Origin of the sequence: Dactylosporangium sp. NPDC051484, assembly GCF_040689395.1 — a bacterium.
GTDB lineage: Bacteria > Actinomycetota > Actinomycetes > Mycobacteriales > Micromonosporaceae > Dactylosporangium.
This window is the reverse complement of sequence record NZ_JBFAZX010000022.1, coordinates 41636-98940: the sequence shown is the minus strand read 5'-3', so window position 1 is coordinate 98940 and position 57305 is coordinate 41636. Positions and strand designations below refer to the sequence as shown.

General features: G+C 68.6%; 55 protein-coding genes, 2 tRNA genes, 1 pseudogene and 1 riboswitch (1 of these 59 cut by a window edge). Of the genes and pseudogenes, 27 read left to right on the top strand and 31 right to left on the bottom strand.

The genetic code is table 11. The features are described from left to right. The 8 genes and pseudogenes from rsmG to rpmH all read right to left on the bottom strand — a co-directional run. Positions 1 to 421 carry the 5' portion of a 16S rRNA (guanine(527)-N(7))-methyltransferase RsmG gene (gene rsmG / locus AB0367_RS28510; protein WP_366229510.1) on the bottom strand. The gene continues 263 nt to the left of window position 1, outside the view, so only the first 421 of its 684 coding nucleotides appear in the window; its start codon is at positions 419 to 421; its stop codon lies off the left edge, out of view. 593 nt (positions 422 to 1014) lie between these two features. Then, entirely contained in the window at positions 1015 to 1509 is a 495-nt protein-coding gene (locus AB0367_RS28505; protein WP_366229509.1) for a helix-turn-helix domain-containing protein, read from the bottom strand. Positions 1510 to 2426: 917 nt separating this feature from the next. Next, positions 2427 to 3272: a tetrahydrofolate dehydrogenase/cyclohydrolase catalytic domain-containing protein gene (locus tag AB0367_RS28500; RefSeq protein WP_366229543.1), complete on the bottom strand. Its 846-nt coding sequence runs from the start codon at positions 3270 to 3272 to the stop codon at positions 2427 to 2429. Positions 3273 to 3564: 292 nt separating this feature from the next. After that, positions 3565 to 3647, bottom strand: a riboswitch (ZMP/ZTP riboswitch). A gap of 150 nt (positions 3648 to 3797) precedes the next feature. Further along, positions 3798 to 4436 carry a R3H domain-containing nucleic acid-binding protein gene (locus AB0367_RS28495; RefSeq protein ID WP_366229542.1) on the bottom strand — a complete coding sequence of 213 codons (639 nt, stop codon included), beginning with the start codon at positions 4434 to 4436 and terminating at the stop codon, positions 3798 to 3800. A gap of 121 nt (positions 4437 to 4557) precedes the next feature. Continuing rightward, complete coding sequence (yidC, locus tag AB0367_RS28490; protein WP_366229540.1) at positions 4558 to 5637, bottom strand: membrane protein insertase YidC; 1080 nt, start codon at positions 5635 to 5637, stop codon at positions 4558 to 4560. A gap of 11 nt (positions 5638 to 5648) precedes the next feature. Continuing rightward, positions 5649 to 5920, bottom strand: a pseudogene (gene yidD, locus AB0367_RS28485) (membrane protein insertion efficiency factor YidD). Beyond that, positions 5917 to 6564 (bottom strand): ribonuclease P protein component, encoded by a 648-nt coding sequence (rnpA, locus tag AB0367_RS28480; protein WP_366229508.1) that lies wholly within the window; start codon positions 6562 to 6564, stop codon positions 5917 to 5919. The pseudogene yidD and the gene rnpA overlap by 4 nt, the downstream one beginning before the upstream one ends. A 37-nt stretch (positions 6565 to 6601) precedes the next feature. Next, entirely contained in the window at positions 6602 to 6739 is a 138-nt protein-coding gene (gene rpmH / locus AB0367_RS28475) for a 50S ribosomal protein L34 (RefSeq protein ID WP_344616653.1), read from the bottom strand. 564 nt (positions 6740 to 7303) lie between these two features. Between rpmH and dnaA the strand changes: the two genes are divergently transcribed. The 5 genes from dnaA (at position 7304) to AB0367_RS28450 (ending at position 13708) form a co-directional block, all read left to right on the top strand. Further along, positions 7304 to 9016 (top strand): chromosomal replication initiator protein DnaA, encoded by a 1713-nt coding sequence (gene dnaA / locus AB0367_RS28470; protein WP_366229507.1) that lies wholly within the window; start codon positions 7304 to 7306, stop codon positions 9014 to 9016. A 1053-nt stretch (positions 9017 to 10069) separates the two neighbouring features. After that, the gene (gene dnaN, locus AB0367_RS28465) at positions 10070 to 11200 is read left to right on the top strand and encodes a DNA polymerase III subunit beta (protein WP_366229506.1); all 1131 of its coding nucleotides are present in this window, start codon (positions 10070 to 10072) and stop codon (positions 11198 to 11200) included. Positions 11201 to 11215: 15 nt separating this feature from the next. Next, positions 11216 to 12088 carry a phosphogluconate dehydrogenase (NAD(+)-dependent, decarboxylating) gene (gene gnd / locus AB0367_RS28460; protein ID WP_366229505.1) on the top strand — a complete coding sequence of 291 codons (873 nt, stop codon included), beginning with the start codon at positions 11216 to 11218 and terminating at the stop codon, positions 12086 to 12088. A 2-nt stretch (positions 12089 to 12090) separates the two neighbouring features. After that, on the top strand, positions 12091 to 13203 hold the full coding sequence (gene recF, locus AB0367_RS28455; protein ID WP_366229504.1) for a DNA replication/repair protein RecF: 1113 nt from the start codon (positions 12091 to 12093) through the stop codon (positions 13201 to 13203). Continuing rightward, positions 13196 to 13708 (top strand): DciA family protein, encoded by a 513-nt coding sequence (locus tag AB0367_RS28450; protein WP_366229503.1) that lies wholly within the window; start codon positions 13196 to 13198, stop codon positions 13706 to 13708. Before recF ends, AB0367_RS28450 begins: the two co-directional genes overlap by 8 nt. Positions 13709 to 13759: 51 nt before the next feature. Here the strand turns inward: AB0367_RS28450 and AB0367_RS28445 are convergent, their stop codons facing one another. After that, a complete protein-coding gene (locus tag AB0367_RS28445) occupies positions 13760 to 14317 on the bottom strand; it encodes a hypothetical protein (protein WP_366229502.1) in 558 nt (185 codons plus the stop codon). A gap of 452 nt (positions 14318 to 14769) precedes the next feature. Here AB0367_RS28445 and gyrB point away from each other — a divergent pair, with 452 nt between their 5' ends. The 4 genes from gyrB to AB0367_RS28425 all read left to right on the top strand — a co-directional run bounded on the left by gyrB (position 14770) and on the right by AB0367_RS28425 (position 20302). After that, positions 14770 to 16713, top strand: a complete 1944-nt coding sequence (gyrB, locus tag AB0367_RS28440; RefSeq protein ID WP_366229501.1) for a DNA topoisomerase (ATP-hydrolyzing) subunit B — start codon at positions 14770 to 14772, stop codon at positions 16711 to 16713. A 32-nt stretch (positions 16714 to 16745) separates the two neighbouring features. Next, entirely contained in the window at positions 16746 to 19256 is a 2511-nt protein-coding gene (gene gyrA / locus AB0367_RS28435; protein WP_366229500.1) for a DNA gyrase subunit A, read from the top strand. A gap of 3 nt (positions 19257 to 19259) precedes the next feature. Continuing rightward, entirely contained in the window at positions 19260 to 20099 is an 840-nt protein-coding gene (locus AB0367_RS28430; RefSeq protein WP_366229499.1) for a DUF3566 domain-containing protein, read from the top strand. A 129-nt stretch (positions 20100 to 20228) separates the two neighbouring features. Beyond that, a tRNA-Ile gene (locus tag AB0367_RS28425) sits at positions 20229 to 20302 on the top strand. 117 nt (positions 20303 to 20419) lie between these two features. Here the strand turns inward: AB0367_RS28425 and AB0367_RS28420 are convergent. Beyond that, a complete protein-coding gene (locus AB0367_RS28420; RefSeq protein ID WP_366229498.1) occupies positions 20420 to 21286 on the bottom strand; it encodes an N-acetylmuramoyl-L-alanine amidase in 867 nt (288 codons plus the stop codon). Positions 21287 to 21734: 448 nt separating this feature from the next. Between AB0367_RS28420 and AB0367_RS28415 the strand changes: the two genes are divergently transcribed. Together AB0367_RS28415 and AB0367_RS28410 are read left to right on the top strand one after the other, a co-directional pair. Further along, entirely contained in the window at positions 21735 to 21863 is a 129-nt protein-coding gene (locus AB0367_RS28415; protein WP_345120593.1) for a DLW-39 family protein, read from the top strand. Between the two features lie 43 nt (positions 21864 to 21906). Further along, positions 21907 to 21979: transfer RNA gene (locus AB0367_RS28410), tRNA-Ala, on the top strand. 66 nt (positions 21980 to 22045) lie between these two features. Here AB0367_RS28410 and AB0367_RS28405 read toward each other — a convergent pair. From AB0367_RS28405 to AB0367_RS28345, 13 genes are all read right to left on the bottom strand, one after another. Further along, positions 22046 to 23275, bottom strand: coding sequence for a site-specific integrase (locus AB0367_RS28405; RefSeq protein ID WP_366229497.1), 1230 nt, complete (start codon positions 23273 to 23275; stop codon positions 22046 to 22048). A 1-nt stretch (position 23276) separates the two neighbouring features. After that, complete coding sequence (locus tag AB0367_RS28400; RefSeq protein WP_366229496.1) at positions 23277 to 23450, bottom strand: helix-turn-helix domain-containing protein; 174 nt, start codon at positions 23448 to 23450, stop codon at positions 23277 to 23279. Between the two features lie 2 nt (positions 23451 to 23452). After that, a complete protein-coding gene (locus tag AB0367_RS28395) occupies positions 23453 to 25081 on the bottom strand; it encodes a replication initiator (protein ID WP_366229539.1) in 1629 nt (542 codons plus the stop codon). Between the two features lie 65 nt (positions 25082 to 25146). Beyond that, entirely contained in the window at positions 25147 to 25542 is a 396-nt protein-coding gene (locus AB0367_RS28390; RefSeq protein WP_366229495.1) for a hypothetical protein, read from the bottom strand. Continuing rightward, the gene (locus AB0367_RS28385; RefSeq protein WP_366229494.1) at positions 25539 to 26054 is read right to left on the bottom strand and encodes a DUF2637 domain-containing protein; all 516 of its coding nucleotides are present in this window, start codon (positions 26052 to 26054) and stop codon (positions 25539 to 25541) included. Before AB0367_RS28385 ends, AB0367_RS28390 begins: the two co-directional genes overlap by 4 nt. After that, positions 26051 to 26236 carry a hypothetical protein gene (locus tag AB0367_RS28380; protein ID WP_366229493.1) on the bottom strand — a complete coding sequence of 62 codons (186 nt, stop codon included), beginning with the start codon at positions 26234 to 26236 and terminating at the stop codon, positions 26051 to 26053. Before AB0367_RS28380 ends, AB0367_RS28385 begins: the two co-directional genes overlap by 4 nt. Before the next feature lie 20 nt (positions 26237 to 26256). Beyond that, the gene (locus AB0367_RS28375; protein ID WP_366229492.1) at positions 26257 to 26511 is read right to left on the bottom strand and encodes a spread protein; all 255 of its coding nucleotides are present in this window, start codon (positions 26509 to 26511) and stop codon (positions 26257 to 26259) included. Further along, positions 26508 to 28106, bottom strand: coding sequence for an FtsK/SpoIIIE domain-containing protein (locus AB0367_RS28370; protein ID WP_366229491.1), 1599 nt, complete (start codon positions 28104 to 28106; stop codon positions 26508 to 26510). The genes AB0367_RS28375 and AB0367_RS28370 overlap by 4 nt, the downstream gene beginning before the upstream one ends. Positions 28107 to 28150: 44 nt before the next feature. Further along, positions 28151 to 28339, bottom strand: a complete 189-nt coding sequence (locus AB0367_RS28365) for a hypothetical protein (RefSeq protein WP_366229490.1) — start codon at positions 28337 to 28339, stop codon at positions 28151 to 28153. A gap of 97 nt (positions 28340 to 28436) precedes the next feature. After that, complete coding sequence (locus AB0367_RS28360; protein WP_366229489.1) at positions 28437 to 28637, bottom strand: hypothetical protein; 201 nt, start codon at positions 28635 to 28637, stop codon at positions 28437 to 28439. Between the two features lie 8 nt (positions 28638 to 28645). Beyond that, positions 28646 to 29038, bottom strand: coding sequence for a transcriptional regulator (locus AB0367_RS28355; protein WP_366229488.1), 393 nt, complete (start codon positions 29036 to 29038; stop codon positions 28646 to 28648). Positions 29039 to 29138: 100 nt separating this feature from the next. Continuing rightward, positions 29139 to 29870: a GntR family transcriptional regulator gene (locus AB0367_RS28350; RefSeq protein WP_366229487.1), complete on the bottom strand. Its 732-nt coding sequence runs from the start codon at positions 29868 to 29870 to the stop codon at positions 29139 to 29141. 7 nt (positions 29871 to 29877) lie between these two features. Next, positions 29878 to 30165, bottom strand: coding sequence for a hypothetical protein (locus tag AB0367_RS28345; protein ID WP_366229486.1), 288 nt, complete (start codon positions 30163 to 30165; stop codon positions 29878 to 29880). 156 nt (positions 30166 to 30321) lie between these two features. Here AB0367_RS28345 and AB0367_RS28340 point away from each other — a divergent pair, with 156 nt between their 5' ends. The 3 genes from AB0367_RS28340 to AB0367_RS28330 are packed head-to-tail and all read left to right on the top strand — an operon-like array spanning position 30322 to position 32738. Next, entirely contained in the window at positions 30322 to 31185 is an 864-nt protein-coding gene (locus AB0367_RS28340) for a GntR family transcriptional regulator (RefSeq protein WP_366229485.1), read from the top strand. After that, the gene (locus tag AB0367_RS28335) at positions 31182 to 31871 is read left to right on the top strand and encodes an HAD-IA family hydrolase (RefSeq protein ID WP_366229484.1); all 690 of its coding nucleotides are present in this window, start codon (positions 31182 to 31184) and stop codon (positions 31869 to 31871) included. The genes AB0367_RS28340 and AB0367_RS28335 overlap by 4 nt, the downstream gene beginning before the upstream one ends. A gap of 42 nt (positions 31872 to 31913) precedes the next feature. Continuing rightward, the gene (locus AB0367_RS28330) at positions 31914 to 32738 is read left to right on the top strand and encodes a phosphotransferase (RefSeq protein WP_366229483.1); all 825 of its coding nucleotides are present in this window, start codon (positions 31914 to 31916) and stop codon (positions 32736 to 32738) included. Between the two features lie 57 nt (positions 32739 to 32795). On the opposite strand, the gene AB0367_RS28325 is transcribed toward AB0367_RS28330, so the two are convergent. Beyond that, positions 32796 to 33380 carry a hypothetical protein gene (locus AB0367_RS28325; RefSeq protein ID WP_366229482.1) on the bottom strand — a complete coding sequence of 195 codons (585 nt, stop codon included), beginning with the start codon at positions 33378 to 33380 and terminating at the stop codon, positions 32796 to 32798. A gap of 891 nt (positions 33381 to 34271) precedes the next feature. Here AB0367_RS28325 and AB0367_RS28320 point away from each other — a divergent pair. Together AB0367_RS28320 and AB0367_RS28315 are read left to right on the top strand one after the other, a co-directional pair. Then, positions 34272 to 34643: a TIR domain-containing protein gene (locus AB0367_RS28320; RefSeq protein WP_366229481.1), complete on the top strand. Its 372-nt coding sequence runs from the start codon at positions 34272 to 34274 to the stop codon at positions 34641 to 34643. 6 nt (positions 34644 to 34649) lie between these two features. Next, the gene (locus tag AB0367_RS28315) at positions 34650 to 35642 is read left to right on the top strand and encodes a caspase family protein (RefSeq protein ID WP_366229480.1); all 993 of its coding nucleotides are present in this window, start codon (positions 34650 to 34652) and stop codon (positions 35640 to 35642) included. Between the two features lie 1135 nt (positions 35643 to 36777). Here AB0367_RS28315 and AB0367_RS28310 read toward each other — a convergent pair. Both AB0367_RS28310 and AB0367_RS28305 read right to left on the bottom strand, forming a co-directional pair. Next, positions 36778 to 37593: a Fic family protein gene (locus AB0367_RS28310; protein WP_366229479.1), complete on the bottom strand. Its 816-nt coding sequence runs from the start codon at positions 37591 to 37593 to the stop codon at positions 36778 to 36780. 7 nt (positions 37594 to 37600) lie between these two features. Further along, complete coding sequence (locus AB0367_RS28305; protein WP_366229478.1) at positions 37601 to 38035, bottom strand: hypothetical protein; 435 nt, start codon at positions 38033 to 38035, stop codon at positions 37601 to 37603. A gap of 690 nt (positions 38036 to 38725) precedes the next feature. Here AB0367_RS28305 and AB0367_RS28300 point away from each other — a divergent pair. The 3 genes from AB0367_RS28300 (at position 38726) to AB0367_RS28290 (ending at position 40227) form a co-directional block, all read left to right on the top strand. Then, entirely contained in the window at positions 38726 to 39025 is a 300-nt protein-coding gene (locus tag AB0367_RS28300; RefSeq protein ID WP_366229477.1) for a GRAM domain-containing protein, read from the top strand. 180 nt (positions 39026 to 39205) lie between these two features. Then, entirely contained in the window at positions 39206 to 39631 is a 426-nt protein-coding gene (locus AB0367_RS28295; RefSeq protein ID WP_366229476.1) for a CBS domain-containing protein, read from the top strand. A gap of 152 nt (positions 39632 to 39783) precedes the next feature. After that, the gene (locus AB0367_RS28290) at positions 39784 to 40227 is read left to right on the top strand and encodes a SufE family protein (protein WP_366229538.1); all 444 of its coding nucleotides are present in this window, start codon (positions 39784 to 39786) and stop codon (positions 40225 to 40227) included. Here AB0367_RS28290 and AB0367_RS28285 read toward each other — a convergent pair. From AB0367_RS28285 to AB0367_RS28275, 3 genes are read right to left on the bottom strand one after another with little or no spacing between them, the layout of a single operon-like run. Beyond that, complete coding sequence (locus AB0367_RS28285) at positions 40186 to 40710, bottom strand: YbaK/EbsC family protein (protein WP_366229537.1); 525 nt, start codon at positions 40708 to 40710, stop codon at positions 40186 to 40188. The genes AB0367_RS28290 and AB0367_RS28285 overlap by 42 nt on opposite strands. Then, positions 40707 to 41042 (bottom strand): hypothetical protein, encoded by a 336-nt coding sequence (locus tag AB0367_RS28280; RefSeq protein ID WP_366229549.1) that lies wholly within the window; start codon positions 41040 to 41042, stop codon positions 40707 to 40709. Before AB0367_RS28280 ends, AB0367_RS28285 begins: the two co-directional genes overlap by 4 nt. Positions 41043 to 41072: 30 nt before the next feature. Next, a complete protein-coding gene (locus AB0367_RS28275) occupies positions 41073 to 41405 on the bottom strand; it encodes a hypothetical protein (protein WP_366229475.1) in 333 nt (110 codons plus the stop codon). A 433-nt stretch (positions 41406 to 41838) separates the two neighbouring features. Here AB0367_RS28275 and AB0367_RS28270 point away from each other — a divergent pair, with 433 nt between their 5' ends. Continuing rightward, complete coding sequence (locus tag AB0367_RS28270; RefSeq protein WP_366229474.1) at positions 41839 to 42612, top strand: SGNH/GDSL hydrolase family protein; 774 nt, start codon at positions 41839 to 41841, stop codon at positions 42610 to 42612. Positions 42613 to 42780: 168 nt separating this feature from the next. Next, entirely contained in the window at positions 42781 to 43671 is an 891-nt protein-coding gene (locus AB0367_RS28265; RefSeq protein ID WP_366229473.1) for a sulfurtransferase, read from the top strand. Positions 43672 to 43734: 63 nt separating this feature from the next. On the opposite strand, the gene AB0367_RS28260 is transcribed toward AB0367_RS28265, so the two are convergent. Both AB0367_RS28260 and AB0367_RS28255 read right to left on the bottom strand, forming a co-directional pair. Beyond that, positions 43735 to 44685, bottom strand: a complete 951-nt coding sequence (locus tag AB0367_RS28260) for a hypothetical protein (RefSeq protein ID WP_366229472.1) — start codon at positions 44683 to 44685, stop codon at positions 43735 to 43737. Further along, positions 44675 to 47080 (bottom strand): glycosyltransferase, encoded by a 2406-nt coding sequence (locus AB0367_RS28255; RefSeq protein ID WP_366229471.1) that lies wholly within the window; start codon positions 47078 to 47080, stop codon positions 44675 to 44677. The genes AB0367_RS28260 and AB0367_RS28255 overlap by 11 nt, the downstream gene beginning before the upstream one ends. Positions 47081 to 47506: 426 nt before the next feature. Here AB0367_RS28255 and AB0367_RS28250 point away from each other — a divergent pair, with 426 nt between their 5' ends. The 6 genes from AB0367_RS28250 to AB0367_RS28225 all read left to right on the top strand — a co-directional run. Next, positions 47507 to 49306: an HSP90 family protein gene (locus AB0367_RS28250; RefSeq protein ID WP_366229470.1), complete on the top strand. Its 1800-nt coding sequence runs from the start codon at positions 47507 to 47509 to the stop codon at positions 49304 to 49306. Continuing rightward, positions 49296 to 52088 (top strand): hypothetical protein, encoded by a 2793-nt coding sequence (locus AB0367_RS28245; RefSeq protein WP_366229469.1) that lies wholly within the window; start codon positions 49296 to 49298, stop codon positions 52086 to 52088. The genes AB0367_RS28250 and AB0367_RS28245 overlap by 11 nt, the downstream gene beginning before the upstream one ends. A 205-nt stretch (positions 52089 to 52293) precedes the next feature. Then, positions 52294 to 52950, top strand: coding sequence for a TetR/AcrR family transcriptional regulator (locus AB0367_RS28240; RefSeq protein WP_366229468.1), 657 nt, complete (start codon positions 52294 to 52296; stop codon positions 52948 to 52950). A 101-nt stretch (positions 52951 to 53051) separates the two neighbouring features. Further along, complete coding sequence (locus tag AB0367_RS28235) at positions 53052 to 54404, top strand: biotin carboxylase N-terminal domain-containing protein (RefSeq protein WP_366229467.1); 1353 nt, start codon at positions 53052 to 53054, stop codon at positions 54402 to 54404. Between the two features lies 1 nt (position 54405). Then, positions 54406 to 55299 (top strand): hydroxymethylglutaryl-CoA lyase, encoded by an 894-nt coding sequence (locus AB0367_RS28230; RefSeq protein ID WP_366229466.1) that lies wholly within the window; start codon positions 54406 to 54408, stop codon positions 55297 to 55299. Between the two features lie 467 nt (positions 55300 to 55766). Continuing rightward, positions 55767 to 57305, top strand: a 1539-nt coding sequence (locus tag AB0367_RS28225; RefSeq protein ID WP_366229465.1) for a chaplin family protein, incomplete at its 3' end; no start/stop codon positions are given.

Here is a 57305-nt window from a genome sequence, read left to right as displayed (position 1 = left end):
GCGCGGTGACGACGTCGGCGAGCGGGAGCTTGCCAACGCACTCCTCAGCTCGGGCGCGGACCACGGTGGTCCGGTCAAGGCCGAGGGCCGTCACCGCTTCGGAAAGGAATGCGGTACGTCGTGCGAGCGGCTCGACCAGGGTGACGGACAGGTCGGGACGAGCCACTGCCAGCACCATACCGGGCAGACCGGCCCCGGAACCGACGTCGGTGACTGTGGCACCCGATGGGATGAGATCGGCGACGACGGCGCAGTTGAGGAGGTGGCGTTCCCAGATACGTGGGGCCTCTCGGGGCCCGATGAGGCCACGCACGACGCCATCGGTCACGAGGAGCTCCGCGAACCGGTGCGCCACGGGAAGGCGATCACCGAAGACCTTCTCCGCGACGGGGAGGATTTCGCTGGGTACTGCACCGTCCATACCGTCAAGCAAACCATGCTCCGCCGCGACCTCTCGGACGCGGGGTCGGAAGGCCATCTAGCCGGCCGTGCGTGTTTCACGTGAAACAAGGGCGACTGTCCTGTCCACGTTTCCGGGCGGGGCTTTGATTGCCCTGGACGCACCAGCCTGGCCGTCCAACACCGCACGTGACCTGTGGTACACGTCAGGCAGCTCGTTTGGCGGACCCCAGGGGCCTCGGCGTTCGCTGCGGACTCGGGCGCGCGACAGCCTGCGTTCCAGTCGCTGGTGTCCGGGTCATGATGTGTCCGCGGCCGACCGGTGAGAGCAACATGGCGATCCTCGGTTTTCTCGTTGGTGCCGCGCAGCCACGGTCCTTGCTGGGTAGGCGAAGGACACGCCGTGCTGCAGGTGCCGCCAGCTCGCTGCCCTGATCCCGGGTAAGCGTCTGCCTCACGGCCGCCGCTGGTAGGCCGACAAACACGGCGACGAGTGCGTCGTGACCCTGGGGCAGAGCGACCAGCAGCAGGTATCGGCTGCGGCGGTCGACCAGGGTGGCGATCGCCGAGCGGCTACTGCGGCCGATGGTCAGGTCGACTCCTAGTCGCCGACGCCTACGCGGCGCAGGACGATGTCCAGTCGCTGGTCGATGAGCCGGCCAGGGTTGACGAACCTGGTCTGTCGCTCGGTGGCACGGCAGCGCCGTCTCTGCGGTGGACGTCCGCTCCGCAGCCGGCGAGTGAGCTGGCGGCGTAGATGGCTTGGTGGGTGGCCTCGTGACAGACATGCCAGTCGGTACGGTCCGGGAATGTGGTGTGCAGCCAGGCGGCGATTTGTTCCGGGCTCCAACTCGAGCGCGGCGCGACTCCCGGCTGATCGTCGACGGTGAACGGCCCGGCTCCTTGACCGATCTGCCGCACGCCCAGCCCGTCACGGCGCAGGGTCGCGATGCGCCGCCGCTCCGGCAACGACAGGTACCGCCGCGACCGGACATTCTCACTGAGTGCGGCCAGTGCCAGGCCGCCGTGCTCCACCCGCCATCGATACCCCGTCTTGCGCCTGATCCCTAACCACCGGCACGCCTCCACCGGGTCAACACCGGACAGCACCAACCGTCAGTACTCCGACTCAACATCCAGCCTGGACGAGCAGCAGAACCCACCCGCCCGCCAGAGGGTCACTTTTCACGTCGCTCCCTACGGGTGCGCGTCAACGTTCTTTCAGGTGCTCCACGATGCACCCACAGACGGTCTGCGCGCCGCCTACAGCGCTTGGTTTCCTTAACCACCAACGGGACCGCTACAAAGATGAACCGAAGTGAACCTGGACGCTCGGTGGATTCGCCGACCCAGTCAACGCTCGCGGTCGGCCAGCACACTGACGGGTGGTGCGCGCGCCAGGGATTCCCACGCGGATCAAGGCTCCGCGACGCGGGACACCGCCCGGAGTAAGAGTGCGGCACCCGGCACAAGCATCGGGGCTCAGACGCGAGGCGCTGGCCCGGGGCCCGTTGGGACACCGGCCGAAGCAGGAGCGCGGGACCTGGGCACGAGCATGAGGCGCGGGACGCGGAGCGCAGGACGCCGGCGTGGGCTCGAAGCCGCGGTGCGTAGCACGAAACCCGAACACGAAACCAGGCGCAAGCCTGGGGTCCGAGCCTGGGCGCGGGAAACAGGGGCACGGCGCAGGGCACGAGGCGCGGAGCCGGGGGTGCGGGCGCGGAGGCGCGGGCGCGGAGGCGCGGGCGCGGAGGCGCGGGCGCGGAGGCGCGGGCGCGGAGGCGCGGGCGCGGAGGCGCGGGCGCGGAGCCGGAGGCGCGGAGTGCGAAGGGACAGCGCGACGCACCGGCTGGAATCGCGGAGCGGCGGACAGGACGCCGACAGCGGGGTGGTGGCGGGCTTCGGTGACGTCGGGGCCTCGGCACGTCTGTGGACTGCGACGTGCGGTCTAGACCGCCGAAGGATGGGGTCGTGCGTACAAACACGCGCGGGGCGCGCCGCCGGTCAGGGCGCGCCCCTACGCCGTTTCACGTGAAACGGCGCTCCGCCGCCTCGATGGCGTTGCGGAAGAGCATGGCTACGGTGGTGGGGCCTACGCCGCCCACTCGCGGGGTGATGGCACCGGCCACTGCGGCGCACGACTCCGCGACGTCGGGAAGAAGGCGGCGGCCCTCGTAGCGAACGCCGCCGCCGATCACGACCGCGCCTGGCTTCACGTGCTCCGGCTGGATGATGCCCGGAACACCGGCGGCAGCGATGAGGATGTCGGCGCGGCGGGTGTACCGGGGCCAGTCCGGGACACCGGTGTGCACCACCGTCACGGCCGCGTTTGCCGTCGGGCGCTTCTGGGCCAGGAGCATCGCCAGTGGCCGGCCAAGGGTCGCGCCGCGGCCCAGGATCACCACCTCGCGGCCACTCACAGGGATGCCGTGGTAGGCGAGGAGCGCCTCAATACCCGCCGGCGTACACGGCAGCGGGCCGGGAATGCCGGCGGCCAAGCGACCCAGGTTGAGCGGGTGCATGCCGTCGACGTCCTTGTCCGGGTCGACGCGCATGAGGGCGGCGTCGTAGTCGAGGTGTTGCGGCGTCGGGTACTGGATCAGGAGTGCATGGACGTCCGGATCCGCGTTGAAGTCATCGATCGCCGTGTGGAGGTCGGCCTGGCTCGCCGTCGCCGGGAGGTGGCGGTGCGGGGAGTCGAAGCCGAGTTCGGCCGCCTGGCGCTGCTTGATCCGGATGTAACCGGCGCTCGCGTCGTCGTCGCCGACGAGGATGGTGGCGAGTGATGGGGTGATGCCGCGGGAGCGCAGGGCGGCCACCCGGGACTCGACGTCCGCAAGGATCTGGTCCGCGACTGGGCCGCCGGGTAGCAGTCGCGCGGAGCCGCCGGAGGCATGGCCAGAGCCACCGGAAGCGTCACCGGAGCCGCCGGGCCGAGTGTCGCCCTCGCCGGACTGGGGGTCGCTGGACCCGGACGAGACCGACGCGACGGACCTGGACGGGACAGGCCCAGACCCGGATGAGACGGGCGCGGACGCGGATGAGACGGACGCAGATGGGACAGGCGCGGACGCGTTGGACCCGGATGGGACAGCCCGGGATGCGGGCGAGGGAGAGGAGGAAGAGGGAACGCTGGGCGACTCGGACATACGACTCCTCGCGGAGCGTGGGAGCCCAGGCGGTCGACTCCCACGACGAGGCTTCCCGATGGTTGCCCATCCTTGGTGCCGCCAGTCGCGTCTACCCCCAATTATGCCCGACCGCAGTATGCCCGACCGCGCCGCGCACCAGGCAGCGTGCACGGCAGAGGGTGGGTGGGCGTACGGGCCGGATAAACAGCACCGCCCCCGAACCGTGACTGGCGGCTCGGGGGCGGTGAAGAAAACTGCGATGCGGTGTTACGCCGTCGGGCGGACCACGATCCGCCGGGACGGCTCGACGCCCTCGGACTCGCTCTCCACGCCAGGGAGGGCGTTGATGACGTCGTGCACGCACTTGCGCTCGAAGGCGCTCATCGGCTCCAGTCGCACGGCCTCGCCGTACTCCTTCACCTTCTCCGCGGCGTTCTTGGCGATCGCGCCGAGCTCCTTGCGGCGCAGCGCCCGGTAGCCGCCGACGTCGAGCAGCAGGCGGCTCGGCGAACCGGTCTGCCGGAACACGGCCAGCCGGCTCAGCTCCTGCAGCGCCTCGAGCGTGGCGCCCCGCTGGCCGACCAGGGCCTGAAGCCGCTTGCCCGAGCCGTCGCCGCCCTCGACGACCTCGACGACCGGGCGGCCGCTCACGACCAGCTCGTCGATGTCGCCGTCGTAGTCGAGGATGTCCAGCAGTCCCTCGACGTAGTCGGCCGCGATCTCGCTCTCGCGGAACAGGTCCGCGGTGCCGCGGCCGGAGCCGCCGGCGGCCGGGGCCTCGGCGCCTTCCTCGTCCTCGTCGTCGCTCTCTTCGGCATCCAGGTTGGCGTCCTGTTCCAGGGCCTGGTCCGCGTCCTTGTTCTTGTCCAAGGCCTCGGCGCCGAGATCGCTGGTGGTGTCAGTCACGAAACTCATCTCCGCATGTTTGGGGCGCCGAGGCGCCGTCACAGGTCGTCGGTGAGGGGTGGGTTGCTTCAGGGGAGCGCCTCACGCCGGGCCACTGAGGGGTGGACCCGGCGCGGTCGCGTCAACCCGACTGCCGCTTCGCGGCGCCACCCTTCTTCGGGTTGATCGGCTTGGCACCGGGCCTCGGGGCGCGGGACGGGGCGCCGTTGGCGGCGGAGTCGGTGGCCTGCGCGCCGGTCGCCTTGGCGCCCGTGGCCTTGCCGCCGGTCGCCTTCACAGCGCCCTTGCCGTTGGCCCGCTGCGCGGCATCTTCCTTGGCCCGGCTGAACAGCGCGGCCAACCCGCTCGGCTTCGGCTCTGCCACCTTGGCGGAGCCACCACTCTTGAACGGCGTGGTGTTGGTCGTCGCGCTCGCCGGCGGCGGGTACTTGTGCAGCACCCAGTACTGCTGGGCCAGCGTGATGGCGTTGTTCGTGACCCAGTAGATGATGACGCCGATGGGGAAGTACCAGCCCGAGGTCAGCGTGAAGAACGGGATGCCGTAGAGCATGAACTTCTGGATCATGCGCTGCTGCGGGTCGGTGTTCCAGCCCGTCTTCTTGATCATCTGACGCTGCGTCAGGTAGGTCGTGGTGATCATCAGCGCGACCAGAATGGCAGCAACGATCTTGACCGTGGTGGAGCTCGCGTTGATTTCGAGCAGTTCGGCCGCGCTGCTGCTGAACTTGGCGACGATCGGGGCGTCGAAGAGGCGGGCGTCGACGGCGCTGAGGAACTCGGCCTTGCTCCAGCCGTAGAGCTGCATCCCGTGGTCGGACATGCCCGGCCGGAGGTGGCGCAGCACGTGCAGGAGGCCGATGAACACCGGGATCTGCAGGAACATCGGAAGGCAGCCCATGAGCGGGTTGACCTTCTCCTCCTGGTAGAGCTTCATGACCTCCTTCTGGAGGGTCTCCCGGTCGCCCTTGTGCTTCTCCTGCAGCTCCTTCATCTTCGGCTGGATCGCCTGCATCGCGCGCTGCGACTTGATCTGCTTGACGAAGATCGGGAAGAGCACGACTCGGACGGTGATCACGAGGAAGACGATCGCGAGCACCCACTGCCAGTTGGTGCTCAGCACCCGGTGGTCAGGCAGGATCGAATCCCACACGGTGTGCCAGAACAGCATCACCTTCGAGATCAGCCAGTAGATCCCGGCCATCAACTTGCTAATCACGACACCGCTCCAGTCACGTCGACTCGGGCTCGGGCGAGTGTCCCCGGCGCGGAGGCACCGGGTCGAACCCACCGGGGTGGAATGGGTGGCAGCGCAGCAGCCGCCAGATCGCGAGACCGATTCCCCGGATCGCGCCGTGGGTGCTGACCGCCTCCAGGGCATAAGCGCTGCACGACGGGTAGAACCGACAACGCGCCGGCAATGCCGGGCTTATCCAACGACGGTACGCGACGATGGGAGCGGCTACGATCCGGGCTCCGGCGTTCATCGACGGCCACCTCGGTTCTTTGGTCGGCGCGCAGCTTCCAGCGCCGCGTCGAGGTCTCTCTCAAGCATGTCGTACCTCAGCCCCGCCGCCTCGGGCAGCGCCCGCACGACGAGCACCGAGCCCGCCGGCAGCGCGGCGATGCGCGCCCGGACGAGGTGCCGCAGCCGCCGCTTCACCGCGTTGCGCACGACGGCGTTCCCGACGGCCTTAGACACCACGAAGCCGGCCCGGGCAGAGCCCGACTCCGGCGCGACCGGCTCGACCCACTCGGCCTCGGCGTGCACGGCACCGACATGATCGGCGTCGGTGTGTGAGTGGCGGGCCTGCGGATGATCGAGCTGCGGCTCATGTCCACTCGACAAATCGCCGGACGACGTCTCGACATGAGACTCGGAGAGGACCGGGCCGCCGCCAGTTGACGGGCCAGGCGAAGACGGAACCGGGAGCGAGGAAGACGCCGGTTCTGGAGAAGACGCAAAATGCGACGTGTCGGTAGGCAAGGGTTCAAACGGAGCAACCCCGGGCCGCGACGGCCCGGGGTTCAGGAAGTGCACGACCACTGCCCCCCGGCCGGCCCGCCGGCCGTTGCGAATGGTGGCGGCGAAATCCTCCCGCCGCCGCAGTCGCTGTGCGGCCGCAAGCACGCTGCCTCCCGGAGGGCCCGGTCGTGGTGGTTCAGACTCAGGCCGAAAGGCGGTCGCGCCCCTTGGCGCGACGCGCCGACAGGATCGAACGGCCGGCGCGGGTGCGCATGCGCAGCCGGAAGCCGTGGGTCTTCGCGCGCCGGCGGTTGTTCGGCTGGAAGGTGCGCTTGCTCACGTCGGGGCTCCGTCTTCGTGACTTGGCGTGGACTGACTGGCCATCGAAGCCGGGCACCCACGGGATGTCGATCGGTGATTGGAGCTTACCAGGGACCGGTGCTCCAACCGATACAGGGTACGCGCCACCTCACCGACCGTCAACGATCAGCGACGAGCGTCGCGTATCCACCGGTCCGAGTTTGCAAAACCCCTGGTCAGGGACGAAATCCACAGGTTAGTTGTGGACAACGGTTGAGTGGTTGTGGACAACGCTGTTAACGTGCCCGGTTGCCGGTAGACACCGCGACGACCGGCGACGGGGCACAACGGACTTTCCGGGTCAAACAGGCGCTTTGCAAGGGGGAGAAGGACCGCGCCTGGCCTGAACCACCTCTGCGTACACGCTGATCACCGCACAGTCAGCACAGGGCGAGGAAACAGGACGATCCGTTCACGGCACCTGAATCGTTGATACACAGGTTGTGGAAAACCTGTGGACAACGATGCCGGGGGCGACGGGAAGCATCCGGGCACTGTCCACTCGCGGTGGGGGGCCGCGAATGACGATGGGGGTGCGCGAACGGTGACGGACACCGACCTCGCAGCGATCTGGCATGCCGCGACAGACCAGCTCGCCGATGGGATCGACTCGGCGCAGCAGCGTGCGTACCTGCGCATGACCCGGCTGCGGGCGATCGTAGAGGACACCGCGCTGCTGTCCGTGCCCGACCCGTACTCGCGCGACATGATCGAGAGCCGGCTCCGGCCGATCATCACCGAGGCGCTCTCGCGGGTGCTGGGCCGCGCCATCCAGGTGGCCGTGACGGTCCGGCCGCCCGAGGACGCGCCGGCCCTGCCTGCGCCGTCCGCATCACACTGGTCCAACGGCGCGTCCGCCTCGCTGCGGGACTCGTTGCCTCCTGTGGACAAGCTGCGCGACCCGCTGCCGCTGGACGGCCGGCCGGAACACGCCGCCGCCGAGCGGTCCGCGCTGGACAACCGCGCGCCCCTGGAGGTGTCGCGGCCGGAGCACGACCGGCTGTTCGACCTTCCCGGCGAGAAGCCAGCCAGCGACTCATGGCGTGGCGAGTACTCCGGCACCGCCGTCGAGGCGGCCGCGTCGGAGGCCGGACGCTACGAGCAGGCGCAGTTCGAGTTGCCACGCAACGAGCAGCCGCGCAACGAGATGCCGCCACCGCGCCCGTCGACGCCCGGCACGGGCCGCGACGACCGCCGGGGCACGCCCACGCCGGCCGGGGACTCGGCCGGCAACCGCCTCAACCCGAAGTACACCTTCGAAACGTTCGTCATCGGTTCGTCGAACCGCTTCGCGCACGCCGCGTCGGTCGCGGTGGCCGAGTCGCCGGCGAAGGCCTACAACCCGCTGTTCATCTACGGCGGCTCCGGGCTCGGCAAGACGCACCTGCTGCACGCCATCGGGCAATACGCCACGATGCTGGGCAACGCGCGGTTCGTGCGGTACGTGTCGACCGAGGAGTTCACGAACGACTTCATCAACTCGCTGCGTGACGACAAGACCCAAGCGTTCCAGCGCCGGTACCGTGACGTCGACATCCTCCTGATCGACGACATCCAGTTCCTGGAGACCCGGGAGCGGACGCAGGAGGAGTTCTTCCACACATTCAACACGCTGCACAACGCGAACAAGCAGATCGTCATCAGCTCGGACCGCTCGCCCCGGCAGCTGGCCACGCTCGAGGACCGGCTGCGCACGCGGTTCGAGTGGGGCCTGCTGGCCGACATCCAGCCGCCGGACCTCGAGACCCGCATCGCGATCCTGCAGAAGAAGGCGGCACAGGAGCGGCTGTTCGCGCCGCCGGACGTCCTCGAGTTCATCGCATCGCGGATCGCCTCGTCCATCCGCGAGCTGGAGGGCGCGCTGATCCGGGTCACCGCGTTCGCGAACCTGACCCGCTCGCCGGTCGAGCTCAGCCTGGCCGAAGAGGTACTGCGCGACTTCATTCCGGACGGCTCCGGCCCGGAGATCACCGCCGACCAGATCATGGCGTCGACCGCCGACTACTTCGGCGTGAGCCTGGAGGACCTGCGCGGGCACAGCCGGTCGCGGGTGCTGGTGAACGCGCGCCAGGTGGCCATGTACCTCTGTCGCGAGCTGACCGACCTCTCCCTGCCGCGCATCGGCCAGGCGTTCGGCGGCCGCGACCACACGACGGTGATGCACGCCGACCGCAAGATCCGGCAGCAGATGGCCGAGCGGCGGTCGCTGTACAACCAGATCGCCGAGTTGACGAACCGCATCAAGCAGACGGCCTGAACCGTCGGCGCGAGCCGGTTATGCACAGGTGACGGCCGTCCACCGGCATTGATCACAGGTTGTGGACAACCGGGTTTTCCACAGAATCCACAGGCACTTGACCTGGGACTAATTGCCATGTGGCCATAAGATATCCACACGCCGTCCACAGGTCGTCCACAGCCTGTTCAGGCCATACCCAGCGCGGTTGTCCACAGAATCCACAGGCCGTCCACAGAAAGCCTGTGGATAACTTCGTTTGTGCCAAATTTTCGGGGTGAGTCATCGGGTGACTACCGACTGTGCCCAGGAGTTACCCACAGCCTGTGGATAACTCCTGGGGATTACATGTGGACGCCATGTGGATGATCGCAAAGAGTGATGTGCCGACAACTCTCTGCAACTAGAGTTCGGGCCATACGTTATCCACAGGAGGGGGAAAACCCTGGGGATTACCGGTGGATAACCGGTGGACAACGCCTGTGGATAACCTGTTATCCACAATCCACAGGCTTGTACACACCGGTTCATACACAGCTCATCCACCGACGCACACAGGTGCTGAGCTGCGGATACTCGGGTTATCCACAGTATCCACACCACCTACTACTACGAAGGAAATTTCTTTAAGAAGAGAAGAAAAGCAATCATCGGTCGGTGGACAAGTTCGGCCGGCTGGATTTGGCGGGGTCGGTGCACGACCGTCGTCAGGGGATCCCTAAGGTTCGATGAGCGAGCCTGACCGGACGCACGGCGAACCGAAGGCCACCGCTCGAACGCTCATCGCCACAGACCCGTTGCCATCACTTCCTTGCCATCAGCTTTCGGCCGTCAGCTCTCGTTGCCAACAGCTCCGTCCGGAGCCGCCGGGGGACCGGGTCCCCATCCGGCCGCCCGGATCGGCGAGAATCAGACGGCACACCGCACGACCGCACACCACACCGACGCAGCACCGGCGCCGTACAACGCCCTGCGGCCAGACGTACGCCTTGGAGCGAAACGCCCGTGGCCGCGGGACCTGGCGTGCGACGAGCGGCGAACACGAAGTACCGAAGAGAATGCGGGAGGACCGCGATGAAGTTCCGAGTCGAGCGTGACGCGCTCGCCGATGCCGTCGCCTGGACGGCCAAGAGCCTGCCCAGCCGCCCCTCGGTGCCTGTTCTCGCCGGCGTCTTGCTGCGGGTGGCGGACGGCCGCCTGCACGTGTCGAGCTTCGACTACGAGGTGTCCAGCCAGGTGACCGTCGAGGTCCAGGCCGACGCCGATGGCGCGACGCTGGTGTCCGGCCGGCTGCTCGCCGAGATCACCAAGTCGCTGCCGGCCAAGCCGGTGGACGTCGCGGCGGTCGGGTCGCACGTCGAGATCACGTGCGGCAGTGCCCGGTTCACGCTGCCGACGATGCCGGTCGAGGACTACCCGACGCTGCCGGAGATGCCCGAGTCCGCGGGCACCGTCGAGGCCGCGGTGTTCGCCAAGGCGGTGTCGCAGGTCGCGATCGCCGCCGGCCGGGACGACACGCTGCCGATGCTGACCGGTGTACGGATCGAGATTGAGGGCAGCACGCTGACCCTGCTCGCCACCGACCGGTACCGGCTGGCCGTGCGCGAGCTCGAGTGGCGCCCGGACGAGCCGGAGATGAGCATCACCGCCCTGGTGCCCGCCCGCACCCTGGACGACACCGCGAAGACGCTCGGCCCGCTCGGCGGCGCGGTGTCGGTCGCGCTGTCGCGGGGCAAGCTGGGCGACGGGATGATCGGGTTCGCCGGCGGCACCCGGCGCACGACGTCCCGCCTGCTGGAAGGCGACTTCCCGAAGGTCCGGGCGCTGCTGCCCGACACCCACAACGCGCAGGCCCGGGTCCCGGTGGCGGCGCTCAACGAGGTGGTCCGGCGCGTCGGCCTGGTCGCCGAGCGCCAGACGCCGGTGCGGCTGTCCTTCAGCACCGACGGCCTGGTCGTGGAGGCCAGCGGCAGCGAGGACGCGCGGGCCAGCGAGGCGATGGACTGCCAGTACGAGGGCGAGCCGATGACGATCGCCTTCAATCACCAGTACCTGCTCGACGGGCTCAAGGCGCTCGACGCGCCCATCGCGGTGCTGTCGTTCACCGACCCGAAGAAGCCTGCGGTCATGTCGCCGGCCAAGGATGATGGAGAAATCGTCCCCGGGTACTGGTACTTGATCATGCCGGTTCGTATCGGCAGCTGATTCGGAGGCACCACAATGCAGCTTGGTCTCATCGGCCTGGGCAGGATGGGCTTCAACATGCGCGAGCGGCTGCGCGCCGCCGGGCACGAGGTCATCGGCTACGACCAACACCCCGACGTCACCGACGTGTCGTCCCTGAACGAACTGGTCGAGAAGCTCGCCGCGCCGCGCGTGGTGTGGATCATGGTGCCGGTGCAGTACACCGAGCCGACCATCGAGGAGCTGTCGGGCCTGCTCGCCGCCGGCGACATCGTGATCGACGGCGGCAACTCGCGGTTCAGCAACGACGGGCCGCGGGCGCAGCGGCTCGGCGCCAAGGGCATCGGATACCTCGACGTCGGCGTCTCCGGCGGCATCTGGGGCCGGACCAACGGCTACGCGCTGATGGTCGGCGGCGAGAAGAAGCACGTCGAGCACTGCATGCCGATCTTCGACGCCCTCAAGCCGGCCGGCGAGTTCGGGTTCGCGCACGCGGGCGGCCCGGGCGCCGGTCACTACGCGAAGATGGTCCACAACGGCATCGAGTACGGGATGATGCACGCCTTCGCCGAGGGCTACGAGCTGCTCGAGGCGTCGGAGTACGTCGACAACATCCCTGAGGTGATCAAGAGCTGGCGCGCCGGCTCGGTCGTACAGTCGTGGCTGCTGGATCTGCTCGACCGTGCCCTGGACGAGGACCCCGAGCTCGCCGGGATCAAGGGCTACGCCGACGATACGGGCGAGGGCCGCTGGACGGTCGAGGAGGCCATCCGCCTCGCCGTGCCCATGAACGTCATCGCCGCCTCGCTGTTCGCCCGGTTCGCCTCGCGGCAGGACGACTCGCCGGCGATGAAGGCCGTCGCCGCGCTGCGCAACCAGTTCGGCGGGCACGCCGTCAAGAAGGACTGAATTTGTACGTCCGGGGCTTGGAGCTCGTCGACTTCCGCAGCTACGAGCGGGTCGTCGTCGAGCTCGGCCCCGGCCCGTGCGTGCTCGTCGGGCCCAACGGGGTCGGCAAGACCAACCTCGTCGAGGCCCTCGCCTACGTGGCGACCCTGGAGTCGCACCGGGTCGCCACGGACGCGCCGCTGGTGCGCTTCGGCGCCGGCCGCGCCGTGATCCGCTGCGCGGTCGTGCACGAGGAGCGCGAGCTGCTGATCGAGCTCTCGATCGAGCCGGGCCGTGCGAACCGGGCCCGGCTGGGCCGCGCGCCGGTCGGCCGCACCCGCGACATCCTGGGCGCCCTCCGGCTCGTGCTCTTCGCGCCCGAGGATCTCTCGCTGATTCGGGGAGACCCTTCAGAGCGCCGCCGGTACCTCGATGAGCTGCTCGTCGCCCGCCAGCCGCGCTTCGCCGGGGTCCGTTCCGACTACGACCGGGTGCTCAAGCAGCGCAACGCCCTCCTGCGCAGCGCATATCTGGCCCGCAAGACCGGCGGCAGCCGCGGTGGCGATCTGTCCACCCTCGACGTGTGGGACACGCACCTGGCCCAGCACGGCGCGCAGCTCGTCCGCGCCCGGCTAGACCTGGTCGCGGCGCTCGCGCCGCACGTGGCCAAGGCGTATTCCGCAGTGAGCGCGAGCCGCTCCGACGCCCGGATCTCGTACAGTGCCTCCTTCGCGCTGCGGGACGACCTCGAGCAGGCGCTGCTGGCGGCGCTGTCAGAGTCACGCTCGTCCGAGATCGAGCGCGGCGTGACCCTCGTCGGGCCGCACCGCGACGAGCTGACGCTGACGCTCGGGGAACTGCCGGCGAAGGGCTACGCGAGCCACGGCGAGTCGTGGTCGTATGCGCTGGCACTGCGGCTGGCGGCGTACGATCTGCTCCGCGACGACGGGGTGGAGCCGGTGCTGGTGCTCGACGACGTGTTCGCCGAGCTGGACACCGGCCGCCGGGATCGGCTGGCCGCGCTGGTCGGCGACGCGAGCCAGGTGATCGTGACCTGCGCGGTGGAGGATGATGTCCCGTCGACGCTGCGCGGCTCGCGCTTCGAGGTCGGCGGGGGTGAGGTCCGACGTGTCTGAGAATTCTGGTAATTCGCAAAAGTCCGGCCCCGAGCTGGCTCGGGCCGCGGTCGAGGCGGCGCTGGCCAAGCAGCGCGCCAAGCCGCGCCGGAAATCCGTGCTTGATCCGCAGTCGCGCCGCCGTGGGTACACCGGCCCGGGCCCGGACCCCCGCGACCCGCAGCTGTTCGGCACGGTGCTTGAGCGCCTGGTCAAGCAGCGCGGCTGGTCCCGCCCGACGGCCGAGGCCCGGATCTTCGGCGAGTGGGCGCGGGTCGTCGGCGCCGACATCGCCGCGCACAGCCGGCCGCTCAAGCTCGAGGACGGCGAGCTGACCATCGAGGCCGAGTCCACCGCCTGGGCCACCCAGCTGCGCATGCTCGCGGCGCGGCTGCTGGCCGGCATCGCGCGGGAGGTCGGCCACAACGTGGTCAAGCGCCTGCACATCCACGGTCCGAGCACCCCGTCGTGGGACCGCGGCCCACGACGCATCCGGGGCCGCGGCCCCCGGGACACCTACGGCTGACAGCGCACCCGGCCGAGCCCCCACCAGCACCCGGGCGAAGCGAGCGCCAAGTTAGAAATCGGCATACACCGCGAAGCCGCGGTTGGCGCAACGCCGGTAGAACTTCGCCAGCACGTCGAGTTCCGAGATCGAGTAGCTCCACTGCGGAGCGTTGCCCGAGTCGTCACGCAGCGCGTCCAGCCGGCTCTGCAGCCAGCGCAGCTGCTGCTCGGCGAGGCGGGAGCCCTCCAGCGCCTTGCGCAGCACCGAGCTCACGGTCTCGAACGTGATCTCGTCCCCGTATTCCTGGTGACCGTTGACGAACCGCTCCAGGCCGCCGGCGATCCAGGCGCAGTCGTCCGGACTGATCACCGGGTCCTCGTCCTCGGCGGCGGCGTCTGTGGCGAACAGCACGCCGTTGAGTCCGAAGAGCAGGTCGACGAGCTCCGTATACCCAGTGACGCGCACGGTGCCGGTCTTGGCCACGTGATCGGCGAGCGTGGCGGCCGGCCCGGCGTGCAGCGGCAGCTTTTCCACCAGTTCCGCGAAGTCGACGAACTCGGCCGGTGCGACCGGGTCGTAGAACCGGCCGGTGCGCGGCCACTGCACGGCGACGTTGTCAAGCCCCATCGCGCACCCCTCATCACACTGCTTTCAATGTCCGCACACCCGCCCGCGGCGGGGAACATACGGCACAAACGGCCTCTTGCGCGACCCCCGGAAGTTCCGAAAGCCGCAATCGGATCCTCGACTGCCTGTGCCGCCCGCCACCAGGCACTGAGACCCCTCCTGCGTAGGGGGACCTTCGGACCGCACCGTTCGGGCCGCTACGTGGATTACAGGCGTCGTCCCGGTGCGTAATTGTCGCCCGGACACAGTAGGATTGCATCGGCTCATAGAACAGTCGATCACATCCCGCGTGTGCGTCACAGCGGTGGTCGGCCCGCCGGAGGTCAGGGCGCTTGCCAGAGGAGCGCCGGACACCGGCGTGCCTTCCGCGGCCCCGGGCGCACTCGCACCGACTCCGCACGAGACCCGGGGCGCCGACAGCGCGGCCGGCCAGTGCGAGAAAGCGACCGAGGGTGGCAGCTAACAAGCCCGAACAGTCCTACGACTCCTCTTCGATCACCGTCCTTGAGGGGCTTGAGGCGGTCCGCAAGCGGCCCGGCATGTACATCGGCTCGACCGGCGAGCGCGGCCTGCACCACCTGGTGTGGGAGGTCGTGGATAACGCGGTCGACGAGGCGCTGGCCGGCTACTGCGACACCATCGAGGTCACGCTGCTGGCAGAGGGCGGCGTGCGGGTCGTGGACAACGGCCGCGGCATCCCGGTCGACATTCACCCGAAGGAGAAGCGGCCCACGGTCGAGGTCGTGCTGACCGTGCTGCACGCCGGCGGCAAGTTCGACGGCCAGGCCTACGCCGTCTCCGGCGGCCTGCACGGCGTCGGCATCTCGGTCGTCAACGCGCTGTCCACGCGCATCGACCTGGAGATCCACAAGGACGGCTACGTCTGGCGCCAGCGGTACAACAACTCCAAGCCCGAGCCGCTGCAGAAGGGCGAGTCGACCGACCGCACCGGCACCAGCGTCACGTTCTTGCCGGATGCGACCATCTTCGAGACGACCACCTTCGTCTACGAGACGATCTACCGCCGCATCCAGGAGTACGCCTTCCTCAACCGGGGCCTCACGATCGTGCTGCGCGACGAGCGCCCCGAGGTGCCGGAGGAGAAGAAGGAGGTCACCTTCTGCTACAAGGGCGGCATCGCGGACTTCGTGCGCCACCTCAACGCGACGAAGACGCCGATCCACCGCTCCGTGGTCGAGTTCGGCTCCGAGGGCGAGGGCATCGCGGTGGAGATCGCGATGCAGTGGAACGAGTCGTACGGTGAGAGCGTCTACACGTTCGCCAACACGATCAACACGCACGAGGGCGGCACGCACGAGGAGGGCTTCCGCAGCGCGCTGACCACGGTCGTGAACAAGTACGGCGCCGACAAGAAGCTGCTCAAGGGCGACGAGAAGCTCACCGGCGAGGACATCCGCGAGGGCCTCGCCGCGATCATCTCGGTCAAGCTGGCCAACCCCCAGTTCGAGGGGCAGACGAAGACCAAGCTCGGCAACACCGAGGCCCGCAGCTTCGTGCAGAAGGTCTGTAACGAGTGGCTGGTCGACTGGTTCGACCGCAACCCGGCCGAGGTGAAGACCATCATCACCAAGGCGTCGCAGGCCGCGAGGGCGCGCATGGCCGCCTCGCAGGCGCGCAAGCTGGCGCGGCGCAAGTCGCTGCTCGAGTCCGGCTCGATGCCGGGCAAGCTGGCCGACTGCCAGTCCAACGACCCGCGCCTGTGTGAAGTGTTCATCGTCGAGGGCGACTCCGCCGGCGGCTCGGCCAAGCAGGGCCGCGACCCGCGCGTGCAGGCGATTCTGCCGATCCGCGGCAAGATTCTCAACGTGGAGAAGGCGCGCATCGACCGCGTGCTGAAGAACAACGAGGTCCAGGCGCTGATCACCGCGCTGGGCACCGGCATCCACGACGAGTTCGACATCGAGAAGCTGCGGTATCACAAGCTGATCCTCATGGCCGATGCCGACGTCGACGGTCAGCACATCCAGACCCTGCTGCTGACGCTGGTCTTCCGGTTCATGCGCCCGCTCATCGAGCTCGGGCACGTGTATCTCGCGGCGCCCCCGCTGTACAAGATCAAATGGAACAAGAAGGGCGACGACGCGCAGTACGCGTACACCGACCGCGAGCGCGACGGCCTCATCGAGCTGCGGCAGCGCACGAAGCCCAACGCCAAGCCGGACGACATCCAGCGCTTCAAGGGCCTCGGCGAGATGAACTACCCGGAGCTGTGGGAGACCACGATGAACCCGGAAACGCGCATGCTGCGCCAGGTGACCTTGGACGACGCTGCAACCGCGGACGAGTTGTTCAGCGTCCTGATGGGCGAAGACGTGGAAGCGCGTCGCTCGTTCATCCAGCGTAACGCCAAGGACGTCCGGTTCCTCGACATCTGACCTGCGGACACTGAGAAAAGGGATATAAGAGCGTGACGGAACCGACTTCCACCCCAGAGACTCCGGATGAGGGTGGCTCGGCGGTCGCCAGCCGTATCGAGCCGGTCGGCATCGAGGTCGAGATGCAGCGCTCGTACCTCGACTACGCGATGAGCGTGATCGTGGGACGGGCCCTGCCCGACGTGCGCGACGGCCTCAAGCCGGTGCACCGCAAGATCCTCTACGCGATGTTCGACGGGGGCTACCGCCCCGACCGCGGCTACGTGAAGTGTGCTCGCGTCGTCGGTGACGTGATGGGCAACTACCACCCGCACGGCGACGCCTCGATCTACGACGCGCTCGTACGTATGGCGCAGAACTGGTCGCTGCGGTATCCGCTCATCGACGGCAACGGCAACTTCGGCTCGCCGGGCAACGACCCGGCCGCCGCCATGCGGTACACGGAGGCACGCCTCGACCCGCTGGCCATGGAGATGCTCCGGGACATCGACGAGGAGACCGTCGACTTCGTCCCCAACTATGACGGCCGGGCCCAGGAGCCCACCATCCTGCCGTCGCGCATCCCCAACCTGCTCGTCAACGGCAGCACCGGCATCGCGGTCGGCATGGCCACCAACATCCCGCCGCACAACCTGCGCGAGATCGCCGCCGCGGTCCAGTGGTGCCTCGACCACCCGGATGCCGACGAGGCCGAGACGCTCGACGAGCTGATCCAGATCGTCAAGGGGCCGGACTTCCCCACCAAGGGCCTCATCGTCGGTACCGCGGGCATCATCGACGCCTACCGCACCGGGCGCGGCTCGATCCGCATGCGCGCGGTCGTCGAGGTCGAGGAGGACGTCCGCGGCCGGACCGTCCTGGTCGTCACCGAGCTGCCCTACGCGGTCAACCCCGACAACCTGGCCGAGCGCATCGCCGACCTGGTGAAGGAGGGCAAGCTCGCCGGCATCGCCGACATCCGCGAGGAGTCCTCCGGCCGCACCGGCATGCGCCTGGTGATCGTGCTCAAGCGCGACGCCGTGGCCAAGGTCGTGCTGAACAACCTCTACAAGCACACGCAGCTGCAGGAGACGTTCGGCGCCAACATGCTGGCGCTGGTCGACGGCGTGCCCCGCACGCTCAACCTCGCGCAGTTCGTGCGGCACTACGTGGCGCACCAGATCGAGGTCATCGTCCGGCGCACCCGCTACCGGCTGCGCAAGGCCGAGGAACGCGCGCACATCTTGCGCGGCCTGGTCAAGGCCCTCGACATGCTCGACGAGGTCATCGCGCTCATCCGCCGCTCCCCGAGCGCGGAGGAGTCGAAGGTCGGCCTGATGAACCTGCTCGAGATCGACGACATCCAGGCCACCGCGATCCTCGACATGCAGCTGCGCCGCCTCGCCGCACTCGAGCGGCAGCGGATCTTCGACGAGCTAGCCAAGATCGAGATCGAGATCGCCGACTACAAGGAGATCCTGGCGACGCCGGCCCGGCAGCGGCAGATCGTCTCCGAGGAGCTCGCCGAGATCGTCGCCCGCCGGGGCGACGACCGCCGCACCCAGATCATCCCGTTCGACGGCGAGGTCTCCATGGAGGACCTCATCGTCCGGGAGGACGTTGTGGTGACAATCACGCGGACCGGCTACGCGAAGCGCACCAAGGTCGACCTGTACCGCTCGCAGAAGCGCGGCGGGAAGGGCGTCTCGGGTGCGACACTGAGGCAGGACGACATTGTCAGCCACTTCTTCGTGTGCTCGACGCACGATTGGATGCTCTTCTTCACGAATAAAGGGCGGGTCTACCGGGCAAAGGCATATGAGCTGCCCGAGGCCAGCCGGGCGGCAAAGGGTCAGCACGTCGCCAACCTGCTGGCCTTCCAGCCCGACGAGCACATCGCGCAGGTGATCGAGATTCCGAACTACCAGATCGCGCCGTACCTCGTTCTCGCGACGAAGGAAGGCCTGGTGAAGAAGACCAAGCTGGAGGAGTTCGACTCCAACCGGTCGGGTGGCATCATCGGCATCAACCTGCGCGAGGACGACGAACTGGTCGGCGCCGCGCTGCTCGGCCCGGAGGACGACCTCCTCCTAGTCAGCAAGCAGGCGCAGGCGATCCGCTTCACAGCCAACGACGAGGCGCTGCGCCCGATGGGCCGCGCGACCTCCGGCGTGATCGGCATGCGGTTCGCAGACGGCGACGAACTGCTGGCCATGGAAGTGGTGCGCGAGGGGATGGACCTGGACGTTCTGGTGGCCACCGACGGTGGTTTTGCCAAGCGGACACCCATCGAGGAGTATCCGGTGCAAGGACGCGGCGGCAAGGGCGTCCTCACCGCTAAAATCACGTCGCGGCGCGGTGGTCTCGTCGGCGCGGTAGTGATCAGTCCGGATGACGAGCTGTTCGCCATCACCTCAAATGGTGGCGTGATCCGGACTCCCGTGAAGCCTGTACGGCGTACGAGGGATCGGAACACAATGGGGGTCAAGCTCATGGACCTTCCCGAGGGTGTAACCATCGTCGCGATCGCCCGCAACGCCGATGAGCCCGATGAACAGGACTAGTTGATGACAGACACACAGGCGAAGTCGGGGACCGCCTCGGCAACCGATGAGGCCAGAAAGGCCGGAGAGGCTGCCATGACGGGATCTGACTCGGGGGCGCCTGCCACCAGCGGTGAGGCCGGCGCGATCAACGGCAGCGCGCCCGGCGAAACCACCAGCGGCGGCATGCCGAAGTTCACGCGCGCGCCCGGCATGGCGGCGCCCCCCGACGCGCTCACGGTGCCGATCCAGACGTCCTCGTCGACGTCGAACGGCACCACGCCGCCGGCCGCGATCCCGGCCTCCGCCGCTCCGGCCAGCGGGTCCACGACGGGCACGGCCAGCGTCTCCGCGATCGCCCGCGCCGCCGTCCGGACGCCGGCCGCCGCCACCACGCAGGCCATCAATACGCCTGCGCCCGCGGTCAGCGGCTCGGCCCGGGTCACGGAGGCCGTGCGCGCGGCCCGCAAGACGGTCAGCGCCGCCGTGGGCCGCGGCCCACGGCGGGCCAGGCTGCACCTGAAGCGGATCGACCCGTGGTCAGTGATGAAGTTCGCGTTCGCTGTGAGCTTTGTCCTCTTCGTCGTCCTCATCGTCGCGACCTCGGTGCTCTACCTGGCCCTTGACGCCATGGACGTCTTCAAGAGCATCAACAAGCTGCTCGCCGACCTGGTCAGCTCGACCGGTGGTTCGAGCGCGAGCGCGTTCCGTGTCACCGCCAAGGGCGTCATCGGCGGCGCCGCCCTTCTGGGCGTCGTCAACGTGGTGCTCTTCACCGCGCTGGCGACCCTGGGCTCCTTCATCTACAACGTGTGCGCCGACCTGGTGGGCGGCATCGAGCTCACGCTGGCCGAGAAGGACTGACCTGCGGTTTTGAGCCCCCTGGCGCCGGCGCGCCACGCCAGGGGGTAACCGGTTTGAGGCGGGCGCCAGGGGTACGGTAACCTTCTGTTCGCACCGCGGGGCGCCTTCCAGGCGCAGCCAAGGTTCAGCGGGGCTATAGCTCAGTCGGTTAGAGCGCAGAGCTGATAACTCTGAGGTCGCTGGTTCGATTCCAGCTAGCCCCACAAGCAGTCTTCTACCAGCACGAACGTCGGTTCTCCTCGGATGAGGAGAACCGAACGATTCTCACGGCTTCCAGGTTCGCGCCCCCTGTGATCACCGTTGACGCTGGTCAGCGACGCTTAGGCTTTGAGCGCGGCGATGATTGCCCGGCCGAGTCCGGCTTGTACCTCCGGGTCGCGCATTGCGGCAAGCACCGCGGCGTCGAGCTGAGCCTGCGACGGCGCGCCGCCGGCCGCCCCGCTCAGCTTGTCCAGCTTGTCGCTGATCTGCTTGAGTCCGACCGGCTTGCCCCAGCCCAGCTTGTTGTAGTAGCGGGCGAGGGCCGGGTCGTCGGCGTCCTGGGTGCTGCGGAGCCGGAAGTGCAGCACGTTCTCGTCGGTGAGGCCGCCCGCGATGATCGCGGAGTGCTCTTCGGGCGTCATGTCGTCCTCCGTGTTCGCGGTCGTGGCCTTCTGGTTGACCTGGGCCATGAACCCGGCCCAGTTGAAGTCCGGCCCCGGGTCGGTGTGGTCGCCCTTTTTGAGGCCGATCGTGATGTCGTAGTGCCCGCAGATGCCCCGGGCGCCGGCGGCCACCTGGGCGGGGGTGAGCTTGACCTTGGGGATGCCCGCGAGGTCGCAGAGCTCGCGGACGAGCGCGGTCGTGTGGGCGATCGTGGCTGTCTCGACCCCGGATGCCTTGCGGCACATCTCGAGGTGGAAGCCGTTCTCGTTGGCGTACGAGTACGCCGCCCACGCCTGCAGGCTCAGCGGCAGGCTGCCCAGCGGGCCACCGGGGTCGATGTAGGCATGTGCGCTCGTCCACCTGTCGCGCGCATCGGTCCGGTTGGCGGCGAAGCTGGCCTCGTCGAACCGCGTCGAGCTGTTGTTGCCAGTGTCGTGAATGACGATCAACCGTGGCGGCCACGCAAGCGTTCGTGGGCTGATCTGCCCGCCCGCCTTCGGCAGTGCCGCGTACGCAATACCCGGAATCCGCGTGGGTCCCATACGTCCCTCCCGTCAGAGGTTGCAGGTAGTACTGAAGTCTGCACCACATGTCACATTGCAACCAGTCGTGCAGCACGTCGCACCGGCCTGGGCGGCTCTAGGTCGAGGGACACCGACCGTAAGCTGACCGTGCCGGCGCCGGCGTTACGTGCGTGGCCGGGCGGCATGAATGGCCCGATCTGGACACTCGCACCGAGGAGGGACACGCCGAGGACCTTGGCTCGCGCGAGCGCCTTCCCGTAGAGCCGGTGCCCTCGGTCGCCTGATAGCCGTGCGACGAGCCGATTTCCGACTGATGGCCCCCCTCTTCGAAAGGGGTGTGGCGGTGCTAAGCTCCGACAGTCAGCGCGGAGACTCGGTCTTTCGTGCTGACTGGGGATAGGCGCAGAAGTCTGGTGCGCACGACGATCGGCAGAGACGTCGCTGGTTCGAATCCAGCTAGGCCTACATGTGGAAAAAGGTGCTTCTGGTGGTCGCCGTCGTCGGCGCCGCCGCCTACGTCGCCAAGCGGGTCAAGGCCGCGAGCGAAGAGCGCGCCCTGTGGCACGAGGCGACCACGGCCCCGGATCTGCGCTAGTCTCTAGCTTGCGCGGGCTTCGGCCCGCCCCACCCCGACCAGCGGGGGCGTAGCTCAACTGGCAGAGCACCGCCTTTGCAAGGCGGGGGTTAGGGGTTCGAGTCCCCTCGCTTCCACTCTTTAAGGCATCTGACCTGCGGTTGTAGGTCCGCCAAGATCACCCGGTAAGCCGCGGGTAAGTCTCACCGCAACTCTCCCTTCCGGCGCACGGCCGTCAGAGCCTCGCCGAAGATGCCGCGCGCCTTGACCCGCTTCGGCCACCAACCGACGTAGGTCTCCATCGTGAGGCTCAGCGACTTGTGTCGTAGCGCCCGCTGTACCTCCTGCGGCTCCGCCCCGTTCGTGATCAGCACGGTGGCGAAGAAGTGCCGCAGCGCGTGGAACCCGGCGTGCTCCGTGTTCGGCCAGCCTGCCGCCTCCCGCCACTTCCCCCACTCCCGCGACCAGATCCGATCAGTCAGCGGATTGCCGTGGCGGGAGGTGAACAGCAGCGGCGCTTTCCGGCGCACCAGCTCACCCGACGTGATGTCAGGCAGCTCGATCTCCACCGACGGGAACTGCGCCACGTGATCGGCGAGGTGCTCCGCCACCAGGCCGTCGAGATCGACCGTCCCCGACGAGCCGGCCTTCGGTCTCGCCAGGTAGAACCCGCCGTACTCCTTAGGCGAGTACCGCAACTGCTGCACCACGTTCAGCTCACCGGCAGCGGGGTCGGCGCACCGCGGACCGTCCTCCATCCCCAGCGCCTCACCGATCCGCAGGCCCTGCCCGGCTCCGAGCCACCCGGCCAGCCGATACCGCGCCGGCATCGCGTCGAGCAGTCGCAGCACCTGCTCCGGCGTCGGCACCCACTTCGGCGTGATCGACAGCCCGTCGAGAATCCTCGCCAGCCGGATGCCATCACATGGGTTGTCCTCCCGCGCCTTGTCCCGGACCATCGCCGCGAGCACCGCGTCGAGGAGCTCGAAGTACAGCTTGATCACCGACTTGGGCATGCCGTCGGCCCGCATCCGGCCCAGCCACTCCAAGACCTGGGTCTCGTTGATGGCCGCCGCCGGCGAGTTGCCGAACACCGGAAGCAGGTGCACCCGCAGGTTCGACGCCACCCGCTTGCGCGTCTCCAGCTGCCAGCCAACCTCCCGGGCCAGTCGCCACCGCTCCGCGTACTCGCCGAACGTCAGGCCCTTTGCCGAAAGAACTACGCGCTTCGGTGCCTCAGGAAGTCCGCCCCTGATCGCCTGACGTTCCCATTCCTCCGCATCGGCCTTGCGGTGGAATGCTTTCGTCCGTTCTTCACCGCCCTCGTCGACGTAGACGCCCCTCCATCGCTTCCCGCGCCCGTGCCGAGCCGTCTTTACCCGCTCCTTGTTCGGCCCCGGCTTCGACGAGAACCACAAGTCATAGATCGGCATGTCAGGCCGCCTCTTGATCGCGGAACCACGCCTGCACCTCGGCCGGGTCGTAGCGCAGATGCCGGCCCACCTTCCGCGCCGCTGGCCCCTTCCGCCGCGACCGCCATTGGTAGAGCGTCCCCTTGGGTACCTGCAGCAGCTCCGCCACCTCGTCGATCGACAACGTCTTGTCCAACCTCAGCCCCTCTCCCCGTGATCGTCAGTTGCCGAAAGATGTACCGGCGTCGGCTCGTACTGCGCGGCGCGGTCGCGGGCGGCGTTGAGCGCGTTGCGCCACTGGATGCGTTGCGCGAGCGCCCGCAGCAGGCGATGCCGCATCGGCGGCATGTCCGGGTCATTCGGTCGCGCCAACTCCCAGGCGACCGACGCCGGGGTACCGGGCTGGTGGTCGCCGACGACCGGGACCTGGTCCACGCCCTCGGATACGCCGAGCAGTGCCTTGACCCAGGCACGGGCGTCGTGGCGGTGATCGGCGAGGGTCTTGCCGGACCAGTCGCGGGAGACGAGGATGCGTCGGCCGCCGATGCCGAGTGTGGCCCGCTGGTGCACGCGACCCTTGCAGTTGCCAGGCCGCAGCCGAGCATGAGCTTTCTTCGGCTGGATGCCGTACAGCAGCCAGTTGGCGCACCGCTCCGAGCAGGGCGTGACCCGCAGTTCCCGCCAGAATCGTTCCAGGTGATCGCGCTGCCGATCGGTGGTCAGCTGGTGGCAGTCGGCCGCGGACTTGGTGATGTACTTCGTGATGTAGCCGATCGTCCGGTCCACGTTGCGGTCGTTCGCGTTCACGCCTTCTGCCCGGATCTGCGTCCCGAACCGGATCACGTGCGCCGGCTCGTCCTCGATCGCGTCCAGCGCCTCGTCCCAAGTGGCCAGCGGAAGCCCAGTCGCGCTGTCACACCAGGTTTCAGCATCGGCGTTCCACAGTGGACGACAGCTCGGTTCGCCGACCTTGGGCCACCAGACCTGGTGGTACGTTGCCGCCGCCACTTCCCGCAGCACCGCACGCGGGATCGTGCCCCGGATCGCGAAGTGGGCATGCGGGGCGAGACGGCGTTGCGGCTCAACACATCCGGCGTACTGCACGTTCCAGCCGACGCAGCGGCGCAGGTTCTGCCAGAACCGGTCCAGCAGCCGGGGAAACGTGATCGCGTCCCAGGCCGCCCGTCGATAGTCGTACGTGGACGGGTCGACCGGTGAGCCGTCCGGTCGTACGGGGCCGTACGAGTCGAGCGTGACCGTGAGCCACATCGAGGGCCGGTACTCGGTGCCGTCCGGCGCGGTGTAGACCCGGCCGACCGTGCGCGGGTCGACTTTTTGCCGGGGCAGGGCGGGCGCGTCCTGTCGTCGCTTCGTGGACCGCTGCCGCTTCGGCTCCGCCGGCTTGTCGTGCGCCGGTGCGACGCTGCCCCGCAGTCCCTCAGCGGCGATGGCCTCCTCTACCTCGCGGATGGCGTCGTCGACCTCGCCGACCTGGTCCCACTGCGAGGCCCGGACCGCCTCGTCGCGGGCGTGTTCCAGGTTGGCGCGGAGGCTGATCAGCGCCCGTTGCCCCTCAGCGGCTGGCTCCGGGGCAGGGGCGGGTTCGTCGGTGCGGTGCCAGCCCTCGCGGATCTGGACCTTGCGCAGCCGGCGAGCCCTCTTTGCGCACGGCGGGCACTTGTCCTCGCGGGTCGCGCCGCAGGGCACGTCGATGATTTCGGTTTTGCCGGTGTCCAGGTCGGTGCGGCGCAGCCCGACCGGGCGCAGGCACACGCCGTATTCGGCGGCCATCTCCTTGACCACGTTGGCGGCCAGGGGGATGAGCATCCGGGCGGCGCGGGAGCCCGGCCGCGGCTGCTCGTCCGGTTCGAGTCCGGGCAGTGCGGTGATGGTCAACGGCGCCCACATCCCCGGCAGTGCAGCCCGGCGCAGCCGTCGCTCTTGGCGGCCATGAGCCCAGCGACGACGAGGACCAGGACGACGGTTCCGACGATGACCATCCAGTGCGCGATCACCCATTGCACGAGCAGCCACACACCCCAGCCGAGCCCGGCCAGCGCGGTGACGCCGGCGACGATCGCCGCGACCTTGAGCACGAGCCGCCAGCGGATCCGGTGGCGGCGCGGCTCGAGGAGCGTGACGTCGATGGCGTACCGGCCGTCGGCGAGCCGGCTGGGCCGGCCGTAGCGGACGAGATGCCCCCGGGTGTGCGCCGAGCGCAGTACGTTGCCGAGCTGGTCGGCGGGGCCGGCGAGGTGGTGGTCGACGGGTTGGAGGTTGGTGGTCATCGCACGACTCCTGACGGGATCGCACCGACAACGTGCAGCGCCGGGCGCGGCTCGGGCAACGGCTGAGGCAGCGGTTCGGGTAGCGGTTCGACCGGCTGTGCGACCTTCCCGACCCGCGGGTTGGCGGCGAGGAGCGCGGCGGCGGCCATGACCATCAGCCCGTCGACGGCGAGCGGGCCGAGGGTGGCGGTGAGCGGGTCTTCGCCGTAGTGGCGGAACAGGCCGGACAGGTGCCGATAGGACACGACAGCGGCGACGAGCGCGACGGGCAGCAAGCCGGCGAACCGCGCGAGACGCCACCAGACCCCGGCTGGCCAGACGGTGCGGACGAGGATCTCCACGGCGATGAAGACCGCGACGGGCCAGAACATCGCGCTGAGCACCGCGCCGGCTTCGGGCCGCCAGTCGGCCGGGGCGCCGGTGGGCGGGATGTAGCAGTGGGCGACGTTTGCGGCGAGGGAGGCGACGCCGCCGAGGGCGGTGCCGATGTAGGCCCAGCGGCGGCCGGTCATGACGACCACCCGAACCCGTCGAGATCCTCCGCGGTGGTGCGGGCGTGCTGGCGGTGTGCGGTGCCGACGATGTCGGCCTGGTCGTCGCGGGCAGTGGTGCAGTACGGGCAGGCCAGGTCGGGGTTGCGGTGGGCCAGGTCGAGGCAGGTCCGGCGCCGGCCCCGCCGGTGGTGGTGACGCACGAGGGGTCTCCTTCGATGGGTCAGCGAGCCTTGGGGGTGATCGGGACTCGGATCCAGTCCGGCGGGGCGCTGGTCGAGGCGACGGCCTCCGACAGGCAGCGCCACAGCGCCCACGCCTCCGCCGGGGTCAGGTACATCCGGCGCCGGCCCGCCCCGACCGCGACATAGAGGTCTTCGCCCTCGGTCACCCGCACCGTCACTGCCGATGAGCCGGCCGTGGGGTGCGGAGCGCGGAGCCGGTAGAAGCGGCGCTCTGTGTCGGTGGTGGTGGTCATGCCGGCTCACCCCCGCCGAGCAGCCCGGTCAGGCTGTCCGGCAGCAGCGGCCCCATCGTGGGACGTCCCGGCCGGTAGCTGTGCGTGGCCGGCTGGGTTCGCTGCTTGGGTGCGGTCGGTGCGGGGCGTGGCGCCGGGTCGGGCGGGGCGGCGTACTCGATGGCCATGGCGCGGATCTCGTCGTCGGTGACGTAGGCGAACCGCACCCGCAGAGGCTCGGGCCGGTCGTCGAGCACGACGTAGCCGATGCCGCGCATGCTCGGTTCGGCCGAGAGTTGGTCGGCGAGTGCGCCACGTTCCCGGGCGCCGTCGCCGAGCACGAGGTCGACATGGTTGCGTTCGTTGAGCCGCAGCGCGATGCGGGTCGGGAAGAAGTCGCGCAGCTCGACGACTTCCTTGCGCGGGTCTTGTGTCGCGCCGATGACAAGGACGCCGAGGCCGGCGCCCTGGGTGAGCAACAGTGCCAGCGCCGACCGGGCGCGGTTGCGTAGTTCGGTGTCCTGCAGCAGCGCAACCAGCGCAAGCAGCTCGTCGACCATGAGCACGTACAGCGGTTCGGCCAGCGTCGGCGTGTGAACCCGGACGGCGCCCTGCATGCGGGCCTGCCGCTCGCGCATCACGGCCACCAGGTCGTCGAGCATGGCCACCATGGGGGCCGGGTCGGTGTACTCGTAGCGGGCGAACAGCTCCCGCCCGATTGACAGCTCGACGCCGCCCTTGGGGTCGATGCCCCACAGCCGCACCAGCCCCGACCGAATGCCCGAGGCGAGCGCCCGCACGAGCGACCACTGCACCGAGCCCTTGCCGGACCGCGTCGCGCCGACGATCAACACGTGCGAAGCGAGCAGCCGCAGGATGAACAGCCGCAGATCCTCGCCGAGCGCGAGCGGCAGCCGTTCGAAGTCCGGCTCGTCCGGCACCGGGAACGCCGGCACGATCTCTCGCAGCGGGTCGCGGCGCGGGAACACCAGCCACACCAGCCGCGGCCGGTCCCGGAAGCGCACCCGATCCACGACCCGCACCAGCCACGCCCAACGCCCGACGCGGGCCGGCGGGACCGACCGGCGCCCGGTGTAGACGCGGCACTCGCGGGCGTTGAACGAGTACGCCAGGTTCGCCGACGCCTTGTGGTAGAGGTCCGGGTTCTGCCCGCGCGGCATCCGCAACAGCACCTCGTCCGCAGCCAGGGTGCACTGAACCCGTAGCAGCTTCGGCATGATCCGGGTGTTGTCGTACCGTTCGGCCAGCCCGCACAAGGTCAGCGCCTCACGCCAGTGCAGCTGGTAGACGGTCAGCCGCCGCCACCATGCCAGCAGCGGCAGCACCACGAACCGCTCACACGACGGGCGCCAGCTCCACCACCACAGCCCGCCGGCGCCGACGATGGCGACGAGGACCAGGACCAGGACGAGCCAGCCGTGCTGGTACCACAGCCACACCGCGCCGACGGTCAACGCCAGCGAGCGCCAGTTGCGGCCGATGACCGGCACCAGGCGGATCAGCGCCCGGGCCACCTTGTACAGCAGGTACGGCACGACCGCCCAGATGACGACCCACCACGGCGTGGGCACGTCCAGCCGGCGGAACTTGATCAATGGACTCTTCTTCAACGTCGACCCTCCCCAGGGAAGCCCGGGGCTCACCGGGCCGCCGCGAGCGGGGCGAACCGGCCGCGGGGATCGCGGCGGAACGCCAGCAGCTGCAGTGGCATGCCGGTGAACCAGCGGGTGAACCGCCCGGACGCATCCCGCGCCACGGGCATCAGCAGGAGCAGTTGGCCGCGGCAGACACGGCGGCCGTGCTGGATCGAGGGGCCGGATTTGGGCATGATGAAGCCCGCCTTCCTTGCCTCAGCAGGAGTGTTTGGGAAGGAACGGGGCGGTCTGTTTGCCGTAGGAAGCCGGACCGCCCCGCACCTGTGTTGGTCAGACCGCCGCCCGTAGCGACGGCAGCAACTCGTTCGCGTCGCCCAGCGTGTCGATGAGGCGGGCGAGCCCGGCGCGGTCGAGGAACAGCGCCACCGACCCGTCGGCCGCGCCGATCTCCAGCCACACCCGGTCACCGGAGCTGGTGCGGTGGGCCTGCAACGGCGTCTCGGCGCCGATGTGCACGTTGACCGAGATCATCGCCGCGATCACTTGCCGGCCCTGCCCGCCGGAACCGGCGCCCGGAAGCCCGTCGCGCGCAGCGAGTACGTGAGGCGGCCGGTCTGCCCGACGTACGGCGTGACGGTCATGCCTTCGAACTCCACCGGCGCGAACGGTGCCGCGCTGTCCGGGATCGGCTGTACCGGCGCGGTGATCTTCACCGCGATCTCGCGCGCCCGGCCGGCGAGGTCCGGGTCCATGTCCATGACCCGCACCGTCCACACCCGCACGCCGGTGAGCTTGTCCACCGCCGGCGTACGGGCGCCGGTGGCGGCGTTGTAGTCCTGCGCCTCCGTGATCGAGTCCGGCACCAGCACGCAGCCGGCCGGGAAGACGTCCTCGAACCGGACCGAGAACCGGGTTCCACCCTTCAGTGCCATTGCGTCTTCGCTCCTCAAGGCCATCTTGGCTACTTGACTAACCAAGTAGGCCAACTATCACATGGCCAACCTGGCTAGTCAAGTAAACAGCGAAGATTGTTTATGGCAGTTTGAACAGGGACGAGAGCTGTACCGCATCGCGCGCTATCAGCGCGTCGACCGCGAGGATCGGCTGGTCGGTGGCGCCGAGGACCGTCAGCAGCACGGTTGCCAGGCAATGACGCCGGTCGGTGTCGAGCGCGGTTGCCTCGAACGCCGACGGGATACGTGCGCCAACCTGTTCGATGACCTGTGTGGCGATCACGCCACGCTGTGCTTCCAGGTATGGCACCAGGTCGTCGGCCATCGGCGAGTCGGCGTGCAGCTGCACCTCGTCCGCCAGCGAGGCGTCAACGTAGGCCGACGTGAGCCCCACCGGCCTGCCGCCGGCTGGCGTGAGCAGGTACCGGCGCGTCACGAGCTGCGCGCCGGCACGCTGGCCGAGGGCGGACGCCACGTGTGGTGGAGCGACCGCCCGGCCCGAGGTTAGTAGCGCGGCGTCCGTGAAGGTGCCGGGACGCAGAAGGTGATGAGCCCGGCGCGGTAGTGAGGTCAGGGGAGAGGCGGGCCGTCCGAGGACGAGGCGCCCCTTGCCCTGGACGCCTTCCAGCCACCCTTGCTGGCGCAGGTACTCCAGCGCGCGGACCACCGTCGAGCGCGATGCGCCGAACTCGCGAACCAGCTGCGCCTCACTGGGCAGCATGTCGCCGGGTCGGTACGTCGTGTCGATGATCCGCGCGCGAAGTGCGTCGATGATCGCGGCGTATTTCGGTGGGCTGGATTCAGTTGGCACTGACCCGCTACCGCACGCTGCCCGACTCGGCCAGAAGCTGAGTCAGGGTGTTGATGAGTTCGAGAGCCTGTGCCGCCGTGAGGTCTGTGCCGTCGTCGTTGCTCTCCTCGAATTCGAGCAGCACGTTTGCCTGTTCGCCGTCGAGCATCCACAGCGAGGCCGACACGGCGGTGCCGGTTTCGGGGTCGGATCTGCCGGGTACGGTGCGCGAACGGTGAATCGCGTATCGCCCGGACGTGCGTCCAACGGGGCATGTGGACCGCTGGCACCAGTGCGGGTGAATCACGTCGCTCACTACGCCACTCCTTGATCGTTGGGGTTCGGAATGAAGAGCGATAGATTTGACTAGCTTGGCTAGTCAAATCTGACGATAGAGCGAGCCATCGATCGACACAAGGGAACATTGGGCCAGATATTTCTAGCCTGGCTAGCCAGGCCGTAGGCTGAGCCCGTGAACGGCGTAGTCGAGAGCCTCGACGGACTGGACCCCGACGACCCGCGTCCCGCTTCGCAACAGATTGCGAACGTACTGCGGGCCGCGATTCTCACGCGCCGCTTCCAGCCGGGCGAACGCCTCCCATCGCAGAACGAGCTCGCCGAGCGCTACGGCGTAGCCCGCGAGACCGTCAAGGTCGCCTTGCGTGTGCTGCGCGAGGAACGGCTGATCGTGAGCCGCCAGGGGAGTGGGGCGTTCGTCCGCGCCCAGACGGAGCGCCCGGTCGGCCTCCGCCCGCACATCGAGGCCGCCTTCGAGCGCCAACACGTATCCATCGACTTCGCCGGCTTCTCCAGCGAGACCCTCCACGGTGCGCTGACCGAGCCGCTCGACAAGATCCGAGCTGGCCGGCTAACCCCAGAGTCGATCGCCGTCCGCATCCTGGTGCCCGACCACTCCCAGCTGGCCGCAGTCCCCTCCGCCATTGACGGACCAGAGGCCGACAAGGCCGTTCGCGACCGCGCAACCAGGATCAGCCGGCGACACAGCGAGGCGATCGTCGACGCGGTGCGTGAGCTCGGCGAGCTGGGCCTGGTTCGCTCAGCGACCGCCGAGGTCCGAGCGCACGGCACGGCCGCCCTGTTCAAGGTGTACGTCCTCAACAACGCCGAGGCGTTCTTCGGCTTTTACCCGGTGGTCCGCCACAACGTGACCATCGACCACGAATCGGTGCCCATCTTCGACGTGATGGGCAAGGATGTGCCGCTCTTCCAGTTCGCCGTCGGCGACGAGGAGGACTTGGCCACCCAGTACGTGCAGCAGGCCCGCGCCTGGTTCGACAGCGTTTGGACCACCATCGCCCGCGAGCAGCAATCGTGACCAAGACTCTCGCTGACGTCGTTCGGGCCGCGGAGGTGTTGATACTCGACTTTGACGGTCCTGTCGCCGCACTCTTCGCTGGCCACCCGGCCGCCGTCATCGCTGGGGAGTTGCGAGAGCTCGCGACGTCTCGCGGCTACGACCTCACCGCGTTGGGGCCGCTGGCTGTTCTGCCAGAGGTGGCGTCGTTTGGCGATGACCAGTTGACTAGGCAAGTGGCCAACGCTGCGCGCGAGGCCGAGATCAGGGCGGCCGAGAGCGCAACCCCCACATCAGGGCTCGACGCGGTGTTGGCAGCGGCGCGTGCCTCAGGCAGGCGGGTTGCCATCGCGAGCAACAACGCCGTGGAGGCGGTCGAGGCATACCTGCGTCGCAGGAACCTCATCGGCGACGTCGACCTGGTCGTGGGCCGGTACGACGGCATGGATCCTGGGCTGCTCAAACCCCACCCGCATCTCGTGCGGTTGGCACTCGACGGTTTGAATGCGGCACCTGACACCGCGGTCTTCATCGGTGACTCGTCGAGCGACATGGAAGCCGGCCGAGCAGCCCACACCGCGACCGTCGGCTACGCGAACAAGCCAGGCAAGCGCGAACGCCTCCAGCACGCTGGCGCTGACGTCGTCATCAATCACATGGCAGACCTCGCCGACGCGCTGCGCACGATACCGATCCTTGCGCGCTAAGTCGGCTGCTCCACCTACTGCCCACCTTGTCATGGAGCACCGATGACCGACTGGCCTGAAATCCCGGAGAACGTTGTCAAAGGCGTCCGGGAACGCTGGCCCGACCGCGCCGACCGTTGGCTGGCGACCGCTGGCGAGACCCTAGCCGAGCTGTGCGCCGGCTACAACGGTCGCCCACGGGACGCCCTTCATGCGCGGTACGGCTACGTCGTTAGCGTCGACACGCCCGATGGCGGACTGGTCATCCGGTCAAGCCCCGACCCTGACGGCCCGATCCAAGTGAAGGTCTCCGAGGCGCTATCCGCACTGGGCGTTGCGCCAGCCATACACCAGACGCTCGTAACCGACGTCGCCACCTGGACCGTAATGGAAGAGATTGAACCCGGCACACCCTTCGCACTGACCGACCGATCATCGGCCGACCTCGAAGCGCTTACCGCGCCACTGGCCAGCCTGCGCAACCAGCCGGTCCCAGTACCCGGTATGCCGTCGCTCATCCCCTGGATCCGGGGCCGTCTAGAAGACGACAACCTTAAGGACATGCCGGTCTGGCAGGTACCAGCGTCCGACAGCGAACGCAGCCAAGCCCTCAACGTCCTGGCGGAGCTTGAGCAGGACTTCAAGCCTCTGCTGTGCCACGGTGACGCATCGACGTGGAACCTATTGCTCACCGGTGCAAGTCGCTGGGTGCTCATAGACCCTCGCGGGATTGCTGGTGAGCTGGCCTACGATCTGGCCGTGCTAGCAATGAAAGTTCGAGGCAGCCTCACGGCAGCGGAAGTTGGTCAACGATTCGCGGCCGCCACGCAGGTGGAGGAGGGGCGCGTTGCGGCGTGGATGGAAATCGCGTTGGCCGCCCGAGTTTAGGTGGGAGCAGATAGAGACCAGCTGGGAGTTCATCTGTCCCGGCAGCGCGACGGCGATCTACGGTGTGTGTGGTGTTGGGGAACTGGTGCTCGTTGAGGAGCGCACAACAACTGGACTCGGCATTTGAGACGGAGCCGGGACCGCAGTCGGCGACCAAGCCCATACAGCGATGCCGATGACAGACGCCAGCCCAAACAGCGCGATGACCTGGGCGATCAGACCGGCTAGCAGCCAGGATGCCTTTCGATTGTTGCGCCTTCGCAGGCTTCCGATAGTTCCGACATTCAGCTCTGTCACGACGGAACGAGAGTCGATCGGGTCATCTTTCCAATGACTCGTACGCATATTGTTTAAATCGCGAACGTCTGCCACCTGATGCTTATGCATCCATGTCGCAGTCACCCCAAAGGCTGCCGCGGCAACAAATGAAAACAGCGTAAGAAGCAGCGGAAATCTGGCCAAAGCGGGAAGAGTATAACCATCACCGCGCATAACGAAAGCACCAACGGCGGCCAGCAGAGTCACCAGACTGCCGGACGTCGTGACCAGAGATGCGCCCCGTGAGTCAAGATAGGTACGCCGCTCACGTTCGCTTTTCAGCTCGACCTCGATGAATGTGGCGTAGACCAAGCCCTGGTTCACGTCTAGCGACGACGCATCTCCCGCGTCTCTCTCCGCTCCTGGACGTGGCGAACCTCCGTCGTCACGAGCCAGCTCGTGTCTGCCGGAGGCTTGCCTGGTTTGTCCGGCTGGCTGTCTCCTGGCGGCGTGTTCGGCTGAACCTCGCCCGGCTGCTCCGCCACGGCCTCTCCTCAATTTGCTCGAATCCCTCAATATGCCCGCTGGCCACCGGCATGGTTCACCTTGGTCTACGAGTACTGTAGCGGGCATCCATCATCGTTGCCGCGTGACGAGGACGTGGCCTGCGGTGTGACGGATATCCCTGCTAGAGGCCCGCGATGGCCCAGTTCCGAGGTGGCTCTCGTGTGAGGACTTTTCGTAGCCCGTCTTCAAGGCGCTGTGACACCCGGCACACCACGGCGCCTGGGGTCGCTTCGCGCTCTGCTGCTTCGGCTGGCGTCTCCGCCGCAGGCGAGCCCCCAACGCCCGCACCAGACCTAGCGAATCCCAGACCAGGAGAACACAACAACAATCCCGACCCTCCGGCGAAACGGAGGATCAATACGTCGATGTCGATCGATGAAGCAACTCAGGCTCTCAGTGTGACTTGCCGCTGTGATGGGCTTGCATCAGAGCGGCGCCGCCCACGCGCGATCCGTTGTGGCCGTGACACGTACGTGTCAACAGACCCACCTACGCCGCCGGAGGTACCGCCCGTGTGTACGCCCAGTCTGACCGGCTCAAAGCAATCTTAGGCGGACTCCCCGGCACCGCTTCGTGCTCGGAGGGCCGTTAGGTCCTAGGTGTGCGGGCGAACAGCTCCCGGCAAGTGGTTGATAAGCTATTCTCCCTCATCGGTGTTTCATGGGGCAAGTTTTTTCGCGCACAGACTGTCTAGTTCAGGGAGATGCAGTGTCAGACAAGAAGGTGGTCTTCGTGGCTTTCGCCATCGAGGACGAGCGCCAGCGGGATTTCCTCAAAGGGCAGTCGCTTCATCCGAGAGCCCCGTTCGAGTTCATTGACATGTCAGTCAAGGAGCCTTACGACAGTGAATGGAAGGAGCGAGTTCGCACTCGCATCCGGAGATCGCACGGCGTCATCGTTCTGGTGAGCAAGAACTCTCTGACATCAAGCGGACAAAAATGGGAAATCCAGTGCGCTAAGGAAGAAGGCAAGCGGATCCAAGGCATCTGGGCGTATCAGAACGACCGCACAACGATCTCTGGCGTTTCAACGCTCTCCTGGAGTGACGCTAACATCAATAACTTCATTGGCTCCCTGTAGAATATCATGCGCAAAGCACTCATTGTCGGCATCGATTACTATCCGCACATCGGAAACCTTACCGGTTGCGTGAACGACGCCCACTCGGTCAAGGCGGTTCTGGAGCGGAATGCTGACGGAACCTTGAATTTCCCCAACGCTCACCTCCTGACCGGAACGGGCGCCACGCAGCAAGTCCAGAAGAGGGATCTCAAGGAAGCCGTTAGGCGGCTGTTTGCAGACGATTCCGAAATCGCATTGTTCTACTTCGCGGGACACGGATATATCGAAGACACCGGCGGCTTTTTGTGCGCCAGTGACTCCGAGGCGGGCGATGAGGGACTCGCCTTGGCCGAGGTCATGACGCTCGCCAACTCATCGGAGGCGAGGAACAAGGTAATCATTCTGGATAGCTGTCACAGTGGCGTGGTCGGAAACAACGCGATGACGAACGGGCTAGCCGAGATTTCCAACGGGGTTACACTTCTGACGGCTTCGACTGCTGACCAATACTCCCACGAGATACCAGGCGGAGGTGCAGGTGTATACACGAGCTTGTTTGTTGACGCACTCAATGGATCTGCCGCGAATCTTATCGGAGATATTACACCGGGGAGTGTCTACGCCCATATAGATCAGTCACTCGGTCCGTGGGCTCAGCGGCCAGTGTTTAAGACCAACGTAAAGACGTTTGTCTCACTGCGAAAGGCGGAGCCGCCGATTGATCTCAGTCACTTGCAAGCCCTTACTAAGCACTTCCCAACTCCAGATTACGACTTCCCGCTAGACCCGTCCTTCGAGCCCGAACGATTCGAGGAACAGCGGCAGGACTCGTCTATTCCTCCACCGGACCCTGTTAACACGGCGACGTTCGGTGTGTTGCAGAAGTACGTAAAAGTCAACCTCGTCCGGCCTGTGGGTGCGCCTCATATGTGGCATGCCGCGATGCAGAGCAAGTCGTGTGAACTTACAGTGCTCGGGCAGCATTACTGGAATCTCGTAAAGAAAGAACTGATCTAGAGATGTCGGAAGCCTCAGAGCGCTTACGAGACGTCCTACAAGGGCTGGTGGAGACGCTTGCGGAGGTTGAGCACGAGCGATGGTCACATTGGCAGCGCTACCTTCACTCAAAATGCGAGCGCGCCAACGACGGTTCTCTCAGGATTCCAGCTGAACTTGTAAATCGGTGGGAGCTGCAGATGGACACCCCGTACTCGCGGCTATCCGAGGCTGAGAAAGAGAGCGATCGAGACCAGGTCCGACGCTATCTGCCCATCATCGCTGATGCATTCGAACCGCGCTCATAGAAATGGACAGCGCGGTGACCTGCGCGGCGGCGCGGCGTCAAAGGTCAATGATTAGCCCTTCGTCCTTCAAGTGAGACCCGTTCTCGTGCGGCTCAGCCGTGAACACATTTACGGGCATTCCGACCTGCTCGACTTGTGTGCGGTGCTGCGTTGAGACGACGCCGTCATGTGCGACAGCTCGGCAAATGTGTGTCTTGATCCCCAACGCAACGACACGTGTGCAGGTAACGAGCCACTTACCGCTTCGACACTCGTGTGTTCCTAACCGTGTGCCGCCGGTTTTTCTCGGTGACGATGTCGGTTACTAGGTCAGGTGTTGCCGAATCGGGCTGTACTAGATCAAGGCGCCTTCGGCGCAGCCCGCACGCGGTCGCCGAGCTCGGCGTGCGATCGGCGCCAGCGCTCCGCGCCGGCGCCGTAACCCCGCACGGCTCGGAACCCGCGCGCAGGCCACGCGAGCTGGCCTTTAGAAGAGACCGGACAGCCTTTGGCCGCTGATGGTTCCATAGCTTTGAGACCCCGGTCCGCCGAGCTACATACCGCTGCTCCCGCGGACACCGGTCGCTGCGCTCCCTGCCAGCTCCGCATTCAGTTGCGCTCTTGCCTCCGGCGGGGCCTCCAGCCGGGGGCCTCTGGGTTCCGGTGGGGGCGCCCCTCCGCACACCCGCCGTCCAGGCAAGCCGATGGGCCGGCGCCGGGGGCCGCCAAGCGTGGTCGCGGACGTCGCGGTCCGTACTCACGAGGGCAGCCCCCGGCGCCGACCCATTCCCCGGAGGGTGGACGACGGGTATACGGAGGGGCTGAGTAGAACAGAACGCTCGCGCCTGTGAACCTAAGATGTTTGGGCCCTACGACGGCGAGGCAGGTTCTTCATCCTCCGCCCACTCCGCCTCGAAGTCCTCTTCAGTCATCAAATGACCATCGGCGCCGTACGTGTATTTCCCGACCATGCGACCTCGCCAGAACTCTTTTGGGCCCAAGGGATGCCGCTCCGCCTCAGCGTTCTCGGCGTCGAGTTCTTCCTGCGCATAGCCGTCCCCAACGACGGAAATGATGATCTCGGCGACCGACACGCCGTCCGTCTTGCCGCTGATCCGCCGGACGTAGACCCCGGCTGGGTTGTAACCATGAACGTCGTGGATCTGTAGGTCGCCGACTTGCACCGTGTGCTTTTCGTATGGCAACTCGCCGATCCACTCCGCCGGGTAGGAAACCAGCGTTGTCGGACCCTCCGTGTCCAACGGAGGTGGCACCGCTACGAGTCGAGCTTCGACCCATGCAGCCAGCGCAGGCAAGGGGATCCCCGCGCCAGCTACGGCCCGAACGATCTCGTCTGTCTCTTCGCCGTCCGGGTCATCGCCGAATGGCGGCTCCCAGTCGTAGCCGTTCAGGTTCGCGAAGAAGATCGTTGCGAGAAGCGCAGCTCGTTTGTTCCCGTCCGGAAGCGGATGGTTCTTCGCGAGACGCTCCAGGAGCACCGCTGCCTTCACGGGGAAAAACGGGTACTGCTCGAATTCACCCCATCCAGCGGCGGGCGCGTTTATCGCCGATTCAACCAGCGAGCGGTTGGCCACCTTACGCACCGTGTCCGCGTCGAACTGGGTCGCATGAGCGGCGGCGCGGACGTAGTCGTCCCAAGTGAGGTACTGGACGTCGGACGTCACGAGCTACTCAGCGAGAAAGCCGGTCTAGAGCCGCGCGATTCCGTCCCGCCGCACGACGAAGCAGAGCTTCGGCCGCTTCTGGATCATCGCGTCTAGCCCGCCGAGCCGCTGCCAAGCGGTTGATAAGCGCTTCACGGTGCGCAAGGTCTGAGGTGGCGTGATCGCTGTCGAGCGCTGGCGCTGGCACGGTCGGCTGGACCTGCTCGGGCTTCGGCTCAGGTGCGGAACTTTTGGCCGATTTGCGTGATTTCTGAGCCTTGACCGGCTTTGCCCGATCACTGGTCTTCACAATGAACAGGCCCGAGCTTGCTGCCGTCGTGGAGACGGTCAGGCGACGTGCTTTCGTCGTGCGACGTAGCAACTCCTGCGCACGAGCCATCGCCTCGGCCTGGGTCTTGGCCGAGGCACTCCTCGCGCCCGGGTTGCCCGACGAATCGCTCATGACTCCATACTCTCACTTCTCCGGCTGACTCCGGTCAGCCGACAGGACCACGTTTGGTGCAGCCGGAGCCTGTCGAAGCAGGGATGTCCGGTAAGGATCCGGTAAGCCTGAGGTTGGCGAGTGATGTCAAACGCCCTCAAGTGTTGACAACATCCGCCCAGCTCAGTGGCCTGATCTGTCCGCTTCGAGTGATCTCTAGATCGGCGGGCGCGTTAGGGGTTCGAGTCCCCTCGCTTCCACCCAGTGTATTTGATCAGACCAGTCCGCGCGTGACGCGCTGGTCTGCCGTGCTCTTCGGAGTCTGGTATCAGCCGTTTCCCGCGACGTCGGCAGCGGATTGTCAGTGTCCGGGAAGTCGTGTAGCCCGACGTCGGTCACCTCGCCGCGCAGCCCGGCGCGTACGAGCGCGCGGGGCTACACCTGCCGCCGGAAGTCCGACCGTCGCGGCACGCTGTCCGTGCGCGTGGTGAACACCAAGGCGTGCGGGTCGGCCGGACCGCGGATGATCAGCGAAGCCCCTGCTGCTCGTGAAGGGGCGATTCCGGCTCGACCTCACCGACTGAGTCGTTTGAGGACCAGCCATCGACCACTCCTGGCAGGCCGACGCTGACTAGGTAGTGGTGCAGAACGGTACCGACGTGACCTGACGCAGCGTTGGCTTCCGGGTGTGTCAGACCGGAGGATGGTCACGTGAAAGATGACGGTGACGTCTTGGTCCGTGCCCGCGCCAACTTGTGGCGCGGTGCAGAGGCCGTCGGTGGTCGTCTGGTCCTGACCCGCAACCATCTGTGCTTCCGTGCGCATGCGTTGAACATTCAGACCGATCCGCTCGACTTGCCCATCGGCCAGATCGTGTCCATGCGTAAATACAACAACCTAAAGATTATCCCGAACGGACTCGCCGTAACGATGGCCTCGGGGGCCGTGTATCACTTCGTTGTCCGCCGAAGTGATCGCTTCATCGCCGCCATCGAGGCCCGCCGGCCGTAGCTCGCCGTAAACACGCACTCAGCAGCCGGAGAGGCGAGCGTAGTTAGCCGTGAAGAAAGTGCATCGCCTCTCGCAGCACCCCCGGCACCGTCACGAGCGACGTTCGCGCCGGGCATGTGATCGTTAAGCGGACGGCGCGCTGGGTACCACGTCTGCATTTCAACGGCGGGAGGTCAAGCCATGACGATGCAGACGGTCCGGGACGTGATGACCACGGACGTGGTCTACCTGCCCAGCGAGACCACGTTGGCCGAGGCCGCGCGGACCATGCGCGAGCAGGATATCGGCGACGTGGTGGTGGCGGACGGGCCGGAGCTCACCGGGCTGGTCACCGATCGTGACATCGTCGTACGGGCGGTGGCGGAGCGCTGCGATCCCGCGGCCACGACGATCGGTGAGATCCTGAGCAAGGACCTCGTGATGGTCCGGCCCGAAGACTCGATCCAGTCGGTCGCGCTGCTCATGCGGGACCAGGCCGTACGCCGGGTTCTGGTCTGCAATGACGACAACGGCTTGGTCGGCATCGTGTCGATCGGCGATCTGGCCGAGGAGATCGACCCGGACTCGGTGCTGGGCGGGATCAGTAGGGCCGAGCCGAACAAGTAGATCAGCGGCAAGCGCGCCCTCGGTGCCGGCCTCAGTCGGCGTCGAGGCGCGCGTGCATCCGCCGCGACCAGCGTGGCCACCTGGCACCACTGAAGGAGCGGCTGCGGCATCCTCGGCGAGCAACGGAACAGCGGTACGTTAACAGTGTGGAGATGCCCGACAAGCTGGCCGCGATCGTCGACGAGTTCGCGTCCGCGCCGCGAGACGTGGTCCTCGAGATGCTGCTGGAGTATTCGGACGCGGTCCGCCCGCTGCCGCCCGAGCTCGAGGGTCACGCCGGCATGGAGCAGGTGCCGGAGTGCCAGACGCCATTCTTCCTGAAGGCGGATGTCACCCCGAAGGGGGTCGTGGAGCTGTACTTCGACTGCCCGCCCGAGGCCCCGACCACCCGCGCGTTCGCGGGGATCCTGGCCGAGGGGCTCGAGGGCGCGAGCGTCGACGAGGTGCTTGCCGTGCCCAACGACCTCTACCAGCGCATGGGGCTGGCCAACGCGATCAGCCCGTTGCGGGTGCGCGGCGGGACGGCGGTCCTGCAGCGGCTCAAGAACCAGGTGTCACTGCGCCAGGCCGTCCACGACGGTGGCGCCCGGCAGTGACGCGAGCAGCGCGCCGGGCAGGACGATCTTGCTGGCCCGCAGCCCGCTGCCGATGACCGCGTCTGCGACGGCGGGCACCCGTGCGTCGACGAACACCGGCCAGTCCTCGGGCAGGCCTATGGGCGTGATTCCACCGTACTGCATCCCCGAAATGCCGACGGCTTCCTCCATCGGCGCGAAGCTCGCCTTGCGCACCCCCAGCAGTCGGCGCACCGCGCCGTTCACGTCGGCGCGCGTGGTCGCGAGGATCACGCACGCGGCGTAGATGCCGGCGGGCTTGCCCAGGACGATCACGCAGTTCGCGGACTGTTCGAGATTCACGTCGTACGCCGCGCAGAACGCCGCGGTGTCGGCGAGTTCGGGGTCGATCGGCGCGACCCGCACGGCCTCCGCGTCGGGCAGGCGCGGCAGGGCGTCGCGCACCGGCGGGGCGAGCAGCGAGGGTGTGGTCAGCGCGGGGGAGAGCTCGAGGCGCAACGTCAGCGCCCGTCGTCCAGCGCGAGCGCCTTCATGAAGATCGCACCTATCGTCGAGGGGTCGGACGCGACGAAGACCGCGCCGCCCGTGGCATCGACGATCCTCCGCATCTTTGCCTCGTCCACCTCGGTGCCGACGCCGATGATGATGATCTGTACGGGCTGGTCCGCGCGCTCCGCCTGCTGCAGCGAAGATATCAGCGCGTCCAGCGACAGCCCGCTCGGGTCGTTGTCGCGGCCGCCGTGTGCGGCCTGGACGGCGACCTGCTCCTTGGTCAGCCCGCCGGCGCTGGACGCCGGCGACTTCATGGTCGCCGAGATGTCGATGACGGCGAGCATGCGCTACGGCTGCGTGATCTCGACCCACATCTACAGGGCCTTCGAGATCACCGCGGCCTCGGGCACCGGGGTGACCTGCCCGCCGACCGGCGCGCTCGGGCTGAGCGTCATGCCCGTGCCGACCGAGCCGTCGTTGGCGCGCAACTGGTGCTGGGCCAGCAGGTTGCGGAACGAGGTGCCGGCGAGCACCATGCGGAACTGCTCGGCCGCGGCGGACCGGTTGGGCGACAGGCGGGGCATCGCGGTGTACGGGAAGTCCAGCGCGACGGGGGCCGGGTCGGGGTACACGGCGATCAGCGGCACCGCCGGGCTTGCCGCGTTGTAGGTGTGCAGCGCCCGCTCCGACAGTGGCGCGAGCGTCACCGCCGTGGCGAGAGTCTTCGGGTCGGAGTCGCGGGGGAAGCGTGCGACCAGGCCGGACTGCTGCTCCGACTTGGATCATGCCGGCCGCGAGGGCGATGAACCCGTTGCTCCTCAAGTCCGTCGCCCGATGCCGTCCTCTCACGATTACCCAATATTCCCTAGACAAGCGATTCGTGGGTCACGCGTTCGGCCAATCGTCACGCGTGCTCACGTGCGATAAGTACACTCCGCAGCCTCATAATCACTTTGAGTTGGACCACCCTCGGGTAACGCTGTCGCACGGCGGGCCGGCCACCGTTGCGAGTGAGACGGTGCGGTCGCCAAGAACTGCCGGCCAGTGTGGTCTCGGCCAAACTGGCTTTCGTCCTTCCAATGGCACTGACAGGATGCGAAACGGGGGACGACCGGGACGAACGGACGGGGAGGAATAGACGTGGCGCAATGGGCGAGTTTCGTGGCGGTCGGCGACAGTTTTACGGAGGGGCTTGACGACCTGCGGCCGGACGGGCTGGGGTATCGCGGCTGGGCCGACCTCGTCGCCGGGGTGCTGGCCGAAAACGTCGCCGAGTTTCGCTACGCCAATCTCGCCGTGCGCGGGCGGCTGTTCGACAACATCGCCGCTGAGCAGGTGCCGCTCGCGGTCGCCATGAAGCCGGACCTGATCTCGTTCGCCGGTGGGGGCAATGACGCGCTGCGGCGGTCGTTCGAGCCGGAGAAGCTCGTCGCGCGGTTCGACAAGACGATCGAGAAGCTGCGCGCGACCGGCGCCGACGTGGTGCTCTTCCGCTGGGCGGATCTTACGGGCCGGATGCCGGGCGGCAAGATGCTCCGGCCGCGGGTCGACCTGTTCAACACGGCGATCGAGTCGGTCGGGGTGAATCACGGCGCGCACGTGGTGAGCCTGTGGGACGACTCCGAGTTCGCCAACCCGCGGTTGTGGGGCATCGACCGGCTGCACCTGTCGCCCGCCGGGCACCGGCGGGTGGCGGCGCACGTGCTGACGAAGCTGGGGGTGACGTGTGACCCGGATTGGCTGGCCGCGCCGCCGCCGCCCGAGGAACTGTCCTGGATGTCGCGCAAGGCGGCCGACGCGAGGTGGGCCACTCAGCACCTGGCACCGTGGGTGAAGCGGCGGCTGACCGGCCGCTCGTCGGGCGACATGGTGACCGCGAAACGGCCCGAGCTGGCTCCGCTCAACGAGGGCTGAACCGAGCCCAGCACGACAACACGACCTCGACAACGCGCACCGGCGGCCGAGGGCGGCTCGGCTCGGCGCGAAGCGCGAAGGGTGAAGGGTGAATCGCCCGAGAAGGACGGTGGCCGGCTGGGCGCAAGAAGGGCTGAAGCCGCCCGGTGGAGCGCTAGGGTCGAAGTCATGCCTGTTGCTTCCGATCCAGCGCCCGAGCTGGGCGCGTATGCGAACCCGGGCCGGCTGGTCACCACCGCGTGGCTCGCCGAGCATCTCGACGACCCGGGGCTGGTCGTCGTCGAGTCGGACGAGGACGTGCTGCTCTACGGCACCGGACACATCCCCGGGGCGGTCAAGGTCGACTGGCACACCGAGCTCAACGACCAGGTCACCCGCGACTACGTTGACCCCGAGGGGTTTGCCGCCCTCTGCGGTGCCAAGGGCATCGGCGCCGACGACACGATCGTGTTCTACGGCGACAACTTCAATTGGTGGGCCACCTACGCACTGTGGGTGTTCTCCCTGTTCGGCCACCGCGACCTGCGCATCCTCGACGGCGGCCGGGCCAAGTGGATCGCGGAGGGGCGTCCGATCACGAGGGAGGTCCCGGCTCGCGAGGCCACGATATATCCGGTCGTACCGCGCGACGACGAGCGGATCCGGGCGTTCCGCGAGGACGTCATGCAGCACATCAAGGCCGGCCGTCCGCTGGTGGATGTGCGGTCGCCGGGTGAGTACTCGGGCGAACTGCTCCACATGCCGGACTACCCCCAGGAGGGTGCGCTGCGCGGCGGGCACATCCCGGGCGCGGTGAGCAAGCCGTGGAAGCAGGCCGCCCGCGACGACGGCACGTTCAAGCCGGTCGACCAGCTGCGCCGGATCTACGCCGACGAGCTCGGCCTGCGTCAGGACGACGACATCGTGGCGTACTGCCGCATCGGCGAGCGCTCGTCCCACACCTGGTTCGTGCTGACCCACCTGCTGGGCTACGACCAGGTGCGCAACTACGACGGCTCGTGGACGGAATGGGGCAACCTGGTCCGCGTGCCCGTGGTCAAGGGCTCCGAGCCGAAGTGAGGGCCGGGCGCGCAGCCGGGTGAACAGCAGCGGGGCCGCGCTGGACGCGTGGCCCCGGCGGGCTCATTCGTCTTCGGGAGGCAGCGAGACCAGGTAGTCGACGACCTCCGAGTATCGGGCGCTCGCCATGGCCACGGTGAGGTCGGCGGCGCCGTAGTAGAGGCGCAGCTCGTCGCGGGCCTCGTCGTGGACGAGGCCGGTCGGGAAGATCACGTTTGGCACGTCGCCAATCCGCTCGTAGTCGGCCTCGGGGCCGAGCACCCAGCTGGGGGTACGCCGGATGACCTTGGTCGGGTCGTCGAGGTCCAGCATGACCAGCCCGACGCGGTAGATGGACGTCGCGACCATCGTCTTGACGCCGTGGTAGACGGCGAGCCAGCCGTGCGGGGTCTCGATCGGGGGCGGGCCCATCCCGATGCGGGTGGCGTCCCACCAGGGGCCGGAGCGTGACTGCATGACCGGCTCGGGAGTGGTCCAGGAGCGCAGGTCGGTCGACTTGGACAGCCACACGTCGGCGCGGGCGGACAACACGGACACCGGCCGGTGGAAGAGCACGTAGCTGCCATCGATCCTGCGCGGCAGCAGCGATGCGTTCTTGTCCTCGGGCGGCATCACGACGCCCAGGGGCTCCACGGTCAGGAAGTCCTCGGTCCTCGCGAGCGCGACGCACGGGCCCCCAGGCCCGTACGCCGTGTACGCGATCACGTAGCTGCCCAGCTCCTCGACGTAGGTGACCCGAGGGTCCTCCACGCCCCAGCAGCTGCGCGCGTCGGTCGGGTCGTCGGCGATGAGCGGCTTGCCCTCGACGACCCAGTTGGTTCGCCCGTCCTTGCTGCGGGCGACGGTGAGGTGCGAGATGCCCCGGCGATCCTCGATCCGGCAGAGCAGGACGGTGTCGCCGTTGTGCAGGCAGGCGCCGGGGTTGAACACGCTGTTGATCGGATAGGGCCAGTCCCCGGCGCCGAGAAGGGGATTGGCGGCTTCCCGGTGGAACAGCTCCGCGTCAAAGTGCATCGGAATGGTCCTCCGTGGTGCGCAGACGGGGCGGTTTGGCGGTCGCGCTGAACCCCGCCGCCGACGCCCGGCCTACCACGCGTCCCTTGTTGGTGGGTTTGGACAGTGTGGCGACCGGCAGGGAGGTCGGAACCGGCGTCGTGGCCGCCACGGGGTGCGGCAACGCGGCCAAACCGGCCCTGAGGAGGCTGAGGAGCGCTTGGTAATAGGCTAGCGTGGATTCGGCGCCCTGGTTCCCATTCGGCTCAGTAGCAGACAGACCGTCATGGCAGGCGCCGGTGGCGTCCACGTAGAGCCGGGCCCCGACGCGGTTGCGCCCCAGAAACCACGTGAAGCCCCAGCCCGCCAGCCGTGCCAGGTGCGGGTCGGCCGTGTGCTGCCACGCGTCGACGAGCGCCTCGGTGATCGCCGCGGCGTCGATCGGCTGCTCGTCGCCGTCGTCGGCCAGCCACAGCGCCGACGGCTCGCCGCGGCGGTGCCAGTGGTTGCCGACGCAGCGCAGGGTGCCGTCGGCGAGGCCCACGTGCTGCACGTACCAGTCGAGCGCGGCGATGGCCCGGTCGGCCGCGGCGTCGTCCTCCAGCAGTGCCGCGCCGAGCAGCATGGCCTGCGGCAGGCGTGCGTTGTCGTAGGTGAGCTGCGGCTCGAACCAACGCCAGGCCGGGTCGACCGCCGACGTCTCGGCGAGCGCCTCGTCGAGCCGCGCCAGGAGCGGCGCCGCCTGTTCGACGCGGCCGGCGCGGGCGAGGCCGATCAGTGCGTACGCGGCCGGCCGCAGGCCGAGCCCGGGCAGTGCCTCGGTGCGCGGGCCCAGCTCGTCCAGCAGCGCCGACGCCGGCCTTCTGATGTCATCCGGTACCGCGGGAGTGCCCACCAGCACGCCCAGCGCCCAGACCGTCCGCCCGACGTGGTCGCCCATGTGCGGCCAGTCCTGCCAGGTGCCGCCGTAGCTGAGCACGTTGTGCATCGCGCCGGACGGGTCGTAGGCGGCGGTGAGGAACCGCATCGACTGCCGCAGCCACCGGGCGGCCAGCGCCGTCTGCCGCGCGTCGGTGCCGACCGCGATCAGGTCCGCTGCCACGATCGCGAGCCGGGCGACGTCGTCGACGCAGTACCCCGAGGAGGAGTCCGGGTTGGGGCCGCGGGAGAACTGGATGATGCCGATCTCGTCGGTGAGCCGGTCGAGGTGGTCGAGGTTGAGCACCGGCGCGGCGGCCGTCGCGTGGCCGGGGCGGGACGAGGCGGCCTCGGTCTGGCGTACGACGTCGATGAACAGGTCCGCCTCGCGGGCCGCGACGGCGGGCCAGGGCAGCCAGGACGCGCACGCCTCCGCGACAGCCTTGGCCGCGGCCAGCGCGCGTGGGTCGTCGAGCAGGTCGATGATCTCCGCGGCGAGCGCGCCGCCGTCGCCGATCGGCACCACCCGGCCGGCGCCGCCGGCGAGCATGTCCTCGGCGTAGCTGTACGCGGTCGACACGGCCGGCAGCCCGGCACCGAGGGCGAAGGTGAGCGCGCCCGAGCAGATCTGCTCCGGCTGGCGGTACGGCGTGACGAAGAGGGTGCTCGCGTGCAGGATCGCCGACAGCTCGTCGAGGCCCAGGAAAGCGTCGACGAAGTGGACGTTGCCGGCCAGGCCCAGCTGCTGGACCTGCTTGTGCAGGCCCTCCCGGTAGGCCTCGCCCTCCTGCCGCTTGATCTCGGGGTGAGTGGTGCCGGCCACGATGTACTGCACGTCCGGGTGCTTCTTGACCACCTCGGCCAGCGCGTCGATCGCGATGTCGATGCCCTTGCCCTTGCCCAGCAGCCCGAACGTGGTCAGCGTCGGCTTGCCCCACACCGTGTCGAGCAGGTCGCGCAGCTCGGGCCGCAGCGTCGAGGTCTCCGGCGGGCGGCGCATCCCCTCGGGCGCCCCGTGCGGCACGACGACGAGCTGGTGCCCGGCGGCGACCCCGGTGCGGATGGCGACCCGGCGGGCCGTTTCGGTGAACACCGTCACCCGGGCCGCGCGAGCGCACAGGGCACGCAGCGTGGCGGCCTGCTCCGGCGAGGGCTTGGGCAGCACGGTGTGCAGCGTCAGCAGATACGGGATCCCGCAGGCGTTGAGCGCCCGGGTCAGCTCCAGCAGGTGCGAGCCGGCCGGCCCGCCGAAGATTCCGTACTCGTGCTGGATCAGCACGACCTGGACGCCGGCCTCGCGCAGGACGCGGGCCGCCGCGGAGTAGTCCTCGATGCGGTCCTGGTTGATGGTGGCGACGACCTCGTCGCCGTAGGTGAGCCCGTCACGGTCGATGGCCACGACGACTGTTTCCAGATCGTCGGTGGCGACTCCCAGTGCCTCGCGCAGGTCCGCGGTGTACGTCGCAAGACCGCATTGGCGGGGCAGATAGGTCGACACGATACCGAGTCGATAGGTCGCGGCTGGGTGTGACATGGACACATTGTTACCCCCGACGGCGCCGAAAAACCTTCATACGGCCGGATGAGGGGCGGGTTGGACCATGTACACCAGCAGCTCATACAGGATATCACCCGCTCTTTTGCCGAGGTGTTCGTCAATATGGGATATTCGCCTGCGCGATCGGCCAATGGTCACGTACTGTGATCAGGGACTCTGGAACCATTCGGGTAGCGGTTCGCGGGCGTCGATCCATTCACGGGGAATTCCGCCGCTGCGACGTTGGCCGCGCCGATCGCCGCCGCCGTCGATCGCGCGCGTCGAGGCCATGCCCTGCCGGGACGGCCTGGTCGATCTCCCGGCCGAAACGCCCTGCTCCGGGGCGCGGGGGCGGGAAATGTCAGACCCACGCGGTAGCGTGCCCGCGTGGATCGGACGTTCCAAGTGGATCTGCGCGGCGTCGTCGACCTGCTCAGCCACCATCTCTACGCGAGCCCCCGGGTGTATGTCCGGGAGCTGCTACAGAATGCCGTCGATGCGATCACCGCGCGCCGGTCGGCGGGCCCGGCCGGCCCGGACTCGGGCGGTCCCGGGCCGCTCCCCGTGATCCGTATCGAGCCGCCGGACGTCACCGGCGACGGCACCCTACGAGTCCTCGACACCGGCATCGGGCTCACCGAGGAGCAGGTGCACCAGTTCCTGGCCACCATCGGGCGCAGCTCCAAGCGCGACGACCTCGGCTTCGCCCGGCACGACTTCCTCGGTCAGTTCGGCATCGGGCTGCTCTCCTGCTTCCTGGTCGCCGACGAGATCCGGGTGCTGACCCGCGCGGAGGGCGCCCCGGCGGTGCTGTGGCGCGGGTTCGCCGACGGCCGCTACAGCGTCGAGACCGAGGACCTGCGGCGGGCCGAGGTCGGCACCACGGTCACGCTCGTGCCGCGCCGCGACGCCGAGGACTGGCTGCGGCGGCGGACCGTGGCCGAGCTCGCCTCGCTCTACGGGTCGCTGCTGCCGGTCCGGGTGGAGGTCGCCGGCGTGCCGGTCAGCGGCGAGGGGCCACCGTGGCAGGCGGGCGGGTCGGGGCGGCGGGAGCGCCTCCAGGAGTACTGCCGGGAGGTCTTCGGGTTCGTCCCCTTCGACGTGATCGATCTGTCGGTGCCGGAGGCCGGGCTGACCGGGGTCGCGTTCGTGCTGCCGACGCCCGCCAACCCGGCGGCGCGGGCCGGTCATCGGGTGTATCTCAAGCGGATGCTGCTCGCCGAGGGCGCCGAGGGGGTGCTGCCGCCGTGGGCCTTCTTCGCCCGCTGCGTGATCGACGCCGGCGAGCTGCGCCCGACCGCCAGCCGCGAGGCGCTCTATGAGGACTCGTTGCTGGAGTCCACCCGCGAGGCGCTGGGCGACCAGCTGCGGGGCTGGCTGATGAGCCTCGCCGGGCGCAATCCGCGCCGGCTCGGCGAGTTCCTCGACGTGCACCACCTGGGCGTCAAGGCGCTCGCGTTGCACGACGACGAGATGCTGCGGCTGGTCGAGCGCTGGTGGCCGATGGAGACCAACACCGGCCGGATGACGCTGGCCGACTTCCGCGCGCAGCACGGCCTGGTGCGCTATTCGGCCCAGCTCGACGAGTTCCGCCAAATCGGCGCCGTCGCCGCGGCACAGGGGATGCCGCTGGTCAACGCCGGATACATCTACGACACCGAGATCATCGAGCGGCTGCCGCAGGTCGAGCCGGGCGCGCTCATCGAGCGGGTCGAGCCGGGCGACCTCAGCACCGCCTTCGACGCCCTCGAGCCCGAGGTGGAGCTGGCCAAGCGGCCGTTCCTGCAGTTGGCGCAGCGGGCGCTGGACCGGCTCGGCTGCGAGGTCGTGCTGCGCTCCTACGACCCGGCCGCGGTCCCGGCGATGTATCTCACCAGCCGCGCCGCCTCGTTCGCCGCCGAGCTGCGGGCCACCCGCGAGCGGGTCGACGACGTGTGGGCCGACGTCCTCGACGCGCTGGCCCGCACCGACGAGCAGGACCGCTCCCAGCTCGTGCTCAACTATCGCAACCCGCTCGTGCGGCGGGTCAGCGAGATCGCCGACGCCGACCTGGTCCGCCTGGCGGTCGAGGGGCTCTACGGCCAGGCCCTGCTGCTCGGCCACCATCCGCTGCGGCCGGCCGACGCCGCGCTGCTCAACGGCTCGTTCCTGGGCCTGCTCAACAAGGCGGTCGGACATGAAGAGTGAAGAAGAGCTGTGGTCGCTGCTCCGCGAGGCCTACCACATGCCCTACGGCGGCGCCCAGATCGCGCTCGTCGAGCAGGTCATGCAGCACGCCGACGCTGGCGGGCACGACGAGCTGCGCCTCGCCTCGCGGCTGTTCGCGACGACCGCCTATGTGCACGGCGGCGAGCCGGCCAAGTCGTTCGTCACTTTCTCGTGGTGCCGGGCCGAGTATGACGCGCACCCCGAGCGCTTCGACCGCGAAGACGAGCACACGCTGCTGTGGCACTTCAAATACATGGTCAACGGGCTGCTGAAGTTCCCGGCCGTGCCGCTGGCGCGCACCCACGACGTCCTCGACGACATGGAGCGACGCTTCCGGGCCGGCGGGCACAGCCTGCACGCGGTCTACGCATACCGCTACCAGGTCGCCGCGCACCTGGGTGACCCGGCGGCGGAGGACTGGTATGCCAAGTGGAACGCCGCGCCCCGCGACCAGAACTCCGACTGCGCCGGCTGCGATCCGGGGCAGAAGGTCGACCACCTGGTCAGCCTCGGCCGCGACGAGGAGGCGGTCGAGATGGCCCAGCCCATCCTCGCCGGGCGGCTGACCTGCGTCGAACAGCCGCAGTCGATCCTGACCTCGCTGATGGTGCCGTATGCGCGCACCGGGCGGCTGAGCGAGGCCGCGGACGCGCACCGGCAGGCGTACCGGCGGCTGCGCGGCACCATCGCGGACATGCAGAGCATCGGCGAGCACATCGCGTTCTGCGCGCGGACCGGCAACGAGACTCGCGGTCTCGAACTCGTCCAGCGGCACCTGCCGTGGCTCGAGCGGTCGCCCAGCCCGCATGCCGACATGTGGTTCTCGGCCTCCGCCGCGCTGCTGCTGGGCCGGCTCGACCCGGGCCTGCCCCTCGGCGACACCACGGCCGGCGAGCTGGGCGGCCGGCTCGCGGCACGTGCCCGCGACTGGGCGGCGAAGTTCGACGAGCGCAACGGCACTTCCTCGCTCTCCGGCCGCATCGAGGCGACCATCGGCGCGCGGCCGCTCGTCGAGCACCTCCCGCTGAGCGCCGTCGCCCGCCGCCGCGCCGAGGCCCCGGCCGCCGTCGCCGCCCCGGCGGAGCCAGAGCTGCCCACCGACCCGGCGGCGCTGCTCGACCGGGCCTGGCAGCTCTACGACGAGCACCGCGTGGACGCCGCGACCGCCGCGTTCGAGCGCTTCGACGAGCTGCTCCCGCAGCCGCCGCCCGAGCTGGCCGTGCGTCGGCTCGACGGGCGCGCCCGGCTCATCGCGATCCGTGACGACGGGGGACCGGCCGCCGAGGCGCTGTTCCTCGAGGTCGCCGCCGCCCACCGGGCCCTCGGCGAGGAGCTGAAGGCGCTGGCCGCGCAGTCCCGGGCGGTGCTGTCCCGCCAGGCGGACGAGGCGATGCTCGCCGACCTCGTCACGCTGATCGAGCGGATCGTCGCGCACGAAGGCGCCGACGCCGACCTGCGGGCGGAGGCGCGGCTGCGGGCGGAGTCGGCGCTGCTTCGGCTCGAGCGCGTGGAGGAGGCGCTCGCGGCCGTCGACGCGGCGATCGCCGAGCGGCCCGAGCGGCCGTCGCTGCGCGCCGAGCTGAGCGCCCGCCGTGCCCGCGGCCTGCTCGTGCTCGAACGCTACGAAGGGGCCGTGGCCAGCGCGGACGAGTCGCTGGAGCACTACGCGGCGCTCGGCACCACGCCGCCTTCGGCGGGCATCCCCTCGCTGATCCGCGCGCACGCACTGGGCAACCTCGAGCGCTTCGACGAGGCGGTCGCGTCGTTCGACGCCGCCCTGGCTCTCGCCGCCGATCGGTCGTTCCGGCTGTCGGCGCTGGTCGGGCGGGCCCGGGCGCGGCTGGCCGCCGACCGCCCTGCCGACGCGATTGACGATCTCGTCGAGGCGGTCGCCGATCATGTCGCACAGGGGGAGGACCTGCCGGCGGCGCTGTTGCGATACGACCTGGCCACCGCCTACCACCACGCCGGGCAGCCGCTCGACGCGGCTGAGGCGGCGGAGAGCGCCCTCGACGTGCTCGACCGGGCCGGGGCGCAGGAGCAGGCCGACCAGACGCGGTACATGTTGTCGCGGATCTACCAGGAACTGGGCGAGACCGACCTCGCGCTCGGGCTGCTCGATGCCCTCGCGACCAACCTCGACGGGTATGACAACCTGCCGACGCGGGGCCGGATGCTGCAGGAGGCGGCGCAGCTGCTCTACGACGCCGACCGGGATGCGCAGGCCGCGGAGCGCTTCGCCGCGGCGGCGGAGGCGTTCCGGGCCGCGGGGGTCGTGCAGGCCGAGATGTACGTGCGGCGGATGCGCGCCCTGGCGCTGCGCTGGGCCGGCGACATGGGCGGCTCGCTCGCCGCGCTGGAGGAGGCCGACGTCCTGTCGCGCTCGCTCGACGGCACCGTCGACGCCGCCGAGCCATGGCTGGTCTGGCAGCGGGCCATGCTCGACTGCGACGCGGCCCGGGTCTTCATCGGCGCCGACCGGCTCGACGACGCCGCACGCCGTTGCGCGGGGGCGGGGGAGGTGCTGCGCTCGATCGGCTCGCTCGGCGACGCCCTCGACGCCGACTTCCTGTATGCCGAGGCCCTCATGCGCCTGGGCGACCCGGCCGGCGCGGAGCCCCGGCTGCGCTCGGTGCTGGGCGCGGCACCGCGGGGCTCGCGGATCGAGCAGAACTCGGCGTGGATGCTGGCGGAGTCGTTGGAGGCCCAGGGCCGCTCCGACGAGGCCGAACGCATCCGCGGCGAATACCTGAGTCAGTAGGGGCCACGCCCCGCCCCCACGGCCGCGCACCGAGCGGCCGGACGTGACCGAGCGGCCGGACGTGACCGAGCGGTCGGGCGGTCGCGTCCGGCCCGCTCGCGGCGGGGTCCGATTGGTGTGCGATTCAGGCGCTGTCACAATGATGGGGCGTGATTTACTGAACGAGCGTTCAGTGTTCTGCTTGACACGAGGTTAGGCTTTCCCCATGACGCTGGAACGGCAAGTCGCCCGACCGCCCGCTCAGTCCCGTGGTGCCGCGTCTGCTGGGCTGCCCGCTGGTCAGCAGGCAGCCCAGCAGACGCGGCGGCGCTCCCGACGGGAGGAAATCCTCGAGATCGCCGTCGGGCTCTTCGCCACTCGTGGCTACCACGGTGTCTCCATGGACGATATCGGCGCGGCGGCCGGCGTCACCGGGCCGGCGCTGTATCACCACTTCGCAGGCAAGGAGGCGATGCTCGTCGCGGCGCTCATCCCGGTGAGCGAGCAGCTCCTGGCCGGCGGCCAGGCCCGCATCGTCGAGTCCGGCGGCGACCCGGCGACGGCGCTCGCCGCGCTCGTTGACTTCCATGTGGAGTTCGCGCTGGCAAACCCGGCGGTCATCGCGCTGCACCTGCACGAGCTCGACCGGCTGCCCGAGGAGCCACGCCGGCAGATCCGCCGACTCCAGCGGCTCTACGTGGAAGAGTGGGTTGGCACGCTCACGTCGCTGCGGGTCGGCGAGCTGAACGACGGCGAGGCCCGGGTGCTGGCGCACGCCGCGTTCGGTCTCATGAACTCGACCCCGTTCCTGGGCGGCGAAGTCGACCGGACGCGCCGGGCCGAGCTGCTGCGGGCCGCGACACTCTCGGCGCTGCAGGGGTAATCCTCCGGGATGATGCCGGGTGATTCGGGTGACCCGGCCCGGTTTATCCACAGCCTCGCCGCATTCGTACCCACAGAGTTATCCACAGGAGGGGTGTCCGAATGCTGAGATCGCTGCTCGTCGCCAACCGCGGCGAGATCGCTCGCCGGGTCATTCGCACCGCGCGCCGCCTGCGGATTCGCACCATCGCTGTGCACTCGGAGGCGGACGCTGCGCTGCCGTTCGTCGCGGAGGCGGACGAGGCCGTGCTGATCGGTCCGGCGAACCCGGCCCAGTCCTACCGCAACACCGAGGCGATCCTGGCCGTGGCGAAGGCGACCGGCGCGGAGGCGATCCACCCGGGGTACGGGTTCTTGTCGGAGAACGCGGCGTTCGCGTCGGCGGTGGAGGAGAACGGGCTGATCTGGGTCGGCCCGGGGCCGGACGCGATCGCGGCAATGGGCGACAAGATCAATGCTCGTAACCTGATGGCGGCCGCGGGAGTGCCGGTCGCGCCGGGCACCACCGACCCGGCCCGGACGGTTGACGAGGCGCTGGATGCCGCGACCGGGATCGGCTTCCCGGTGATGGTCAAGGCCGCGGCCGGCGGCGGGGGCATGGGCATGGCGGTCGCGAACGACGCCGACGGCCTGCGCGTCGAGTACGACAAGGTCCGTGGCTTCGCGGAGCGCATGTTCGGCGACGGCTCCGTGCTGATCGAGCGCTACTTCCCGCGGGTGCGGCACATCGAGGTACAAATCCTGGGTCTGGCCGACGGCCGGGTGATCGCGCTCGGCGAGCGCGAGTGCTCGGTGCAGCGGCGCAACCAGAAGCTCGCCGAGGAGACCCCCTCACCCGCGCTGACCCCGGCGCAGCGCGCCGACCTGCTGGCCGCCGCCGTGCGCGCCGGCGAGGCGGTCGGATACCGCAACGCGGGCACTGTCGAGTGCCTGTTCGACCCGGCCGCCGGCGAGTTCTTCTTCCTGGAGATGAACACCCGCCTGCAGGTCGAGCACCCGGTCACCGAGGCGGTGTTCGGCGTCGACCTGGTCGAGGAGCAGCTGCGGATCGCCTCCGGGCTCGACCCGACGTTCGACCCCGGCGCGCTGGCGGTCACCGGCCACGCGATCGAGGTGCGGATCAACGCCGAGGATCCGAAGCGGTTCCTGCCCGGCCCGGGCGCGATCACGACCTGGGTCGAGCCGACGGGCGACGGGGTGCGGGTCGACGCGGGGTATGCGGCCGGCACGATCGTCACCCCGCACTACGACTCGCTGATGGCGAAGCTGATCGTGCACGGCGCCGACCGGGCCGAGGCACTGGAGAAGCTGCGCGCCGCGGTGGCCGGGTTCGAGGTCGACGGGCCCAAGGTCAACCTGCCGTTCTTCGCCGAGCTGCTGGACAACGCCGAGTTCGCCTCCGGCGATTACGACACCGGCATCGTGGGCAGGATGCGAGAACCGAAGAAGGGCTGACATGAGCTTCGTGTCGATCCGCGAGGTCGGGCCGCGCGACGGCCTGCAGAACGAGGACCCGGTGCCGGTCGACGCCAAGGTTCGGCTCCTCGACGCGCTCTCCGCGACCGGTGTACGTCGGATCGAGGCGGTCTCGTTCGTGCACCCGAAGGCGATCCCGCAGATGGCGGACGCCGCCGAGGTCTGGCAACGCGCGGCCAAGGACCCGGCCGTGCGCTACTGCGCCCTGGTGCCCAACACCAAGGGTGCCGAGCGGGCGCTGGCCGCCGGGTTCACCGAGATCGAGGTCGTCGTGTCCGCCTCCGACACGCACAACCGGCGCAACGTCAACCGGTCGACCGGCGAGTCGCTCGACGACATCGCCGGCCTCATCGACCTGCTGCACCGGGCCGGTGCGACCGCCGAGGTGATCATTTCGACCAGCTTCGGCTGCCCGTTCGAGGGCGACATCGCACCCGATCGGGTGGCGGGGATCGTCGACCGCGTGGTGGCCGATGGCGCGGATCGGGTCGCGTTCGGCGACACCACCGGCATGGGCACGCCCCGGCGGGTCGAGGAGGTCGTCGGGCGCGTCCGCGACCGGCACCCGGAACTGCCGCTGCTGCTGCACTTCCACAACACGCGCGGCACCGCGCTCGCCAACGTCCTGACCGCGCTGCGGCTGGGGATCACCGAGTTCGACGCCAGCGTCGGCGGGCTCGGCGGGTGCCCCTACGCGCCGGGGGCGACCGGCAACGTGGCCACCGAGGAGGTGGTGCACATGCTGCACGACATGGGATACGAGACCGGGATCGACCTCACGGCGCTCATCGCGGTGGCGCGGCTGGCGCAGGAGATCGTCGGCCGGGAGCTGCCGTCCGGGGTGCTGAAGGCGGGGCCGCGGCTCCCCCTGTGAGGTCCGTGCCCGATTCGCCGGTTGTCGTGGCGTGTCCCCAGACCGGGCGGTTCGTTGCTCACTACGGAAAGAGTCGTATGTGGGGCGCATGCCCGACATCGAGCCGTACTGAGAGGCGGACATGGCCCAGTCGAGGAGCGAGCGCAACCCGCGCACGGCTTCGCCGCCGGCCGTTTCCCGCTGCGCGCTGAGACCGGTGGCCACGCCGGTCGGCAAGGCCGCCGTATCCGTGGCCCATCCGGCCAGCCGACGCGACGCCATGCGGGCAGCCGGAACGCAAGCCTCGGTCCCAGCGGACCCGCATCGACTACATCGCGGCATCTCGTAATACGCACCACGCACGACCGGGCGCACGTCGACAGGGACGGAGCCGGGTACAGCCTGCCCGCACGCAGGTTCGCGGCTTCGTACCGCGCCCCCTTTTGCAGTACCAAGAACCGAAAAATACCGAAGGGTCTCATTTCCACATGAAGACGTGGGTTCGTAAGTCGCTCAATGTGGGCGTGCTCTCCGCGGGTTTCCTGCTCGTCTCGGGCGGGGTCGCGCACGCCTCCGACTGGGCGACGGGCAACAACTCCGGCCTGCTCAACGGCAACCAGTTCGACACCACGCTCCAGGTGCCGGTCAACGTCTGCGGCAACTCCATCGCCGTGCTCGGCTTCGCCGATGCCAACTGCGGCGGCGGCGCCTCGGCGGTCAAGGCCGAGAGCGCCACCGCCACCAAGAGCGCGACCACCAAGGACTGGACGAGCGGGAACAACGCCGGTGTGCTCAACGGCAACCAGCTCGACACGAAGCTGCAGGCTCCGATCAACATCAGCGGCAACGCCGTGTCGGTGCTGGGCCTCTCCAACGCGTCCAGCGCAGGCGGAGCGACTGCGGGCAAGGGCGACATCACCAGCGGGGGCCGCCACCGCCACAACGGCGGAAACGGCGCCTACAGCGCTGGGGCCAACGGCCGCTCCGGCGCCGAGGGCGTCGCGAACCGGACCGAGGACTGGACGAGCGGGTACAACGCCGGCGTGCTGAACGGCAACCAGCTCGACACGACGCTGCAGGCCCCGATCAACATCAGCGGCAACGCGATCGCGCTGCTGGGCTTCGCGGGCGCGTCCGGCCGGGGCGGCGCGTGGGCGGTCAATGGCGAGAGCGCCTCGACCACCGGGTCCAACCACATCACCGGGTACAACGCCGGCCTGCTCAACGGCAACCAGTTCAACACCACGCTGCAGGTGCCGGTCAACGTCTGCGGCAACGCGATCGCGATCCTCGGCTTCGCCAGCGCCAACTGCGGCGGCGGCGCCACGGCGATCGAGGGCACCGGTTCGGGCCACGGCAAGGGTCACGGCCACGGCCGCGGCAATGGCGGCCAGGACAGCGGCGGTTACGTCCCGGGCACCAAGGCCAACAGCACCGTCAAGGTCAGCACCGCGCCGGCGGCGCACACCAAGAACGTGGCCAAGACGACGACCACGAAGAGCCAGAAGTCCATCGACCTGGGCGCGTACGCCAAGCGCAAGAAGCACCACAACGGCACGGGCGCGGTCCTGCCCCCCGCGCCCAACAACGGCCCCGGCAACGGGTCGAACAACGGCAGCTGCGCCAGCGGCGACTGGACCACGGGGTACAACTCCGGCCTGCTCAACGGCAACCAGCTCGGCACTACGGTGCAGGTGCCGATCAACATCGGCGGCAAGGGTGGGGCCAGCGCGGTGACGGGCGGCCACGGCGACTGGACCACCGGGTTCAATTCCGGTGTGCTCAACGGCAACCAGCTCGGCACTACGGTGCAGGTGCCGATCAACATCGGCGGCAACGGTGGGGCCAGCGCGGTGAAGGGTGAGGGTGGCTGCGGCGACTGGACCACCGGGTTCAACTCCGGTGTGCTCAACGGCAACCAGCTCGGCACCACGGTGCAGGTGCCGATCAACATCGGCGGCAACGGTGGGGCCAGCGCGGTGAAGGGTGAGGGTGGCTGCGGCGACTGGACCACCGGGTTCAACTCC

Excerpts from the sequence above, each read along its gene's own strand:
- yidC (WP_366229540.1), bottom strand. The coding sequence starts at position 5,637 with ATGGCCGGGATCTACTGGCTGATCTCGAAGGTGATGCTGTTCTGGCAC.
- dnaN (WP_366229506.1), top strand. The coding sequence starts at position 10,070 with ATGAAGTTCCGAGTCGAGCGTGACGCGCTCGCCGATGCCGTCGCCTGG.
- gnd (WP_366229505.1), top strand. The coding sequence starts at position 11,216 with ATGCAGCTTGGTCTCATCGGCCTGGGCAGGATGGGCTTCAACATGCGC.
- AB0367_RS28445 (WP_366229502.1), bottom strand. The coding sequence starts at position 14,317 with ATGGGGCTTGACAACGTCGCCGTGCAGTGGCCGCGCACCGGCCGGTTC.
- AB0367_RS28430 (WP_366229499.1), top strand. The coding sequence starts at position 19,260 with ATGACAGACACACAGGCGAAGTCGGGGACCGCCTCGGCAACCGATGAG.
- AB0367_RS28420 (WP_366229498.1), bottom strand. The coding sequence starts at position 21,286 with ATGGGACCCACGCGGATTCCGGGTATTGCGTACGCGGCACTGCCGAAG.
- AB0367_RS28415 (WP_345120593.1), top strand. The coding sequence starts at position 21,735 with ATGTGGAAAAAGGTGCTTCTGGTGGTCGCCGTCGTCGGCGCCGCCGCC.
- AB0367_RS28405 (WP_366229497.1), bottom strand. The coding sequence starts at position 23,275 with ATGCCGATCTATGACTTGTGGTTCTCGTCGAAGCCGGGGCCGAACAAG.
- AB0367_RS28395 (WP_366229539.1), bottom strand. The coding sequence starts at position 25,081 with ATGCTCATCCCCCTGGCCGCCAACGTGGTCAAGGAGATGGCCGCCGAA.
- AB0367_RS28390 (WP_366229495.1), bottom strand. The coding sequence starts at position 25,542 with ATGACCACCAACCTCCAACCCGTCGACCACCACCTCGCCGGCCCCGCC.
- AB0367_RS28385 (WP_366229494.1), bottom strand. The coding sequence starts at position 26,054 with ATGACCGGCCGCCGCTGGGCCTACATCGGCACCGCCCTCGGCGGCGTC.
- AB0367_RS28375 (WP_366229492.1), bottom strand. The coding sequence starts at position 26,511 with ATGACCACCACCACCGACACAGAGCGCCGCTTCTACCGGCTCCGCGCT.
- AB0367_RS28365 (WP_366229490.1), bottom strand. The coding sequence starts at position 28,339 with ATGCCCAAATCCGGCCCCTCGATCCAGCACGGCCGCCGTGTCTGCCGC.
- AB0367_RS28360 (WP_366229489.1), bottom strand. The coding sequence starts at position 28,637 with ATGATCTCGGTCAACGTGCACATCGGCGCCGAGACGCCGTTGCAGGCC.
- AB0367_RS28355 (WP_366229488.1), bottom strand. The coding sequence starts at position 29,038 with ATGGCACTGAAGGGTGGAACCCGGTTCTCGGTCCGGTTCGAGGACGTC.
- AB0367_RS28330 (WP_366229483.1), top strand. The coding sequence starts at position 31,914 with ATGACCGACTGGCCTGAAATCCCGGAGAACGTTGTCAAAGGCGTCCGG.
- AB0367_RS28315 (WP_366229480.1), top strand. The coding sequence starts at position 34,650 with ATGCGCAAAGCACTCATTGTCGGCATCGATTACTATCCGCACATCGGA.
- AB0367_RS28305 (WP_366229478.1), bottom strand. The coding sequence starts at position 38,035 with ATGAGCGATTCGTCGGGCAACCCGGGCGCGAGGAGTGCCTCGGCCAAG.
- AB0367_RS28295 (WP_366229476.1), top strand. The coding sequence starts at position 39,206 with ATGACGATGCAGACGGTCCGGGACGTGATGACCACGGACGTGGTCTAC.
- AB0367_RS28290 (WP_366229538.1), top strand. The coding sequence starts at position 39,784 with ATGCCCGACAAGCTGGCCGCGATCGTCGACGAGTTCGCGTCCGCGCCG.
- AB0367_RS28280 (WP_366229549.1), bottom strand. The coding sequence starts at position 41,042 with ATGCTCGCCGTCATCGACATCTCGGCGACCATGAAGTCGCCGGCGTCC.
- AB0367_RS28265 (WP_366229473.1), top strand. The coding sequence starts at position 42,781 with ATGCCTGTTGCTTCCGATCCAGCGCCCGAGCTGGGCGCGTATGCGAAC.
- AB0367_RS28260 (WP_366229472.1), bottom strand. The coding sequence starts at position 44,685 with ATGCACTTTGACGCGGAGCTGTTCCACCGGGAAGCCGCCAATCCCCTT.
- AB0367_RS28245 (WP_366229469.1), top strand. The coding sequence starts at position 49,296 with ATGAAGAGTGAAGAAGAGCTGTGGTCGCTGCTCCGCGAGGCCTACCAC.
- AB0367_RS28240 (WP_366229468.1), top strand. The coding sequence starts at position 52,294 with ATGACGCTGGAACGGCAAGTCGCCCGACCGCCCGCTCAGTCCCGTGGT.
- AB0367_RS28235 (WP_366229467.1), top strand. The coding sequence starts at position 53,052 with ATGCTGAGATCGCTGCTCGTCGCCAACCGCGGCGAGATCGCTCGCCGG.
- AB0367_RS28230 (WP_366229466.1), top strand. The coding sequence starts at position 54,406 with ATGAGCTTCGTGTCGATCCGCGAGGTCGGGCCGCGCGACGGCCTGCAG.